Raw genomic sequence first — 53863 nt, 5'->3', positions numbered from 1 at the left:
GTCAACGCCGCGAGCCCGAGCGAGGTCGTCTGGACCGCGAACGCCACGGACGCGCTCAACCTGGTGTCGTACGGCATCGCGAACGCCAGCCGCGGTCGCGGGGGTGCCGCCGCCGAACGCTTCCGCATCGGCCCCGGCGACGAGGTCCTGGTCACCGAGGCCGAGCACCACGCCAACCTGGTGCCGTGGCAGGAGCTCGCCGCCGCCACCGGGGCGACCCTCCGCTTCGTGCCCGTCGACGACGACGGCTGCTGGGGTGCCGCCGACGCCCTCGCGCTGATCACCGACCGAACCGCCGTCGTCGCGTTCGCCCACGTCTCGAACGTCACCGGCATGATCGCGCCCGTGGCCGAGATCGCGGCCGCCGCCCACGCCCACGGTGCCCTCGTGGTGCTCGACGCCTGCCAGTCCGCGCCGCACCGCCCCGTCGACGTGCAGCAGCTCGGCGTCGACTTCGCGGCGTTCTCCGGGCACAAGATGCTCGGCCCGAACGGCATCGGCGTGCTCTGGGGACGCCAGGAGCTCCTCGACGCCCTGCCCCCGTTCCGTACCGGCGGCTCGATGATCACCACGGTGACGATGGAGCACACCGAGTTCATGCCGGCACCCGAGCGCTTCGAGGCCGGCACGCAGCCCGTGTCCCAGGCCGTGGCGCTCGCCGAGGCCGTCCGCTACCTGCAGGGCATCGGCATGGAGCGCGTCCGGGTGCACGAGGAGCACCTCGCCGAGCGCATGCTCACGGGCCTGGCCGCCGTCCCCGGCATCTCCGTCGTCGGTCCCGCCGCCGGCGTCCCGCGCTCCGGCCTGGTGTCGTTCGACGTCGACGGGGTGCACGCCCACGACGTGGCGCAGTACCTCGACGCGCAGGGCATCGCCGTCCGCTCGGGCCACCACTGCGCCCAGCCGCTGCACCGCCGGCTCGGCCTGACCGCGACCAGCCGGGCGAGCACCTACGTCTACACGACCGACCAGGACGTCGACCGCTTCGTGCAGGCGGCCAGCGAGATCCGCGCCTACTTCGGAGCCACCGCGTGAACAGCCTCGACAGCCTGTACCAGCAGGTCATCCTCGACCACGCCAAGGCCCGGCACGGCGACCGCGACCTGCCAGACGCCGACGCGTCGCACTTCGAGCGGAACCCGACCTGCGGCGACGAGATCACCGTCAGCGTCCGGCTCGAACCCGGCACCGACCGCGTCGCCGGGCTCGCCTGGCAGGGGGACGGCTGCTCGATCTCGATGGCCTCGGCGTCCGTGCTCACCGACATGGCCGTCGGCCGGACCGTGCCCGAGCTGCTCACGTTGACCGAGGCGTTCCGAACGATGATGCGCTCCCGCGGCGTGGGCGAGCCCGACGAGGACGTCCTCGAGGACCTCGTCGCCTTCCACGGCGTCTCGAAGTTCGTCATGCGCGTGAAGTGCGGGATGCTCGCCTGGGTGGCGGCGGAGGCCGCCGTCCGCGAGGCGAGCGCGGCCCGCTGACGCGACCCGGTGCCGGACGGGAGGCTCGTGGCGGCGCCGCCACGCGCCTCCCGTCCGGGGTGCAGGCTGGTGGCATGACCACCCCGAACCGCGCCCTCGTCCTCGTCGACGTCCAGCAGCAGTACTTCTCCGGCCCCCTCGAGATCCAGTACCCCGCGCACACCGATTCCCTGCCCCGGATCACCGCGGCCATCGACGCCGCGACCGACGCCGGTGTCCCCGTCGTCGTCGTGCAGCACTCCGGCGGCGCCACCGCACCGGTGTTCAACCCGACGACCCCCGAGTACGCGCTGCACCCCGACGTGCAGTCCCGCAAGCAGGACGACTGGAAGCGCGTCACGAAGCAGTTCGGCTCGGTGTTCGCCGGCACCGACCTGCTCGCCTGGCTGCGGGAGCGGGACGTCGACACCGTCACCCTGGTCGGCTACATGACGAACAACTGCATCATCGCCAGTGCCGCCGACGCGGAGACCCACGGGATCGCGGTCGAGGTGCTCTCCGACGCCACGGGCGCGATCAGCATCGCGAACGCCGCGGGGCAGGCCGACGCCGAGACCGTCCACCGCACGCTGATGGCGGTCCTGCACTCGAACTTCGCCTCCGTCGCGACGACTGACCGCTGGGTCGCCGTGCTCGGGACGGACCAGGCCCTGGCCGGTGACGACCTGGTGACGTCGGCGCAGGCGGGTGCCGAGCGCTTCCCCGTCAGCTGACGGGACGCCGGGCGCCGGGCGCCGGGCGGGAGGTGGGCGTCGCGCGTCGGGCTGGTTCCGCGCGCGAGACGCCGGTGTCTCATCTCGAGACGCCGGTGTCTCGGTGGGACGCCTCAACATGGTCGAGACGCCGCCGGAATCGACGGCGTCTCGCGTGCGAAGAGGCGTTTCGCGCTGACGCCGGTGTGTCATCTCGAGACGCCGGTGTCTCGCGAACGGCTACGGGCGGTACTCGTCCCGCTTCTGGTTGTTCAGCGCCCGCTGGGACTCCAGGTCGTGCGTGTGTGCGCCGCCCATGGCCCCGATGGTCTTCGCTGCGGACACCAGCCCGGCCGCGACGGCCCTGGCGATGACGATGAGGATCTGCATGACGCCTCCTGTTTCCCCGGAACGTACCAGGGGCGCGGTCGATCCGTCCTGTGCCGGTGGAGCGGGGTCGGGTCCTCCGCCCCACCGGCTCGCGCACCCTGCCTTGCTAGGTCAGGACGGGTGCGGACCACACGGTGCCCGAGCGAGAGGGGGGAACGCGCTCGGGCACCGCGGGTTCTAGCGGCCTCGTCGGAGCGCTGCGGAGCGCACCGAGAGCCAGATCGAGAGTCCGTAGACGACGAACGCGAGCACGACGTGCCACGGGGTGACCCAGTCCCAGCCGAGCGTGGTGATGCAGTGGCCGAGCAGCCACTGGACCACGGCCAGCACGAACAGCGCCGCCGCACCGACCACGGCGCCCCTGGCCTCCCGCAGACGGAGGGCGCCGACGACCGCGGCGGCCAACGCGAACACCATGACCGGGTAGGCGATCAGGCCGTGTGCGTCCGTCCAGACCTCCTTCGCCCCCTGCGACAGCCCGTCGGAGATGAACTCCCCGGCGGTGAGCGACTGCAGGAAGACGAACAGGACGGTCAAGCCCACGAGGATCGCGAACGCGCGACGAGGCCCGGCGGGGACGGTGGCGTCGCGGCGTCCGGCGGTCCGGCTGGAGGGAACGGTCATGGGGCAGACGGTAACCCCGCCGTGCACGGTCGGCCGGGGTGGCATCACTCGAGAGTTCACACGAACGCCGGGGCGCGATGCTGGTTGGCTGAGCGGATGCCCCGACGCGAACCGTCCCGCCCCCGCCACGAGTGCGGCGTGGTCTGACCGTGGCGGCGATCCTGGTGGTCGAGGACGACCCGGCGATGGGCGCCCTGGTCGAGCGCGGCCTGACGAACGAGGGACACACGGTGGCCCTCGTCCTCGACGGCGCCACGGCGCTGCGGCAGGCCGAGACGGGCCCCTTCGACGCCGCCGCGATCGACGTGATGCTGCCGGACATGACCGGGTTCGAGGTGTGTCGGCGGCTCCGGGAGGCCGGGCAGGACCTGCCCGTCATCCTCGTGACCGCCAGGGACGCCGTGGACGACCGCGTGTTCGGCCTCGACTCCGGCGCGGACGACTACCTGACGAAGCCGTTCGCCATCGCTGAGCTGAACGCGCGCATCCGGGCGCAGCTCCGGCGGCGTGCTGCCGGCTCGGCCACGGTCGTGCAGGCGGGTGTCGTGCGCCTCGACGTCGTCGCGGTCCGGGCGTCCGTCCGCGGCCGGGACCTGCCGCTGAGCGTCAAGGAGTTCTCCCTGCTGCGCTTCCTGATCCAGGGTTCGCCGCTGCCCAGGTCGCGCACCGAGGTCCTCGAGGAGGTCTGGGGGAGCGCCGAGCACTTCGACCCGACGATCGTCGACCAGTACGTCAGCTACGTGCGGAAGAAGCTCCAGGCCTCCGGCGCCGACCTCGTCATCCGCACCGTCCGCGGCGTCGGGTACGCGCTCGACGTCGAGGCCACCCCGTGACGCCGTTCCGGTGGCTGTCGATCCGGGCACGGATCACGCTCGGCAGCGTCGTCATCGGCGCCGTCGTCCTGAGCGGCGTGGCCTTCGTCCTGCACGAGCAGATCGAGCACGCGACGCTCGAGGCGGACCGGTCGCTCGCTGCCGGGGACGCCGCGGCCTTCGTGGCCGACCTGCACCAAGACCCGGAGGAGCCGCCCGACGTCCCCGCCGCGGACGTCCTGGTCGCCATCCGGACCGCCGGCGGTCGCTGGATCACCGACTCCCTGCCCCGGGACCTGCAGCGCGTGCTGCCGCCGGGCATCCCCGACCGCACGGTCACCCTGCGGCTGCACACGGACCGCCGCGCGGCGACGGTCATCGGCACACCGGTGACGAACGACCGCGGGACGTACGTCGTCTGGGCAGCCCACGACGGTCGGGCCGGCGAGGAGACGGTCGCCAGCGTCGACCGGTCGCTGGTCATCGGCACGCTGTTGGCGCTCGCCGCCTTCGCGGGCACCGCCTGGCTGCTGACGACCCTCGCGCTCCGCCCCGTGTCGCGGATGCGCCGCACCGCCGAGCTGCTGAGCACCGGTGCCGTCGGCGGTCACCTGCCGATCGGGTCGTCCCAGGACGAGGTGGCCGAGCTCGCGCGCACCCTGAACGCCTTCATCGACCGGCAGCGGGAGAACGCCGAGCGCGAGCAGCGGATGATCGCCGACGCGAGCCACGAGCTCCGGACACCGCTCGCTGCCCTCACCGCGCGGCTCGAACTCGCGCACCGGGCCTCCGGTGACGCCGACGCCCTCGAACGCGAACTCGACGCGGCCGAGGTCGACGCCGGACGGCTCGTCGCCCTGGCGAACACGATGCTCGAACTCAGTCGGCTCGACGAGCAGGGCGCGCCCCCGGAGTCGCCCGCCGCCGACCTGGTGACCGAGCTGATGGGGTCCGTCGACCGGATGCGCACCCTGGCCGGCCCCGACGCGGACATCGACTTCGCGGTCGAGGTCCCGTCACCCCGCAAGCGGTACCCGGTGGGACCGGCCGCGTTCGCCCGCGTGGTCGACAACCTCGTCGCCAACGCGGTCGCCGCGGGGGACACCGGTGTCGTCGTGCGGATCACCCTGCTGCAGGACGACGCCCACGACCTGGTGCTGCGCGTCGTCGACGACGGCCCCGGCATAGCGGAGGCGTTCCTTCCGCGGGCCTTCGACCGGTTCACCCGCGCCGACCCCGCCCGCCGGTCCGGCCTCGGCGGCAGCGGTCTGGGCCTGGCGCTTGTCCGGGCGACGGCGGAGCGGGGCGGCGGGTCCGTCCGGCTCGCCAACCGTCCAACCGGCGGCGCGGAGGCGGACGTCCGGTTCCCCACGCGGTGACACCGGACGGGAGGCTCGTGGCGGGCCCGCCACGGGCCTCCCGTCCCACGGAACGGTCGTGCACGAAAACGTCTAGAGGGGACGTAGGACCCGACGACACTGTCGGACTCCCACGGGAGGCTCGCGATTCAGGGTGAGCGAGCCTCTGCTGCAGCACGGTCTTCGGGTGACCGCGCGGCATCCGAGGAGGTGTTCGGAGCGGTCGACGGACCGGATTGGTGCGATCATGCACTTCGTGTCGACCGAACCCGTGCCCACCGTCCTGTTCGTCTGCGTCCACAACGCCGGGCGCTCCCAGATGGCCGCCGCGTACCTGCAGCACCTCGCCGGCAACCGGATCGCTGTGCGGAGCGCCGGGTCCGAGCCGGCCGACCAGCTGAACCCCGTCGTGGTGCAGGCCATGCTCGAGGAGGGCATCGACATCCGGGATGAACAGCCGGCACTGCTCAGCACCGACGCGGTCGCCGCTGCCGACGTCGTCGTGACGATGGGGTGTGGCGACGCCTGCCCGGTGTTCCCCGGCAAGCGCTACGAGGACTGGGAGCTCACCGACCCGGCGGGGCTCGACCTCGACGCGGTCCGTCCGATCCGGGACGACATCCGGGAGCGTGTCCGGGTGTTGATCACCGAGACCGTCTGACGCGCGGCCCGCGTCGGGCGGCTGCTCAGCCGACGGCCCCGAGGGCCCCGAGCACGCCGGTGTGCTCGAGCACGATCTGCACGCCGATCAGGATGAGGATCACGCCACCGACGATCTCGGCGGGACGCCCGAACCGCGCGCCGACGCGACGACCGACGAGCACGCCGACGAAGGACAGCACGGCGGTCGTGATGCCGATGAGCAGCACCGCCCAGCCGATCGAGACCGGCAGGAACGCGAGCGTGACCCCGACCGCGAGCGCGTCGATGCTCGTCGCGAAGGAGAGCACGAGCAGCTCACGCACCTGCAGGCGGTCGGTGTCCTCCGCGTCGTCCTGTCCGCCACGGACGGCTTCCCACAGCATCTTGCCGCCGATGAGCGCGAGCAGCCCGAACGCCACCCAGTGGTCGACGCCGGCGATGTACTGCGCGAAGGTGGTGCCGAGCAGCCAGCCGATCAGGGGCATGGCTGCCTGGAAGACGCCGAACGCGACGGCGATGACGACCGCGTGCCGGACGTTGAAGCGCTGCATGTGCAGGCCCTTGCCGAGCGCGACGGCGAACGCGTCGGCGGAGACGCCGAGCGCGATGAGGAACAGGGCCCAGAACGACATGGGGAACACCTTCGGAGACGGGCGGGACGGAGACACCGGCGTCTCGGGACGCACCGATCCTGCCATCCGGATGACGGGCCTCCGACCAGAAAAGGCCTGATCAGGAGGATTCGTCGCGACGAATTCGAGGCGGAGGCGAGCCGAGCCTCCCGTCATGCTTCGTCATGTCACGTGACGGACGCGCCGGAGCGGTCGTAGCGTCGCGCTCGTGACGGACACGACGAACCCCACCCGGCAGATCCGCTTCAACGCGTTCGACATGAACTGCGTCGCCCACCAGTCCTCCGGGTTGTGGCGCCACCCGCGCGACCGGTCCAGGGACTACCGCGACCTGACGTACTGGACCGACCTGGCGAAGACGCTGGAGCGCGGGGCGTTCGACGGGATCTTCATCGCCGACGTCCTCGGCACCTACGACGTGTACGGCGGGTCGAACGAGGCCGCGCTCCGCACCGGGTCGCAGGTGCCCGTGAACGACCCGATCCTGCTCGTGTCCGCGATGGCGTCGGTGACCGAGCACCTCGGGTTCGGCATCACCGCCGGCACGGCCTACGAGCACCCCTACCCCTTCGCGCGGCGCGTCTCGACGCTCGACCACCTGACGAAGGGCCGCGTCGGCTGGAACGTCGTCACCGGGTACCTGCCGAGCGCCGCGCGGAACATGGGCCAGACCGACCAGCTGAGCCACGACGACCGGTACGACGTGGCCGACGAGTACCTCGAGGTGCTCTACAAGCTGTGGGAGGGCTCGTGGGAGGACGACGCGGTCGTCGAGGACCGCGAGACCGGTGTGTTCACCGACCCGTCGAAGGTGCACCCGATCGAGCACCACGGCGAGCACTTCGACGTGCCGGGCATCCACCTGTCGGAGCCGTCGGTCCAGCGCACGCCGGTGATCTACCAGGCGGGGGCCTCGCCGCGGGGCATCGCGTTCGCCGCCGAGAACGCGGAGGCGGTCTTCGTCGGGGCGCCCACCCTGCCCCAGCTCACCGCGACGGTGACGAAGATCCGCGACGCCCTCGAAGCCGCCGGGCGCGACCGGTACGCGGCCAAGGTCTACACGCTGCTGACGGTGATCACGGACGCCACCGACGAGCTCGCGCAGGCGAAGTACGAGGACTACCTGTCGTACGCGTCCGAGCTCGGTGCGCTCGTGCTGAACTCGGGCTGGATGGGCGTCGACCTGTCGCAGTGGGACCTCGACGAGCCCCTCGGGCAGGTCGACTCGAACGCGATCCAGTCGGCGGCGGCGAACATCTCCGCGGCGACGGGGTCGGACGGTGCGTCGTGGACGATCCGGGACCTGGCACGGCACACCGCGATCGGCGGGCTCGGTCCGGTGGCCGTCGGCGGTGGGGCCACGATCGCGACGCAGCTGCAGGAGATCCAGGAGCAGACCGACGTCGACGGGTTCAACCTCGCCTACGCGGTGACGCCGGGCACGTGGGAGGACGTCATCGAGTTCGTCGTCCCCGAGCTCCGGGCCCGGGGCGCCTACCCGGACGCGTACGTCGAGGGGTCCCTGCGGCACAAGCTGCACGGTCGTGGCGACCGGCTGCCCGACGAGCACCGCGGCGCGGGGTTCCGGGTGCGCAGCGGGGCGGCCGTAGGCTGAGAAGGTGATCGAGTCGTCCGTGGTGGTGCGTGCAGCCATCCCGGACGAGGACCCGGCCTGCGTCGACGTCTGGACCGCGGCCGTCGCGGCGCGGGACGGTGTGCCCGAGGACTCCGCCGTGCGGGTCCGGGCCGAGGCGAAGTTCCAGGTGCCGCGGGTGGCGTGCCTGGTGGCGTCGGCTGGGGCTGCGGCTGTGTCTGTTCCGGCCGTCTCCGACGAGCCGTCTCCTCCGATCGACGGGTTCGTGCTCGTCACTGCGCCCGGCACAGGCCGACCGACGGACCCGTCGGACGCCGCCTACCTCTCGCTCCTGGCCGTCCGTCCCGACCTGCAGGCGCGCGGCGTCGGCCGGGCGCTCCTCGTCGCCGCCGTCGACGCGGCGTTCGCCGTCGGCCACCCCGCGGTCGTCCTGCACGCCCTCGCCGACAACCTGCCGGCCCTGCGGCTCTACGAGGCGGCCGGCTTCCGTCCCACCGGCGTCACCTTCCCGCATGCCCTGACCGGGAGGCTCACCGCGACCTACGTCGTCGGCATGCCTTATGCTCCGGAACCGTGAGCAGCACTCCACGACGCCGTCGCGTCTCCAACGTCGTCTCCATCGGTGTCGTGGCGGCCCTGGCCGCCTCGCTGACCGGGTGCGGGCAGGGGAGCGGGGTCAAGGAGGACTACGCGCAGATCTGCCGTGACAACTCCACGCAGAAGCGTCTCCCCGACGACGACTGCAACAACCACGGCGGGCACGCGGGTTGGTACTACTTCCCGCTGCTGGCTCGCGGCGCGACGAAGGTCCCCGCGGTCGGCTCGAAGGCCACGGGCGGTGTCGACGCACTGCCCGCCGGCAAGACGGCCAAGTCCGGGCTGTCCTCCCGCGGTGGTGCGGTGTCGAAGGGCGGCTTCGGCGGGTCCGGGTCCAAGGGCGGCTTCGGCGGCTGATGGAGCGCATCGAGTTCGCCCCGCGCCCCGACTGGGAGCGGAAGATCCAGCAGACCGGGCTCATCTACTCGCGGGCACTGCGGGACGACGGCACCGTGGCCGAGTACTGGAACGACGGCGCCGCCTACGTGTTCACGCTGCCCGAGGTCGAGGCGCTCGAACGCCAGACCGAGGAGCTGCACCGGATGTCGCTCGAGGCCGCGCGGTACATGGCGTCGGGGGCGCTCGGCACGCTCGGCCTCAGCGACGAGGCCTTCGAGCTCGCCGGGTGGTCGCTCGGCCAGGGGCAGCCCGACGTCTACGCCCGCTTCGACCTGGCCTACCACGGCGATGGGTCCCCGGCGAAGATGCTCGAGTACAACGGGGACACCCCGACCGGGCTGATCGAGGCCTCGGTCACCCAGTGGCACTGGTACCGCGACCGGCTCGCGAGCGGCGACATCGCGGCCGACGCCGACCAGTGGAACGGCCTGCACGAGGCCCTGGTGGCCCGCTGGCGCACCCTGCTGCACCGGTCCCTGCGCGAGGGTGAGGGCGGACGCCTGTTCGTCGCGCACTCAGACCTCGACACCTACGGCGAGGACTGGGACACCGTCGCGTACATGCGCGACCTCGCCGCCGAGGCCGGCTGGGAGCACACCGGCATCGAGATGAAGGACATCGGCTGGCACTCCGGGCAGCGCGCGTTCGTCGGCGTGCCCGAGCCGGAGGGCTCCTCGCGCAGCGCGTTCGCCGTGCCCGGGGACACGCCGGGCACGCAGTACCCGGTGATCCGGAACCTGTTCAAGCTCTACCCGTGGGAGGACCTGCTCTCCGGGGACGACCGTGCCGAGGGCGACCAGGAGTTCGGCGACTTCCTGGTGTCGGACCGGGCGCGCGTCGGGCACTGGTACGAGCCCGCGTGGAAGACGTTCCTGTCGAACAAGCTGCTGCTGGTCGCACTGTGGCGGCTGTACCCGGGACACGACAACCTGCTGCCGTCGTACACCGACGGGCCGAACGGCATGACGGACTACGTCGTGAAGCCGGTCTTCGGGCGCGAGGGCGACGGCATCCGCGTGCACCGTGCCGACGGCTCGGTGGTGTCGAACGGCACCGAGTACCGCCGCCCGGGTCGCGGTGGCGAGCAGGTCTGGCAGCAGTACCACGAGCTGCCCGACTTCCCCGGCAGTGCGGGGTCGAATCATCCCGTGCTCGGGTCCTGGGTGGTCGACCAGGAGTCGTTCGGGGTCGGCATCCGCGAGTCCGACGGGCCGATCACCGACTACTTCTGCCGGTTCGCCCCCAACGTCATCGTCTGACCCGGGCCGCGTCTGCCGCCGGCGGCCTCGGCTGCGCCGTCAGACGGGCGTTCGCGGCTGCGGCCGCGGCGGTCATCCGCGCGAGGAACGCGATCACGACGCGGGTCTCCTCGGCGTCGGTGCCCTGGACGGTCTCCGCGATCTCGGCCCCGGCGAAGCCGAGGAACCGGGCGCTCTCGGCTCGAGCCGTGTCCGTCGGGCGGAGGGTGACCCGGCGTCGGTCGGTGCTCTCGCGGTGACGGGCGACGTGCCCGGCGGCCTCGAGCCGGTCGATGAGGATCGAGGTCGCCCCCGACGTCATGCCGATCTGCCGCGCGAGCTGCGCGGGTGACACGGGGTCGCCGTTCTGCTCCGCCCAGACGATCTGCCCGAGGGCGTTCGCGTCCGAGACGGGCAGGTCCATCCAGGTGGACAGGTGCCGGTTCAGCTCGTCGAACGTCACCGCCCAGTCTCGGAGGCGGTGCATCACCGTGACCTGGTCGTCGTCCCAGTCGACGGACAGGGGGTCGAGTCCGGGCATCCAGGTTCCTTTGCTGTGTAGTGTCTTTACTGTAAAGCATGACGGGCGCCGCAGACAGCGCGCGTCCGTCCCGCACACGAGGAGCAGCACATGACCGCACGGCACGCAGTGATCTCCGGAGCCAGCATCGCAGGCCTGTCGGCCGCCTGGTGGCTCCGTCACACCGGATGGGACGTCACCGTCGTCGAACGGGCCCCGGCCTTCCGCGACGGTGGGCAGAACGTCGACGTCCGCGGAGTCGCCCGCGAGGTGCTCGACCGCATGGGCCTCGTCGACGCGATCCGGGCGGTGAACACGACGGAGACCGGCACGGTGCTCGTGGACCGCGACGGCCGCGTCACCACCGAGCTGCCGTCGGACGGTCCGGACGGGGCCACCGCCGAGCTCGAGGTGCTCCGCGGGGACTTCGCGCGGGTGGTCCTCGACGACCTGCCGGACGGTGTGCAGTTCGTCTACGGGGAGACGATCCAGGACGTCGAGGACGGCGACGCGAGCGTGGTGCCGGACCGCGTGACGATCACGACGAGTGCCGGCCGGGTCCTGCACGCCGACCTGCTCGTCATCGCCGAAGGCGTGCGGTCGCGGACGCGCGACCGGGTCTTCACCGCGGACGGCGACGTGGACGAACGCGACCTCGGCGTCACGATGGTGTTCGGGACGATCCCGCGCATCCCGTCCGACGACGACCGCTGGCGCTGGTACACGGCGGTCGGTGGGCGGCAGGTGCACCTGCGACCCGACCCGTACGGCACCACCCGTGCGATCCTCGCGCACGCGGGTGTCGACGACCTGGTCGGGCTCGACCGGCCGGCGATGCTGGCGAAGCTGCGGGACCGGTACGCCGACGCCGGCTGGCAGACCGACCGGGTGCTCGACGGGTTCGCCGACTCCGACGACGTGTACCTCGACGAGCTGACCCAGATCCGGATGCCGCACTGGCAGCGTGGCCGGGTCTGCGTGATCGGGGACGCTGCCTGGTGCGTCACGCCGATGGGCGGAGGCGGTGCCTCGCTCGCCCTCACGAGCGGCTACGTGCTCGCCGCGTCACTGCAGTCGGTCGACCGCGGGGACGGCCTCACCCAGGCCGACCTCGATGCGGCGTTCGTGTCCTTCGACGACTGGCTCCGGCCGTTGGTCGACCAGATCCAGGGCATCCCGAAGGGCATCGTGCACTTCGCCTACCCGCAGACGCGGCTCGGCCTGGCTGCCCGGCGGGTGGCGGACAAGGTCCTGATGTCGAAGCTGTTCGCCCCGGTCACCGCGAAGCTCACCCGGGTGGCGGACACCGACCGCCCCCTGCCGGAGCTGACGCTGACCGACGCGTGAGCGCGTCCTGACGGATCCGGTCAACGTCACCCGAGTTCGGCGAACCGGATCCGTCACGGCGCGAGCGGAACGCGGTCGTCCGGCTGGCCGTGGCCCGATCGTGACCCAGCGCGGCGATCCCAGGTGGTTCACTGCAGGCGTGTGGGGAACAGTGGACCGGGGAACGACAGCCGTCCGGCCATCGTCAGTGGTCGGGCGAACGACCGGGAGACGCGGGGCGGTGGCCGCTGCGGCGCTCGTCCTGGTGCTCTCCGGCTGCGGGATGACGCAGTCGGGCGCCGCCGGCTCCTGCGCGGCCAAGGAGCTCGAGCTCGGCGACTCGGCCCTGCACCCCGGGGGATCGGTGCAGCTCAGCGTCGACTGGATGACCGCGACCTGCGAGGACACCGGTGGCGTCAACCGGACGGCCGAGGACATCGCGGTGTCCGTCACGCCGACGGCGACCGGTCACACGTCCCTGCTGGCGACCGTGGACCGTGCCTCCGGGGACCGGTACACGGTCAGCGGTCGGTTCGACCTGCCACAGGACCTGCCGCTCGGTCCGGCGACGCTCGCCGTGACGTCGTCCATGGGTGACGGCGCCGAGGCGACCCGCGCGGTCACCATCACGGCGCCCTGAGCCAGCGACAGCGACAGCGATAGCGACAGCGACAGCGACAGCGACAGCGCCTGCTACAGCGACTGCGACAGCGACCGGGTCAGATCGCGAAGGCGATCGAGTCCGTCTCCGACACCGGCGCCCACTTCGGCCGGGGCGCGTGCGCGAGGTACGGCTGCGGGGTCGGATAGCTGACGATCTCGAGCGTCGAGCCCCACGGCGTGCGGGTGTACACGAACCGGTTGCCGGCACCCGCCTCGGGGCCGCGCAGGTCACGCGGGTCGGAGTTGCGTCGGCCGCCCGCTGCCTCCACCTTGGCGAGGGTCGCGTCGAGGTCGTCCGCGTACACAGCGAGGTGCTGCCAGCCGAGGTCGGACGGGTGTGCGGGGCTGCGCTGGTCCGGGCCCACGTACTCGAACAGCTCGAGCCCGGGACCCTCGGGGAGCGCGAGCATGCGGATCGCCCCCTGCGCCATGGAGGACGGCATGCCGAGGTACCGATGCGCTTCGGGCGTGCCGTTCGGTGCCTCGTCGCGGAGCCTGATGTCGTACAGGACGACGGCGTCGAGCGCCGCCATGAAGAACATCGTGGCTGCGTCGATGCACGGCACCGTGACGCCCACGTGGTCGATCCTGATTCCCCTGGTCATTCGTGATTTCTAGCAGCGCACGGGGCACACCCGTCCGGCTGGACGGGAGCGATGCGTCATCGCTGCGGCAACCCGCACGAGCCTGCCAGGACGCACAGCAGCGCCGTCCCCCGTGCACGTCGGACGTCCGGTTCCGGAGGCGGGATCAGGCCGTCGGCGGCACCGGCGTCCACGTCGGGAACGTCGCCGACCGGCCGTCGCCGGAGGACCGTCGCGTGACGCGTCGACCCACCCACGGCAGGACGTGCTGGCGGTAGTACCGGAGCTCCTCGGACACCCGGGTGCGTGCGGCACCTGGCGGTGTCGGGACGACGGGTGCGGGGCCGTCGGCGACCGCGTGCAACGCCAGGTCCGCGACCCGCTGGTGCCCGGTCGCGTTCATGTGCAGGCGGTCGTCGGACCAGAACTCCGCACGCCCGAGGTGGGCGTCACGGGAGACGTCGACGAAGGGCAGGTCCAGGCGCGCCGCGAGGTCGTCGAGCGCATCGGCCCAGGCGTCACCGCGGTGGTTGATCAGGCTGCCGAGCGGCATCCGCGCGCTCGGGTCGGCCGGGCTCAGCAGGGCGAACCGGATGCCACGCGCCAGGACGCGTTCGATCTCCTGCCCGAGTCGCCCGGCCAGCGCGGCGGGGTCGAAGCGCGGCCGGAGCAGGTCGTTGCCGCCGGCGCAGAAGGTGACGAGCGTCGGCGCCGGGTCGAGGGCCAGCGCCGCGTCGAGCTGCCCGTCGAGGACCCCGGCGAGCAGGCGCCCGCGTACCGCGAGGTTGGCGTACTGCACCTCGGCCCCGGTCTGCGCGGCGAGGCCGCTCGCGAGGCGTCCCGTCCACCCGGGCAGGGGGACGGGGCCGGTGTCGCCGATGCCCTCGGAGAAGCTGTCGCCGATCGCGACGTAGCGGATGGTCTGGTCCATGGCCCCATCTTCCTGCACACGCCTGTGCACGTTCCGGTGGCGCCGATGCGGACCGGACCGCCTGGAGGCCCGCCACCGGTCCGTCGGACCGGCACCGGGCCTCCAGGCGGTCACCTGCTCAGAGCACCGACTTCGGGACCCGGTGCAGCGTCACTGCACCGACCGCGGCGAACGGGTGGAGCGGGTCCGGCGCTCCGGAGCCGGTCGGCCCGCCGAGCTTGGAGTCGCCGACGGCGCTGAGGACCGCGTAGGCGTCGTCGGCGTCCCAGCCGTGCTCGTCGACGAGGAACGCGAAGGCGTCCTCGTAGCCGCGGCGGACGCTCTCCTGCACGGGGTCGCCGAGGCCGACGAAGAGCCAGTCGTCGGACGTCTCGATGCGTGGTGCCCGCAGGGTCGGGCCGCCCTTGACGAGGTCGACGGACACGACGGCGGTGCCCTGGGCCTCGATCGCGACGAAGGACGACTCGCCCTCGGCCATGAGCGCGTGGATGTCCCCGATGGACAGCAGCGCCCCGGGCACACGGACGGGCAGGTACACGGTGGAGCCGGGGCGGGCCTCGGTCACGTCCATGTTCCCGCCCTCGGGGTACGCCGGCATGATCGTCGAGTTCTCGCCCTCGGCGGGCGCCGTGCCGATGCAGCCGATCATCGGGCGGACGGGGAACCGGTGCCGGTCGGACACCTGCACCATGCCGTCCTCGATCGGGCAGCGGCGGGCGAAGACGCGGTCGCCCATCACGTGCTGCAGCGCGCCCGAGCCCGGCAGCGACACCGACCAGCCGTGCGTCGTCAGCTCGATCGCGTGGATGGTCACGGCGAGGGTGTCGCCCGGCTCGGCGCCCTCGACGAAGACCGGCCCGGTGACGGGGTTGATCGGAGCCTGCAGCTGCGCCATGTCGTGGTGGTCGTCGAGCTCGGCGTACACGGCGTCCGTCGTCTCGAAGCCGATCGTCTCCCCGGTGCCGGGCCGCACCGTCAGGACGGGCTGCCGGTCGGCGGCGAACCCGGGGCGCCCGAGCGAGTTCGGCAGGAAGTGGTCGGGGGTCATCGGATCTCTCCTTCGGCGCCGACCTCGGTGGAGCGGCCGGTGAAGCGGTAGTACAGGAACACGAGGGCACCGACGGCGAGCCAGATGATGCCACCGACCTTCGCCTCGACGGCGGCGTTCAGCAGGACGTACCCGATGATCAGGAAGCCGATGAGCGGCACGACGAGGTGCAGCAGCCAGTTGCGGGACTTCCCCTTCACGACGTGGTGCACGAACACCGACACGTGCAGCAGCATGAAGCCGAACAGGGCGCCGAAGTTCACCAGGGACGAGATCGTGTTGATCTGCCCGACGAAGAACAGCACGAGGATCGCGGAGAGCACCGACACGACGATGATCGCGTTCTGCGGGACCTTGCGGCCGTTGAGCGTGTGCAGGAACGCGGGCAGCTGCCGGTCGCGGCTCATCGAGAAGAGCAGGCGGCTGGTGGCGGCCTGCGCGGCCATGGCGTTCGCGATGCCGACGGCGAGCACGTTGACGGCGAAGAACGCCGTCGCCCAGCCGCTCGAGGACGCCTGCTCGACGATCGTGAAGAAGGCGTTGCCCGCCTCGCTGTCCGAGAAGGCCTCCCGGCCGCCGGCGAGGGCACTCGCGAGCCAGGTCTGCAGCACGAACAGGAACGCGACGATCACGAGGGCCAGGATCATCGCCGTGCCCGCTCCGCCGCGGCGCCCGGTCGACTCCTCGGACAGGGTCGAGATGCCGTCGAAGCCGAGGAAGCTCAGCACCGCGATCGACAGCGCGGACGCGATCAGGGGTGCCGACACCTTCGCCGGGTCCCAGATCTGCTCGGTGCCGAACGACGCGTCCGGCACCGTCCCGCCGGTGAGCGCGGTCACGGCGATGATGACGAAGATCACGACGAAGACGAGCTCGATGAGCAGGAAGATGCGGTTCGCGAGCTTGAGCGAGGACACCCCGGCCAGGTTGATCACGGTGTTGATCGCCACGAAGACGAGCGCCCAGAGCCACCGCGGGGTGCCGGGGAAGATGCCGACCATGCTCTCCGCCGCGAACACGTAGAGCAGCGTCGGGACGAGCAGGTAGTCGAGCAGGATCGCCCACCCGGCGAAGAACCCGGCGGTCGGGTGGATGCCGCGGCCGACGTAGGAGAACACGCTGCCGGCGAGCGGGATCGACTTCGCCATCTGCGCGTACGCGAGGGCGGTGAAGATCATCGCCACGAGTCCGACGACGTAGACGAGCGGCACCATGCCCGACGAGGCGTTGTAGACGGTGCCGAAGATCGCCCACGGTGCGATCGGCACCATGAAGACGAGCCCGTAGATGAGCAGGTCGGTGGTGGAGACGGAGCGTTTCAGCTCCTGCTTGTAGCCGTAGGCCTCGAGCTGCTGCTGCGCGGAGAGCTCGGTGTGCTGCTGCGACATGACGGTTCCGTTTCGGGTTGAGGGACGGTGCGGGGACGGTGCGGTGGACGGGGCGGACGGGAGGCGCGGGGCGGGCTGCGGGGGAGCCTCCCGTCCGGCCGTGGTCGGGCCAGGCGGCGTCGGGGCTGGCTTCGTTGGGGCTGGCGTCGTTGGGTCAGGCGTCGTCGTGCGCGGCCATGAAGGCCGCGACGACGCGGCGGAACTCCTCCGGCTGTTCCAGGTGGCTGCAGTGGCTGGCCCCGGCGAAGACGTGCTGGCGGACGTCGGCGATCCGCTCGACGAAGGGCGCCCACGTGGCAGGGGTCGCCTCGTCGTGCTCACCGGCGACGACGAGCGTCGGGACGGTGACGCGGTCGAGCCGGTCGACGACGGTCCAGTCGCGCAGGGTGCCGATGACGTGGAACTCGTTCGGGCCGTTCATGGTGTGGTAGACGGTCGGCTCGGCCTCCATCTGGGCTTCCGAGTCGACGAAGTCCTGCGGCATCGGCACGGAGCGGCAGACGTGGCGCTCGTAGAACACCTGCGTCGCGGCGACGTACTCCGGGGCGTCGGTGGTGCCGGCCTGCTCGTGTCGGGTCAGGGTCTCCTGCACGTCGGCGGGCAGCTGGGCGCGGAGCTCGGCGGCGCCCTCGACCCAGAGCTGCATCGAGGCGGGGGAGTTGCAGATCATGAGCGACCGGAGTCCCTCGGGCTGGCGCACCGCGATCTCGGCGCCGAGCATCCCGCCCCACGACTGCCCGAGCACGTGGTGCTCCCCGAGGCCCAGGTGCTCGACGAGCGCGGTGTACTCGTCGACGAACAGCTGGGGCTGCCAGGACTCGACAGGGGCGTCCGGGCGGTGGGAACTCCGCCCGCAGCCGAACTGGTCGTGGTGCACGACGGTGCGCCCGGTCTCGTCCGCCAGGGCGGCGAGGTTCCGGAGGTAGTCGTGCGCCATGCCGGGCCCGCCGTGCAGCACGACGAGGGGCAGGGCGCCGGGGACGGGCTCGTCCGGAGTGGTGGTCCGGAACCAGGTCTCGCCGTCCTGGAACGGCATCGTGGACTCGTTGACGTGGGACATGACGGTCAGCATGGACGGCGAAAAGGTCCCAGGCAAGACCTTTTCTCCTCGTTTAACGTGGTCGTAACAGGGCAACGCGGTGGGAAGGGGTCTCGTGACGGTTCGCGCGCCGGAGACCCGTGTCGACGAGGTCGAGGACCGGCTCGTCACCGCCGTCGCCGTGGGGGAGTACCTGCCCGGCACGGGGCTGCCGCCGGAACGGGAACTGGCCACGCTGCTCGGCGTCGCCCGGGTCACCGTGCGCGGTGCCATCGCCCGGCTGGTCGACCGCGGACTGCTCGAGACCCGACGCGGTCGTGGCGGTGGGACCTTCGTCCGGACGCAGTGGCCGGACTCCTCGTCCGAGGCGGTCGGCCGCGTCCTGCTCGCCCGCTGGGCCGGCATTCAGGACAGCGCCGACGCCATCGCCCTGCTGCACGGGGCCCTCGCGACCGCCGCTGCCGAGCGGGTCACGCCGACCGAGGCCACAGCGATCCGGCGGTGCCTCGAGACCTTCCGCGTCGCGGCGTCCGGCGCCGGGAAGCAGCAGGCGGACGCCGTGCTGCACCGCGCGATCATCGAGGCGGCCCGCAACGAGGCGCTGCGCGCGGCGCTCGCCGGCCTCGAGGCCCAGATCTCGATCGCCGCTCCTGCCCACCTGTGGGGCACCGCGGACGGGATGAGCGCGATGGAGGAGCGGGCCATGCACGAGCACGAGGCCCTCGTCGACGCCGTGTGCGACGGACGTGCCGCAGACGCCGGGGTGATCGCGCGGAAGCACGTCGGGATCGACGTCGAACTCCTGCAGCAGGCGATGCTCCGCGCGGGACAGGTGCCGACCCAGGACTGACCGGCGGCGCCGGGGGAGCAGCGTGTTCCGGATGACCTGTGCATGCCATGGGATCCGCGGTGGTACAAGCACCCTCTACTGGGGGCACGGAGGCCCTGTCAACCCCGTTCCGCCGGCCGATCGTGCCACGTAACATCCACGGCGAGCGGCTGAGAGGCGGTCGCTCGGACACCCCTCGGGACAGGGATGTCCTGGTCACATCAGGGAGTGACAACGCATGCAGAAACGCACCACCAAGCGCGCTGTGCTCGTCGCAGCACTCATCTCCGCGACGCTCGTCGCGATGCCGGTCCAGGCACAGGCGGCGACGTCGACGGCACCGGTCAACGCACCCGTCGGCAACATCGGGAAGTTCCGCCAGGTCTTCACGCAGGACTTCGCCACCGCCGCGGCGGCGAACGGCACGATGGCGAAGACGTACGCGAACTCGTGGCAGCCGTACCCGGACGCCACGGGCAACATGTACTGGTCCGGGTCGCAGGTCAGCACGGCGGGCGGCGTGATGGATGTCAAGCTCGACGGCAAGCGGGGCGCAGCAGGGACCTTCGGCACGCCGAGCGGCGCCTGGGGCAACGTCGGCGGCAAGTTCACCGTCCGGGCGCGGGCCACGGGTGGCACCGGGAACGGTGCCGCGTTCATACTCTGGCCGACGTCGAACGTGTGGTCGGAGGGCGAGATCGACTACCCCGAGGCGAACTTCGAGTCCTCGCCGATGCTCCACCAGCACTCGACCAAGAAGGGTTCGGAAGGCAGCTCGACGAGCCTGTCCACCAAGGTGTCGTGGCGCGACTGGCACACCTACTCGATCGAGTGGATCCCCGGTGACCGGGTGACGTACCTGCTCGACAACAAGGTCATCAGCGTCGTGAAGCGGGACGTGCCGAAGACGCCGCACCGCTACATGTTCCAGGTGGGCAACTGGGGCGCGGCCGGGCACCTCTACATCGACTACGTGACGATGTACAAGTACGTGGCCTGACTCGGATCGCGCGGGTCGGATCGCGCGGGTCCGATCGCGCGGGTCCGATCGTGCGGGTCCGATCGTGCTCAGCGGGTCGGAACGCGCGTGGGAGGTCAGAACTTCTGACCCCCCACGCGCGTTCTCGCTTCCTACGCGCGATCGGACCCGCGCGTCGCGGCGAGCTCGGCGGCCAGCGAGCGGTTCCGCTCCTCGATCAGCCGCACCAGGTGGCGCCGGAGCACCAGGACCTCGGCGATCCTCCCGAGCGGCCCGAGCGGCGCGCGGAACTCGATGGTGTCGACCATCCGCGTCCCGCGAGCCGACGGCTCGAACCGGTGCTCGTGCCGGAACCGGGCGAACGGACCACGCACCTGTTCGTCGACGAACCGGTGGGGAGCCTCCAGGGTCGTGATCTGGCTGGTCATCCGCCAGACGACACCGAGGTGCCGGGCCCGCCACGTGACGGACTCGCCGAGCCCGATCGTGCCGGTGGTCGTGCCCGCGACCGCACGCTCGCCGGTGGCGGCCATCGACCGCTCGTGGGCGCCGATGTCGAGCGACAACGCGAAGGCCCGCTCCGGCGGCGCAGCGAGCTCGGTCTCGATGCGGAAGGTCACAGCCATGGTCCGATCCTGGCCGAGCAGGCGGCAGGATGGTGCAGTGTCCGCCATCACGACCGCCAGGAGGCTCGCCCCCGGTCTCGCACTCGCCACCGGGATCGCCGTGGTCGCCACCGTCATCGGTCGCTTCCTGCCCGTCGTCGGCGCACCGGTGAGCGGGGTGGTGCTCGGCGCGGTGATCGGGCTCGTCCGGCGGCCGTCCGACGTGCTGAAGCCCGGCATCACGACCGCGAGCAAGTTCGTGCTCCAGCTCGCCGTTGTGCTGCTCGGTGCGCAGCTGTCGCTCCTCGAGGTCGCGCGCGTCGGCGTCGAGTCGCTGCCCGTGATGCTCGGCACGCTCGTCATCTGCCTGGTGGCCGCGTGGCTGGTCGGACGGGCGCTCGGTGTGGTCGGCAACCTGCGGACGCTCATCGGGGTCGGCACGGGGATCTGCGGGGCGTCGGCGATCGCCGCGGTCACGCCGGTCATCGGGGCGCTCTCGGTCGAGGTCGCCTACGCCGTCTCCACGATCTTCCTGTTCAACGTCGCTGCGGTGATCGTCTTCCCGGTCGTCGGGCACGCCCTCGGGATGAGCCAGCACGCGTTCGGGCTGTTCGCCGGCACCGCGGTGAACGACACGTCGTCGGTGGTGGCCGCCGCCAGCACGTACGGCACGCAGGCGGCGAACTTCGCCGTCGTCGTGAAGCTCGTCCGGACGCTCATGATCATCCCGATCGTGCTCGGGCTCGCGTGGCTGGTCGGTCGTCGGGAGCAGGCCGCCGCCGCGGTGGCCGCGTCGGACGCCGGTGCCGAGCCGACGTCCGCCGTCCGATGGACGCCCCGCCGGGTGTTCCGCCTGGTCCCGTGGTTCCTCATCGGCTTCGTCATCACCGCGGCGGTCAACTCCACCGGCGTCATCCCGGGGCCGGTGCACCCGGCGATCGCCACGGTCGCCGCGTTCCTCATCACGGTGGCGCTCAGCGCGATCGGGCTGTCCACCGACATCGCCGGCTTCCGTCGCGCCGGGTTCCGGCCGCTCGTGCTCGGGCTGGTGCTGTGGGTCGTCGTGACGCTGTCGAGCCTCGGGCTGATGGCGGTCACTGGGTCGTTCTGACGGGTTGTACCGTCGGGGCATGACCTCTCCCTTCCCGGTGATCGACGGCCACAACGACCTGCCCTGGGAGCGCCGCGAGTCGCACGGCTCCGGGCTCGACGGCATCGACACCGAGCAGGACTCCCTGCACACCGACCTGCCGAAGCTGCGGGCCGGCGGTGTCGTCGGGCAGTTCTGGTCGGTGTTCGTACCCGCGGACGACCCCGACCCCGTGCGGACGACCCTGCAGCAGGTCGACCTCGTGCACCGGATGGTCGATCGGTACCCGGACGACCTCGCCCTCGCCAGGACCGACGGCGAGGTCAGGGCCGCGATCGACTCTGGGCGGATCGCCTCGCTGCTCGGCGCCGAGGGCGGGCACTCGATCGGCGACGACCTGGCGGTGCTCCGCACCCTCGCGCGGCTCGGCGTCCGGTACATGACTCTGACGCACAACGACGACACACCATGGGCCGACTCGGCCACGGGAGCCCGGGCGCACGGCGGGCTGACGGACCGCGGTCGCGAGGTCGTCGTGGAGATGGAGCGCATCGGCATGCTCGTCGACCTGTCCCACACCGCCCCGGCCACGATGCGCGACACCCTCGACGTCGCCACCCGCCCGGTCGTGTTCAGCCACTCGTCCACGGTCGCGATCGACGACCACCCGCGGAACGTCCCCGACGACGTGCTCGGTCGCCTGGCTGACAACGGCGGCGTCGTGATGCTGACGTTCGTGCCGAAGTTCGTCTCGCGCGCCTGGGCCGACTGGGAGGAAGCGGGCTCCGAAGGGGAGGGGCCGCTCGTCACGGTGTCGGACGTCGCCGACCACGTCGAGCACGCGCGCGAGGTCGCCGGCGCAGCGCACATCGGCCTCGGCGGGGACTACGACGGCACCCCGGTGCTGCCGCCGGACCTGCGCGACGTGTCGCGGTACCCGGTGCTCGCCGCCGAGCTCGAGCGCCGAGGGTGGGGCGCGGCGGACCTCGAGGCGCTGGCGAGCGGCAACGTGCTCCGCGTGCTCGAGGCCACCGACGACCGCTTCGCCCGCACGGCGCTCGTGCGCTGAACCGATCTCCGCCGAGCACTCGAGGAACATGGCCACGTCGGGTCCGGTGGCTAGGATCACAGGCGCACACCGCGCCTCCAGGATGGGTCGCGGACGCGACCGACGTGAGGACGGAACCGATGACCGGCACCATCTACGACAACATCTCGCAGGCCTTCGGGAACACCCCGCTCGTGCGGCTGAACCGGCTGCCGGCCGAGGGCGGCGCCGAGATCCTCGCGAAGCTCGAGTTCTACAACCCGGGTGCCAGCGTGAAGGACCGCCTCGGCGTCGCGATCATCGACGCGGCCGAGGAGTCCGGTGACCTGGAGCCGGGCGGCACGATCGTCGAGGGCTCGTCGGGCAACACCGGCATCGCGCTCGCACTGGTCGGCGCTGCACGCGGGTACAACGTGATCGTGACGATGCCCGAGACCATGAGCGTCGAGCGCCGGGCCGTGATGCGCGCGTACGGCGCCGAGATCGTCCTGACCCCGGGCTCCGAGGGCATGCAGGGCGCCGTCGCCAGGGCTGCTGCCATCGTCGACGAGACACCCGGCGCGATCCTGGCGCACCAGTTCGAGACCGCCGCGAACGCCGCCATCCACCGTCGGACCACGGCGGAGGAGATCCTCCGCGACACCGAGGAGCACGTGGACGTGTTCATCGCGGGCGTCGGGACCGGCGGCACCATCACCGGTGTCGGTCAGGTGCTCAAGGAACGTGTGCCCGGCGTGCAGATCGTCGCCGTGGAGCCCGCGGACTCGCCGCTCCTGACGCAGGGCAAGGCCGGCCCGCACAAGATCGCGGGCATCGGGGCGAACTTCGTCCCCGAGGTGCTCGACCGCTCCGTGATCGACGAGGTGTTCGACGTCGAGCTCGACGACGCCCTGCGCGTGGCCCGCGCCCTGGCCACCGACGAGGGCATCCTCGCCGGCATCTCCTCGGGCGCGATCATCCACGCAGCCCTGGTGATCGCGGCGCGGCCAGAGAACGCCGGCAAGCGCATCGTCGCGATCGTCTGCGACACCGGTGAGCGCTACCTGTCGACCGTGCTGTTCGAGGGGCTCACTGCGTGACCCGAGCTCGACGAGGCGTACTGCGTGCTGTCCGGGAGGACCTCGCCGCAGCACGCCGAGGTGACCCGGCAGCGCGCGGTGACCTCGAGAACGCCGTGGTCTACTCCGGGCTGCACGCGATCTGGGCGTACCGATTGTCGCACCGGCTGTGGCTGGCGCAGGGGCTGCCCGGCTCCCGCTTCGCCGCGCGCATCATCGCGCAGACGGCCCGCGTGCTCACCGGCATCGAGATCCACCCCGGGGCACGCATCGGCGAGCGGTTCTTCATCGACCACGGCATGGGCGTCGTCATCGGCGAGACCGCCGTCGTCGGACACGACGTGCTGATGTTCCACGGCGTCACGCTCGGCGGCCGCGGCGGTGCCCACGGCCCGGGCGCGAAGCGGCACCCGACCGTGGGGGACCGGGTGGTGCTCGGCGCCGGGTCGTCCCTGATCGGTGCGATCACGGTCGGGGACGACTCGGTCGTCGGGGCGGGCACGGTCGTCACGAAGGACGTCCCCGCTGGGTCGGTCGTCACCGGGGTCGCCGGCACTGCCCGGCCGCGCTCGGGCGGCGAGGGCGTGCCGGCACTCTGACCAGGACGATGCCGGGGCTCGACCCCGGCACCGGTGTCAGCTCTTCTCGCAGGCGATGCCGTCGTTGTCGCGGTCGGACTTCTTGTTCGCGTTGTAGAGCGCGTCGTCCTTCTTCACGGTGCCCTTGAGCGCCCGGTAGGTGACCTTGCCGCCGGACTTGACCGCGTTCCTGGTCACCGACTTCTTCGCGATGCCACCGGAGTAGACCTTGTTGATCGCGGTGCAGTCCTTGTAGACGGTCGGTGCTGCCTGGGCCGTCGCTGCTCCGCCGAGCGACACGGTGGTCGCCAGGACGGCTGCGGCGGCGGACAGGCCGATGGTGCGGATGACACGGTTGGTGCGCACGGATTCCCCCGGGAGGTCGATGCCACGTCGGGTACGCGGCATGCTGATCATAGGGATTCCTCAGGAAATGGGGAAGGGATGTCGTGTGTCTGCGGCATGCTGGCGGGATGGACGGGGAAGCCCTGCACGAGGTCGCGCTGCGGACGGCACTGGCGCTGCCCGCGACCGAGGAGACCCAGCCCTTCGGCGAGGGCGCGATCGTCGTCAAGGTCGTCGGGAAGATGTTCGTCATGACGACCGAGCTGCGGGGCGTCCCGATCGTGAACCTCAAGTGCGCACCACCGCACGGCGCCGCGCTGGTCCGCGACCTCGCCGAGGTCACGCCGGGGTGGCACATGGACAAGCGCCACTGGATCACGCTGTCCCCGGGGCCGGGCATCGACGAGGTCCTGGTGGAGGACCTCGTCGCGAACGCCTGGGACCTCGTCGTGGCGGGGCTCCCGCGTGCTCGACGGCCGCTCGACCCGACGCGCGGCGACGGCACGCAGCCGACCGAACGGGCAGCCGGACCGTCGACTCCGTGACGTAGGCGTCGCGGAAGGTCTGGTGCCGGGGGTGCCGGTTCGCGCCCCGGTGCGGGCATCGCGCCCAGTCGTGACGGGGCGCGAAGTCCGCGGGCGGGCGCGACGCGGTCCTGACCGCGACGGGTGGGCGCGACTCCGCGCCGGCCTGGAGGGTCGGTGCCGGTCCGCCGGGCCCGTGCCGGGCCTCCAGGCGGTTCGGTCCGGATCTGCACCGCGGAAGTCGGTTCGCGCCGCCTCTGCGCGTGGTTCGATCCGGCACCGGTGGTGCGGTGCCGGTTCTCGCCCCGGTGCGCGCTTCGCGCCCTGTCGTGACGGGGCGCGATGTCCGCGGGTGGGCGCGACTCCGCGCCGGCCTGGGGGCCGGTGCCGGTCCGCAGTGCGCGTGCCGGGCTTCCCGGTGGTGTGGCGCCGGTTCGCGCCCCGGTGCGCGCTTCGCGCCCTGCCGTGACGGGGCGCGATGTCCGCGGGCGGGCGCGACTCTCCGCCGGCCTGGAGGACCGGTGCCGGTCCGCCGGGCCCGTGCCGGGCCTCCAGGCGGGTCGGTCCGGATCTGCACAACAGAAGTCGGCTCGCGCCGCTTCGGTACGTGGTTCGAGCCGGTACCGGTGGTGCGGCGCCGGTTCGCGCCCCGGTGCGCGCTGCGCGCCCCGTCGTGCCGGGGCGCGGTGTCCGCGGGCGGGCGCGATGTCCGCGTGCGCGGACGCGCCGCCAGCCCGTCCGACCCGCGGTCCTAGACGGCGGCGCGGACGCGCCCCGGCGCCAGCGCCTTGCGGGCCTCGCGCTCGACCTTCGGTGCGACCGGCCGGTCGACGTCGAGCACGGCCTGCGCCTGCTCTGGCGTGAGCCCCGCGAACATGTCGCCGATGGTGACGCCGTGCGCCGGCCGCTCGACGACCGTGACCGAGTCGCCCGCAGCGACCGGTCCCGACTTCAGCACGCGGAGGTACGCGCCGGGGCGGCCCTCCTCGGCGAACCGCTTCACCCACTTCGCGACGCCCATCCGGCGGGCGAACGTGCCACAGGGGATGCGCGGGATCGTGACCTCGAGCAGCAGGGTCTCGCCGACGCGCCAGCGTTCCCCGATGACCGCTCCGGTGACGTCGACCCCGGACGTGCGGAGGTTCTCGCCGAACAGCCCCGCGGGCACGGGGCGGTCGAGCATCGCGGCGAAGTGCTCGGCGTCCTCGTCGGCGTAGGCGTACACGGCCTGGTCCTCGCCGCCGTGGTGCTTCCGGTCGGCCTGCACGTCGGCGTGGAGCCCGAGCGGGCGGACACGGACGGGCCCGTCGACCGGACGTTTGTCGATGGCCGTGACCCCGATGACGCCGGAGTCGGGCAGCAGACGGTCCACGCGGCAGACGGCGATCACGGTCGACATGGCTCCAGCCTGCCGCATCTCGGGTCCCGGGCGGAAGCTGGCAGTTGCCTGGACCCCGTGACGATCCATCCGAGCACGCCGTCCCATACGTGAACGACGAACACCACGACCAGCGACAGAAGGAGCACGACCATGACCGACATCACCCGCGCCACGAGCAGCGCCCCCACGACCACCGCCACCGGCAAGACCGTCATCGACGACGCCGTCGTCTCCAAGGTCGCCGGCATCGCCGTGCGCGAGGTCCCGGGCGTCCACGGCCTCGGCGGCGGCGCAGCGCGTGCCATCGGTGCCATCCGCGACGCCATCGGCCAGCGCGACCACGGCCAGGGCGTCAAGGTCGAGGTCGGCGAGCACCAGGTCGCCGCCGACGTCGTCATCGTCGCCGAGTACCCCGTCGCGCTGCAGGACCTCGCCGAGGCCGTCCGCTCGTCGGTCACCCGTGCGATCGAGCAGCTCGTCGGGCTCGACGTCACCGAGGTCAACGTCACGGTGCAGGACGTCTTCATCCCGGGCGAGGACGACGCCGACACGGACGAGCAGCCGGCTCGCGTCGCCTGACACCACGCTCGGCGTTCCCCCACCAGCAACCAGTAGAAGGTAAGCGTGCAGCACCAACACCCCGGGACGGCCCTCGTCGACCTGGACGACGGCGTCCTCGCCGGTCGTTCGGCCGACGGGGACGTCCGGGCGTTCGAGGTCCTGATCCGGCGGCACGCGCCGCTGCTCCGGGCCTACGCCCGCCGCACGCTCGGCTCCACCGACGAGCTCGACGACGTCGTGCAGGAGACCTTCATCACGGCCTGGGACAAGCTCGACGCCCTCGAGGACCGCGCACACGTCAGGGCGTGGATGATGCGGATCCTCTCGCGGAAGTGCCTCGACCGCCTCCGTGCGCGTCGTGACCACGACGACGTCACGGAGCTCGAGGTCGCCGCCCCCACCGACGGCGCCCCCGAGCGGGTCGCCGAGGCCCGGGACCGGGAGCACGCGGCCGAGGTCGCGCTGGCCTCCCTGCCCGAGGCGCAGCGACGGTGCTGGGTGATGAAGGAACTCCTGGGCTACCGGTACGAGGAGATCGCCGAGGAGCTCGACGTCCCGCTCTCGACCGTCCGGGGGCTGCTGTCCCGAGCCCGGAAGAACATGATCAGCCTGATGGAGGGATGGCGATGACCGCCGGACCCGACCCCCGCGAGACGGACCCGAACGTCCTCGCAGCCCTCGAGCCCGAGGACCTCGACGGGCACTCGATCGACGAGCTCGCCGACTACCTCGACGCCGGCATGCAGCCGGCGGACCCGACCATCGACGACTCACCCGCGTGCCAGAACGCCCTCGCCGCGATCATCCGGCTGCGGAACGCCTCGCTCAGCGCACTCGAGGCGGCGGCGCAGCACGAGGCCCCTGCCGACGAGTCCTGGATCGGCGGCGTCCTGGCGAACATCTCGCTGGAGGCCCGCGCCGGCCGCGACGTCCCCCTGCGGGCGGTGTCCGAGACCGAGCGCCCCGTGATGACCGAGGGCGCGATCCGCTCCCTGGTCCGTCGCGCCGGTGACGCCGTCCCCGGCATCGTCGTCGCCCGCTGTGCCATCGACGGCGACGTCACGGTGTTCGCGGCTCCCGTGCGCGTCACGGTCGAGGTCGCGATCATCGCCGGTCCGTCCATCCACGCGACCGCGGAGCTGGTCCGCACCGGGGTGACCGCCGCGCTGGCCGAGCAGACCGACCTCGTCGTCGAGGCCGTCGACGTCGTGGTCCGCGACCTGCTGGTGGAGCCGGCCGCCGTGACCGCGGCAGCCACCGGGCGCACCCCGACGACCGACACCACCGACACCACCGCAGGGGAGGCCGACGCATGAGCGACACCGACGACACCCGTGAGACCGACACGCAGGTTCCCACCACCCCGACCGAGCCGCCCACGTGGTCGGCCACGGCGCTCACTGCGATCGAGGCCGTCGTCCTCGAGGTCCCCGGCGTCGCCGACGTCTTCCGCGCCCGCCCGACGGTGCAGAGCGCCGTCTCCGCGATCCGGGTGGGCGTGACCCCCACGGTCAGTCGCCTGGTCCTCGACGGCGCGGTGCTCCACATCGTGATCGGCACCGACGGCTTCGCGCCGGCACCGGGGGTGGCCCGCGCCGTACACGACGCCGCCCTCGAGGAGGCGGCACGACACCGTCTCGTGCTCTCCCGCGTCGACGTCCGCATCGCTCGCGTCGGCTGACGCGACCCCAGGACGGACGGGAGGCCCGTGGCGACGCCGCCACGGGCCTCCCGTCCGTCACCTGGCTGGGTCAGGAGTACCGGTAGAAGCCCTCCCCGGACTCCACGCCGTACTTCCCCTGGTCCAGGTAGTTCGTCTGCAGGTACGCGGCCCAGAGCCGAGCGCCCTCGTCGTCGCTGGCCGACGAGATCGCGTGCACCGTCCGGAGCCCGACCACGTCGATGATCTGGAACGGACCCATCGGGGCCCCGGTCCCGATGCGCCAGGTCGCGTCGACCGTCTCCGGCTCGGCGACCCCGCGGAGCACGAGCTGCGCGGCAGCGCCGAGGAGCGGGACGAGGAGCGAGTTGAGGACGTACCCGGGCTGCTCCTTGCGGACGGGGATCGGGACCATGCCGATCTCGGTCGAGAACGCGAGGACCCGGTCGAACACCTCGGGGTCGGTGCGCGGGCTGCCCATCACCTCGGCGGTGTTCTGCCGCCAGATGTGGTTCGCGAAGTGCAGCGCGAGGAACCGCTCCGGTCGACCGGTGGCGTCCGCGAGCTGGCTCGGCAGCAGGGTCGAGGAGTTCGTCGCGAAGACGGTCGACTCCGGGGCGGTCCGCGCGAGTTCGGCGTAGACGCGTTCCTTGAGGGCGAGGACCTCGGGGACGGCCTCGATGACGAGGTCCGCCTCGGCCGCGCACGTGGCGAGGTCGCTGGTGAGGGTGATGCGGGCGAGCCCGGCGTCGGCCGCGTCGCGGTGGTCGTCGCCGACGTCGGTGAGGTACTGCGTGCGGATGGTCTGCAGCCGAGCGCGTGCGGCCTCGACCGCCTGGTCGTCGACGTCGTACGCGACCACCGGGATGCCGTGCACGGCGACCTGGAACGCGATCTGCGCGCCGAGGACACCGGCGCCGACGACGGTGACGTGGATGAACGTGGTGCCGTGAGGGCTCGTGGTCATGGGTTCCTGCTTCCTGGGAGGGGGACGGTGGCGACTCCCAGCACCACCACGATCGCGGCCACCAGCAGTGCGGTCGCGACGAGCGACACTGCCGGCACGGCGATGCTCGCGACGATCGCGAGGGTGAGGACGACGACGGTGACGTTCGCGCGGAGCGTGAGCGACGGCCGGAGGGCCAGCGCCCAGACGGCAACGACGAAGACCGCCACGGGGACCGCGACGGTGGCGGCGACCGAGGCGTGCGACAGGTCCGCGTGGCCGGCGTCGGCACTGACCGCGACCTCGATCCCGGCGGGCAGGGCGGCTGCGGCGGCGAACACGACGTAGTGCCCGTAGCCGAACAGGAGCGCGCTCGGCAGGCCGCGGATGTGCTCGTGCTGCTCGCGGGAGAAGTAGATCCACCACAGCCCGGCGACGATGACGAGCCCGCCGGCCGCCAGGACCAGCAGCGGCGCCAGGTGCTCGGCGTCGTGCAGGCCGTCGATGACCGCGCTCGCGGAGGCGACGAGCCCCTCGCCGAGGACGATCAGCGTGAACAGCGAGTAGCGCTCGGCGATGTGGTGTCGGTGCCAGGGGGTGGTCGCCGTGGCGGACTCCGCCCACACCGGGACGGCCATCTCGAGCAGCACGAGCACCGGGGCGACGAACGGCATGGAGCCAGCCGGCAGGAACAGCATGGCGACCCACAGCGCCTGCACGACGACGATGCCCACGGCGTACCGCACCGCGTTGGACCGGTACGCCGGGCTGGACACGGCGGCACGGATCCACTGGGCGACGAGGGCCAGGCGCATCACCACGTACCCGATGACGACGACGGTGAAGTCGCCGTCCTGCATCGCGGGACCGACCCCGGCGGCGAGCACGAGCACGCCGGCCATCTGCACGAAGGTCGTGACGCGGTACAGCCAGTCGTCGGTGTCGAACGAGGTGGCGAACCAGGTGAAGTTGATCCACGCCCACCAGATCGAGAAGAAGACCAGCGCGTAGGACAGGACGGCCGCCGTGACGTGCCCCTCGGCCTCGATCTCGTGCAGGTTCGTCGCGGCGAAGCCCACCGCGACGACGAACACCAGGTCGAACAGCAGCTCGAGCGGGCTCGCGGCGCGGTGGTCCTCGGCGGGGTCGCGGGGTGCCATGCGGCGGAGTCCGGTCAGCGGGGGCACGGGTTCTGCTTACACGGCAACGGGCCCCGAGGGGGACTCGGGACCCGTCGACCGTGCGTGTCGCCTGGTCAGGGGCGGTGGGCGCTCAGTAGAAGTCGTTGGCCTGCGAGTGGCCCCACGCGGCGCACGGGGTGCCGTACGCGGCCGAGATGTACTGCAGCCCCCAGGTGACCTGGGTGGTGGCGTTGGTCTGCCAGTCGGCGGCGACCGTCCCCATCTTCGACCCGGGCAGGGCCTGCGGGATGCCGGTGGCACCGCCGTTCGGGTTGACCGCCCGGTAGTTCCACCCCGACTCCTTCGTCCACAGGTCGTCGAGGCACTGGAACTGGTCGGCGCCCCAGCCGAACCGTGACGCGGCGAGGGAGCTCGCGGTCGCCTTGGCACCGGCGGGGGTGTTCGCGGCCGCCTGGGCAGCTGCGGCCTTCGCGGCGGCTGCTGCTGCTGCGTCGGCCGTGGCCTTCGCGGCTGCGGCGTCCGCCCGGGCCTTCGCTGCTGCGGCCCGTGCGTCGGCGTCGCGCTTGTCCTGGTCGGCGCTCGCCTGGGCGACGTCCTGCGCGGTGTCGACGGTCGACTCGATCCGGTCGCTCAGCGCGCCACCCGAGAGCGTCGGGTAGTCGGACAACGCCGAGATGTGCCGCTCGAGCACCGTCGTGTCGGTCTTGTCGTTCGCGTCCTGCACGACCGTGCGCGCGGTGACGATGGTCGCCGCGGCCTGGGCCCGGTCGAGGGCGGTGCCGTGGAGCGCCGGCGTCGCGGAGGCGCTGATGGTCGGGACACCGAGCGCCTCACCGATGGCCGGCTGGGTGCCGACGGCGAGGGCGCCCCCTGCGATCGCGAGGACCGCGGCGCCGCTCACGGCGAGGACACCGCGCTTGCGCAGGGCTCGGCGGAACCGGCGGTTCGGGCTGTCCAGCGCCTGACGGCGGGTGGTGGGCGTGGTGGTCGTGCTCGGGGTGTGGGGGTGCTGTCCTGTCATCGTTTCCGGTGGTCAGGCGACTCCGTGCGTGCGCGCTGCGTCGTCGCGCGGGCACCGGGAGCCGGGGGAGACCGGACGGTGGTGTGGGGCCCGTCCGTCCGCCGGTGCGTGGCCGTGTGGGGTGGCCGCCGCGGTGGCGAAGCGGCAACGATGACGCGTCACCCTGAACGGACGATCCGTCGTGGGCCCTGTGGAGCCCTCTTGGACGCTCGGTAACGGTTCGGTAACGGCCGGTTCAGCGGTCGGAGCTGGCATTCTCCTGAGCGGTCCGACCCTGCGCCACGCGCTCGAGGGCGTCGAGCGCCTGGGCGATCGCGGCGACGTCCTCGGCGGGCAGTTCCTCGATGAGCTCGGCGACCAGTCCGGTGCGTCGGGAGCGGGCTTCCTCGACCGCGGCGATGCCGTCGTCGGTGGCGCTCACCATGAACGCGCGGCCGTCGGTGGGGTCGGCTTCGCGGGCGATGAACCCGCGTTGCTCGAGCTCCGTCAGGATGCGGGTCATCGTGGGCTTCGTGACCACCTCGATCCGCGACAGGTCGCCCGGACGCAGGGGTCCGTGGGCCTGGATCGTGGCGAGTGCCGAGATGATCCCGTACCCGAGCGAGGCGGAGTCGGTGCGGGCGCGGCGGTTGATCCGGCCGACCGCTCCGGCGAGGCGTGCGGCGACCTCGGTGCGGTCCGTCTGCCGAGTGCTCATGTGCTGCTCCAGGAGTGCTCGTCGGGTGGGTTCCCGCGATGCTACCGGGTGGCCGCGGCGCGCTGCTGGGAGCCGTCGACGGGGTGTCGGGCGGGCGTCGGGGACGTGCGAACCGCCCGTCACGATGGTTGGGACGGGCGGTTGCTGTGTGGACGTTCAGGTGTTCGCAGGAACGGAGGTCGTCAGCGCTTCTCGCCGGGCAGCTGGTGGATGGCCTCGGTCGCGAGTTCGGCGGCGACGTTGTCCCCGTCCGCGGTGGCGGTGCGGAGCACGCGGAAGTCCTCGGTCATCCGGTCCCAGTCGACGAGCTGGTCGAGGTTGGGGAGCCGCAGACGGAACGCCAGCCCGTCCATCGTGTCGACGCAGACGCGCTGCAGGTTCGGGTTGCCGCACTCGGACACGTAGAGCGCGAAGACCCCGAGGGCGTCGGTGTTCACGGCGGCGACGTCGTGCGACTCGAGCTCGCCGATGGTGCGGTCGAGCGCGGCCAGGATCTTCTTCCGGGACGCCGTCGTGAGTCGGGGCACCGCGAGCCGCACGACGCCGCCGAAGAGCACGCCGAGGGTCTGCATGGCCTCGATCACCTCGGACGGGTCCGGTGTCGTGACCCGCGTGTAGCGGTTCGGCGCCATCTCGATCAGACCGGCGCGGGCGAGCTGGCTCAGGGCCTCGCGGATGGGGGTGCGGGAGACGCCGAGCCAGGAGATGAGCTCGTCGTCGTTGAGTCGCTCACCCGGCTCGAGCGTGCCGTCCATGATCGCCTCGTGGATCTTCTGACGGACGGTGTCGCGGAGCAGCTGGTGCTCGGTCGGGGCGCTGGTGGGGACCGGCATGTCGTTTCCTTCGGGTCGGGTTCGTCCGGCTCGACCAGGGATCTGTGCGGACGCATCGGTCACGATACCTGATATGCGAACGGCGTTGCGATCGGATCGTGCGTGTCAGCGCCCAGGGGCCAGGAGCGCTGTCGTCCGGTCGTCCTCGGCGCCGTCCCACCAGCGGTCGAGCACCGTGCGGAAGGGTGCGGGGTCCGGTGCGACGGCGGCGAACAGCGTCATCGAGGACCGGAGCTTCAGCGCGTCGATGCCGCCCATGAGCGCCTGCACGCTCGACGCCGGCGCGGTCGCGGCAGCGTCGGTGACCTCCCGCAGCCGGGGACCGAGCACGGGGTGCGCGAGGTAGGCCCTGGCCTCGTCGCCGCCGGTGACCGCGTACCGCTCGGCGGTGGCGCTGCGCCCGAGCCCGGCGAGCTGCGGGAACACGAACCACATCCAGTGCGAGGACTTGCGGCCGCGGCGGAGCTCCGCCAGCGCGAGTTCGTGCACGCCCTCCTGCGCCCGCACGAAGCGGTCGAGGTCGAACGGGTCGCGCCCGGCTGCGTCGCTCACCGGACCACGTCTCCCCAGGCGTACCGGACCGTCGTGCCGTCGAGCACGAGCAACGAGTCCGGAGCGCGGTCGAACAGCCCCGGCAGCCCGACGGCAGCGGGCAGGTCGCCCTCGAGCCGTTCGAGCCGAGCCTGGCGCAGGACGAGCTGCGGGTGCTCGCGCTGCCAGAACACCGTCTGCGCGAGGAGCTTCGCGTGGATGCCTGCCCGCGTCGTGAGCTCGGCAGCGAGGGGGGAGTCGTCGACCTCCCCGGCCACGACACGGACGGTCGCAGCGGGACGGGGCCGTGTCGAGCCTCCGTCCCGGAGCGACCGGAGCGACCGGAGCGACCGGAGCGACCGGAGCGGCCGGAGCGACCGGAGCGGCCCGAGCAGCCGGGACCCGCCGCGCCTCCGGTCCGTGTGCCGCACCGAGCGGTACTCCAGCGTGTCCCCGCGGCGGCGACCACCCGTGCGGGAGAACGTGTACGGCACGCCGAGCAGGGCGTGGGCGGCGACGATCGCCGGCACGTTGTCCGTGTCCACTGTGCGGTAGACCACCCCGTGTCGGCCGCGGTCGTCGACGGTGAGGACCTCGATCGTCACCTCGGTCATCGACCCGAGCCGACGTGACGGCGGGAACGGCGGCACGGCGGTCTCCCGGAAGACGTAGCTGGACAGCCCGGCCCAGGCGCTGCCGTCCACGACGTCGGGACGGACGCCGCGGGGGAGCAGCGGTGCGAGTGCCTCCGGGTCGTGCCGCCAGTGCGCGAAGACGACGTCGTCCCAGGCGTGCACGGTCACCGGGCGGTGGAGCAGCGGGACCGAGGCCCGGTCCCGCGGGGAGACGATCACCGGCGTGGTGCGTGCCGGCCGACGCGCAGGGCCCAGGCGACGAGCGGAGCCTGCAGCGGCAACCGGGCCACCGCGACGAGCCGCGAGGCCCTCGTCGAGCGCGCGCTGTCGAGCAGGTCGCGCGCCATCGTCACGTTGGCGGGGAAGACCGCGACGAAGAGCGCCGCTGCGGCGAGCCCGGCGGCTCGTCGGGTGGCGGGCACCGCGAGCCCGACGGCGATGCCGAGCTCGGCGACGCCGGACGCCAGGGTCGTCGTGCGCGGCGGCAGCCCCGGCGGCACGATGCGGTCGAAGTGGCGTGGGCGGATGAAGTGCATGACACCGGCGCCGCCGAGGAGGACGGCGAGCACGGCCGCCGTCCTGGAGGCGCGTCTGGCGCGGTCGGAGCGTCGTCCCATGGCGCCCATCGTGGCCCACGGACACCGGGATGCTCCCAGAGCAACCACAGGCTGTCGTCGGCCACGGGCCACTGGCCGCGGCTGCCGTCGGCTCAGGTCAGGGCGGTGGCGACCAGGTCGAGCAGGACCGTGGCGACCTCGGCCTTCGTGCCGGCGGCCTCCCGCACCACCGCACCGCCGGGCACCAGGACCTCGACCCGGTTCTCCTCGCGCTCGAAGCCCGCCGACCAGCCGACGTGGTTCACCACGAGCAGGTCCGCCGGCTTCCTGGCGATCTTGGCGCGGCCGAGCTCGATGCGGGCGTCCCGGTCGGGTTCGGTCTCGGCGGCGAACCCCACGATCACCTGGCCGGCACGGCGGTTCGCCACGAGGTCGGCGAGCACGTCCGGGTTCCGCACCAGCTCGAGCGTCATCCGCTCGCCCTGGGCGTCCTTCTTGAGCTTCTCCTGCAGGACCTCGGCCGGCCGGTAGTCGGCGACCGCCGCGGTCATCACGACGACGTCGGCCTCGGCGGCTGCGGCGTGCACGGCCTCGGCGAGTTCGAGCGCGGAGCCGACGGGCACGATCCGAGCGTCGAGGCCGGCGGTCAGGCCCGCGTCGACGTTGGCGGACACCAGGGTCACCGAGGCGCCACGCGACGCGGCGTCGGCGGCGATCGCCACGCCCTGTCGGCCGCTCGAGCGGTTGCCGACGAAGCGCACGGGGTCGAAGGGCTCGCGGGTGCCGCCGGCGCTGACGACGACGTGGACGCCGGCCAGGTCGCCCTGCTCGCCACGGGCGCCGGTGCCGGTCGCGTCGGCCTGGAGGCTCGGCCCGCGCCCGGCGGTCCGCCGTGCGTCCGTCGTCTGGTCCAGCACCGCCAGGGCGGCCGCCGCGATGTCCTCCGGTTCCGACATCCGACCGATGCCGGCGTCGTCACCGGTGAGCGCGCCCACGACCGGCCCGACGACGTGCACGCCGCGGGCGCGCAGCGTGGCGAGGTTCGCCCGGGTGGCGGGGTGCTCCCACATCTGCGGGTGCATCGCGGGGGCGACGACGACGGGCGCCTCGGTCGCGAGCAGGGTCGTGCCGAGCAGGTCGCCGGCGAGGCCCGCGGCCATCTTCGCGAGGGAGTCGGCGGTGGCGGGCGCGACGACCACGAGGTCCGCACGGCGCCCGAGCGACACGTGCCGCACCTCGGCGACGTCCTCGAACACGCTCGTCGTGACGGGGTTCCGGCTCAGGGCCTCGAGCGTCGGCAGCCCGACGAACCGCAGGGCGCCCTCGGTCGGGACCACGTGGACGTCGTGGCCGGCCCGGACGAACTCCCGGACGACCTGCACGGCCTTGTACGCCGCGATCCCTCCGGTGATGCCGACGACGATGGTCCTGCGCTGCTCCGGTGTCCCGTTCACGACGCTCACGCTACCCGGGCGGCCCGGACGGGCGGTCGCGTCGGGCGGCTGGGCGGCAGGGTCGGACGGCCGGGTCGCGCCGCCGGGTCGGGCGGCCGGGCCCCTGGTGGCAGGATCGGTCGCATGTGCACCGTCGTCGTCCGCGTCGATCCCCGATCGGCGTGGCCCGTCACCATGCTCGCCATGCGCGACGAGTCCCCGTCCCGCCCGTGGGACCCGCCCGCCGCCTGGTGGCCCGACCGCGACCCGTCGGTCCGCGGGGTCCGTGACCGTGAGGCCGGCGGCGCCTGGCTCGCCGCGTCGGACGACCACGGTCTCGCCGTCGTGCTGAACCGGTGGGAGGACGTCCCCGCCACCGACGGCACCTGGACGACCCGCGGGGAGCTGCCGCTGGACGCCGTCGCCGACGGGGAACTGCCCGGCCACGACGGCTCGGTGCCGACCACGCGGGCGTTCAACCTGGTGCGGGCGACGGCCGCCGGCGCCGAGGTGCTGTCGTGGGACGGTGTGCGCGTCCGCACGACGGAGCTCGGGCCGGGCGTGCACATGGTCACGCACGGCGAGCCCGACGACCCCGCGGCGCCGCGCATCGGCCGGTGGCTCGAGGCCTTCCGTGCCGCACCCGCACCGGACGGCCCGCCCGAGCTGGCCCCGTTCGACGAGCTCGGCGCCGCCGATGCCCGGTCGGCCGACGGCTCGGACCCCGCGTCGGGGACGGACGACGGCTGGGGGCCGTGGTTCGGGGTCCTCGCCGCCTCGGCCGCGCTGTCGCCGGACGACCCCGACGCGATCCTCCGCGACACCGTCGAGCCCGAGGGGCACTTCGCGACGCTCTCGATCGTGGCAGCGGCCGTCGGGCCCGGGCGCACGGTGCTGCAGCACGCGCGGCTCGCCGACCCGGGCGACATCAGCGGCTCCGTCGAGCTCCACCGCGCCTGAACCCGCATGGGGACACCCGCCCGGTGCGAGGTTGCCCACCCCGTGCGGCACGACGACCGCGCACCGGGTGTGCAACCTCCCACGGGCCAGGGGACCGCGCACGGTGCGCCGTGCCGGGCAGCGCCTGACGGACGGCAGCGGCTCAGGCCGGCAGGTGCGTCCCGGTCAGGTCCTCGGCCACGGCCCACAGGCTGCGCGCCAGGTCCGTGCTCCGGGCCGAGCGGGGGATCGACGCGACGGTGGTCGGTCCGGTGATGCCGAAGGCACCGGCAGGCCCGTAGTACGCCCCGCCCGTGGCCGACCGGCCGACCGCAGCGAACAGCAGCGGCTCACTGCCCTGCTCGACGCCCTGCGTCCACGGCCACGCCCGCTGGTCCGAGGACACCGGCGCCGACCGCCCGAGCGACCGCCCGGCCGACTGCAGGTTCGTGCGCGTGTAGCCCGGGTGCGCCGCGGTGCTCAGGAGCGGCCAGTCGAGCTCGACCGACAGCGTGTGCAGGTGCAGCGCGAACAGCAGGTCGGCGAGCTTCGACTGGGCGTACGCGCGGAACGGGCTGTACCCGCGCAGCCACTGCAGGTCGTCGAACCGGATGCGCCCCGGCACCGCTGCGAGGCTCGACATCGTCGCGACCCGCGGTGCCTCGGCCCGGAGGAGCGCCGGCATCAGCAGGTTCGTCAGCGCGAAGGGGCCGAGGGAGTTCGTGCCGAACTGCAGCTCGAACCCGTCGACGGTCTCGAAGCGTTCGCGCGGTGCCATCACGCCGGCGTTGTTCACGAGCACGTCGAGCGGTCGGTCGTCGTCGAGCACGCCCGCGGCGAAGCGGCGCACGCTCGCCAGGTCCGCGAGGTCGAGCTCGCGGACCTCGACCGAGGCGCCGGGGTGCGCTGCACGGATCTCGTCGGCGGCGGCCTCGCCCTTCGACGTCGTGCGGACAGCGATGACGACGTCGGCGCCGGCGGCGGCCAGACGGGTGGCGGTCTCCTTGCCGGTGCCGCTGTTGGCTCCGGTGACGACGATGCGACGTCCGGTCTGGTCAGGGATCTTCGGCATGGCCGCGACGGTACACGCGGGCCCTGCCGACCCCTCGCGTCCGTCGTCCCCCTGTGCTAGATTCATGCGTACGCATCAACCAGGAGGCATCGCATGAGCAACGCATTCGGCACCGGTCGTCCCTCGGACGTCCCGCCGCCCGCACCGGACCGCGTCGGTCCCGTGCAGCTCGGCCTCGACACGTTCGGCGACGTCACCGACCGCCTCGACGGCACCACCCGCACCCACGCCCAGAGCCTCCGCGACCTGGTCGACGAAGCCGTCCTCGCCGACCAGGTCGGCATCGACTTCATCGGCGTCGGGGAGCACCACCGCGCCGACTACTCCGTGAGCGCCCCCGAGGTCGTCCTCGCCGCCATCGCCGCCCGCACCGAGCGCATCCGGCTGGGCTCCGCCGTCACCGTGCTGTCCTCCGACGACCCGGTCCGCGTGTACGAGCGCTTCGCCACCGTCGACGCGCTCTCGAACGGCCGCGCCGAGGTCATCCTCGGCCGCGGGTCCTTCACCGAGTCCTTCCCGCTGTTCGGCTTCGACCTGTCCGACTACGAGGTCCTCTTCGAGGAGAAGCTGCAGCTCTGGGCCGCCCTCCGCGGCGGCGACACCGTCACGTGGAGCGGCACCAAGCGTGCCCCGCTGACCGAGCAGGACGTCTTCCCGAAGCTCGAGCACGGCCCCATCCCGACGTGGATCGGCGTCGGCGGCTCGCCCCAGTCGGTCATCCGCGCCGCGTCCTACGGCATGCCCCTGTTCCTCGCGATCATCGGTGGGCAGCCCGCGCAGTTCGCCCCGTTCTCGCGCCTGTACCGCCAGGCCCTCGACCAGCTCGAGATCCCGCAGCAGCCGATCGCGATGCACTCGCCCGGCTTCATCGCCGCGACGGACGAAGAGGCCGCCGAGCGCTACTGGCCGTACCACAAGGACGTCACCGACCGTCTGGGCCGCGAGCGCGGCTGGCCGCCCCTCGACGTCGCCCAGTACCAGGCCGGGCTCTCGGCCGGCGGGTCGCTCTACGTCGGGTCCCCGGAGACCGTCGCGCGCAAGATCGCGCGCAACATGCGGATCCTCGGCGTCTCCCGGTTCGACATGCGCTACGCCACCGGGCGCCTGCCGCACGAGGACATGATGCGCTCCATCGAGCTCTACGGCACCGCCGTCGCCCCGCGGGTCCGCGAGCTCCTGGCCGAGGCCGTCCCCGTCCCCTGACGGCACTGACGGCACTGCCGGGAGGCCCGGGGCACGTCCCACGGGAGCGCTCACGGGAGCGCCGGGTAGCGTCCACCGCATGCCACAGCACTCCAGCACGATCGAACGTCGCTTCCGAGGGCGGATCATGGGCGTCGGCACGACCTCGGGCGTCCGACTCGTCATCGGCATGTGGGAGCAGTCCCCGTTCGGAGCGTTCACCGACGTCTTCGTGGAGTTGCCGGACGGGTCGAGCGTGCTGCTCGCCCCGGACGAGATCGTCGCGGCCTACGTCTCCGGCACCTACCAGTTCGACGCGGTCGACGTCCTGCCCGTCACCGCCCGACGCACGGCGTCCGGCCTGGAGCTCGACGCCGGACAGCTCCGCGCGACGATCGACGTCGGCACCATCTCGCCGCTCGGTCGGCTGCTCCGCGTCGTGCCGAAGCCGATCGCCCGCGACCCCCGGTGGCTCCGGGCGATCAACCCGGTAGCACGGCTCATCGCGCCCGGTGCCGGCACCGCGGGCTCGGCGGGCAACGGCCGCCGCGAGTACTACGGCGTGACCGGGGCGCACGACGTCACCGGCGTGCGCGGGACCTGGGCGGGGGAGCCGCTCGGCGAGCTGGCGCCGCTCGACCCGCCCGTGCGGTTCGGCTTCGCGTCGATGCCCCGCATCCCGCAGGTCGTCGACGTCGAGACGACCATCCACGAGCCCGCCTGACGGACCCGGCCCGCGCGGTCCGCAGCCTGCGTGACGGAGTCGAGCCGGGCCTCCCGGCCGGGGTGAGGCCACCGGTCCGCGTGCTGGACGTGTCCAGGGTGGAGGGGCAGACTGACCCGAACGGTACGCCCCCGGGTTGCCCGGCCAGGTCGGTGCAACGGGGCACTCGATGCGAAGGAGCACCATGACCGACACGCAGGCAGACCAGCTCGCCGCCATCTCGGACATCGTCCACGGAGCCCGAACAGCCCTCCTGACCACGGTCAGCGAGGACGGGTCCCTGCATGCCCGACCACTCGCGGTGCAGGACAAGACCTTCCACCGGACCCTGCGCTTCCTGGTGCAGGACGGCAGCGAGAAGGTCGCCGACATCGCCAGGAACCCGCACGTCAACGTCGCGATCGAGTCGCAGGGCGGGTACCTCTCCATCGCGGGGACGGCCACCGTCACGCAGGACGACTCGGTCATCGACGAGCTGTGGTCGCCGTTCGCCGAGGCCTGGTTCCCGGACGGACGCGACGACCCCTCGATCCGGCTCCTCACCGTCGAGGGTGACTCGGTCGAGTACTGGACGCAGGACACCGGCACGGTCGGCACCCTCGTGCAGACGATGAAGGCCGCGCTCGGCAAGGAGTCCACACCCGACGTCGGAAGCCACGGGACGGTCGAGCTCTAGCGGGCGGGGGACCTCGCACCGTGCGCGATCACGCGGCCGGTGCGAGGTTCCCCACGCCGTGCAGCCCGACGGGCTCGCACAGGGTGGTCACCCTCGCACCGAGCGCCTGCCCGGCGCGGCCGCGCCGCCGCTCCGCCGTGGCCGCACGCGCGTGCGGCCACGTGCGTCCTCACGGAGGGCCGAGCAGCCACAGCACCGCGACGAGCACCGGCTGCCCGAGCACCGCGCAGGTCACCAGGGTCCGACGCATCCACGGCGTCGCGACGAGCTCGGGCGACCCGAGCAACGGCGCGAGCGGCATGAGCAGCCGCGGGGTCGAGGCCATCGGCAGCGACACCGCGAAGACGTAGAGCGCGTACGCCCCCGAGAACACCAGCGTCGTGGTGCCCAGCGTGCGGGTCGACCGCCGCAGCAGCCACAGCGGGTACCCGACGAGCAGCCCGACCACGATGAGGACCCCGCCGACGCCGAGCCACTTCGCCGTCGTCAGGAACCACGGCGTCAGCGGCATGAACTCGACACGACCGATGAAGTTCACCCACCAGGACATCTCCGTGGCCAGGTAGGCGTCCGGCTGCCCGGTCACGTGGGCGGCGACGACCGGCCACGCGAGCCCGGCCAGCACCATCGTCACGCCGGCCCCGACGACCCGCAGCAGTTCGCCGAGCGGGAACCCGTCGAGCACGCGGTCGGACCCGCGGCGCAGCTGGACCAGTCGCATGACGGTGATCACGCCGAGCGTCAGCGGCAGCGCCAGGGCCCCCGGCCGGGTGAAGGCGGCGGCGACCCCGAGCAGGGTCAGCAGCCCGTACCGCCGGTGCTCCAGCGCCAGGAGCGCGCCGAAGGTCAGCGCGAGGAACGTGCTCTCCGCGTACCCGACCTGCAGCAGGAAGGACAGCGGTCCGCACGTGAAGAAGAAGACCGCCCACATGGCGGCAGCGTGCCCGGCACGCTCGCGGACGAGCCGGTGCAGGAGCAACGCGGCGACGAACCCGGCGATCACGGCCACGGCCGGCGCGCCGACGTCGAACGGCAGCCCGGTCGACACGGTCAGCAGCCGGATGGTGAAGGGGAACGCGGGCAGGAACGCCCAGGCGTTCTGCGCGACGTGCCCGGCGGCGTCGAGCGGCAGCGTCGTCGGGTACCCGTGCAAGGAGATCTGCTCGTAGTACTGGCCGTCCCAGGACGTCAGGAACCGCAGGAACCCGTGCTCGTTCCCCCAGATCGCGTTCTCCGGCTGCGACCGCGCCATCAGCGGGTACGCCAGCGCGAGCCAGAGCGTCGACGCGAGACGGCCGCCGGTCCAGACCAGCAGCACGGCCGCCCACGCCGGCAGGCTCGCCACGGCGTCGATCGCGCGGCGTCGACCGGTCGCGATCGACTGCGGCAGGGTCCCGTCGAGGCGGGTCACGTGTGTGTCCCACGTCGTGCGGGCAGAGCAGACGGCACCTCAGCAGGGTAGCGAGCGAACGCTGGACGGTCCCCGTCGACCCGGCCGACACGCGGCGGGGACCGGACGGGAGGCTCGCCCCGCGTTGTGCAGGCCGGAAAGCGCTGGCCCCGTGGCCGGTCCCGGCAGCCGTGGCGGCCCTAGCCTGGAGGCCCCGTCCGTTCGCCCCCGTCCGTTCGACCCAGGAGGAGCCACCGTGCCGAAGACCGCCATCGTGACCGACAACGCCCCGAAGCCCGCCGGACCCTACAGCCAGGGCATCGTCGCAGGCGGCTTCGTCTACACCGCCGGCTTCGGCCCGCAGGACCCGGCCACCGGCGCGATGGCCGACGACGTCGCCGGGCAGACCGCGCAGGTGCTCGCGAACGTGGCAGCGGTCCTCGCCGAGCACGGAGCCACCCTGGACGACGTCGTGAAGTCGACCGTGCACCTCGAGCACTCCGACCGCGACTTCCCGGCCTTCAACGAGGAGTACGCCAAGCACTTCACGGCGCCGTACCCCGTCCGCACCACCGTGCAGTCGCACCTCGCCGGCATCCTCGTCGAGATCGACGTCGTGGCGGTGCTGCCCAGCGCGTCCTGACGCAGCACGCACGTCGACCCCCGGTCAGCCGGCTCTGCGGAGCCCCTGGCCGGGGGTCGCCTGCGTCAGCGCGCCGTCCCGGAGCACGGGGACGCCGGCGACGAGCACGTCGTCGATGCCTTCGGCCAGGCGCATCGGGAGCGCGTAGGTCGACCGCGCTGCCACCCGTGTCGGGTCCACGACGACGAGGTCGGCGACCGCTCCCACAGCAACCGTGCCGCGGTCACCCAGGCGGTAGCGCTCGGCCGCGGTGGTCGCGAGGTGGCGCGCGGCCTCGGCCCAACTGAGACGACCCGGCACCGTGTACTCCTCGAGGTACCGCGCGAAGGTGCCGTACGCCCGGGGGTGCGGGTGCGTGCCGACGAAGATGCCGTCGGACCCGGCGGTGTGTCCCGGTCGGCGGAACAGCGGCGTGAGCTCGTCGGCGGTCCTCGGCGTGGGGACCCGCATCACGACGGTCACCTGCGACGACGACGCGACCAGCACGTCGAGGGCGAGGTCGACGGGGTCGGAGCCGGTCACGTCGGCTGCCTCGGCGAGGGTGCGCCCCTGCAGTGCGTGGAACGCCGGCGCGGGCACGTGTGACAGCGTGACCTGGTCGGCCCACCCGGCACCGAGGTCGGCCCGTCCGAGCACCCGGTCGAGCACGGCCGCGCGGACACCGGCACGCCCGGCGGGCTCCGCCAGGGCCACCGCGAGGTCGTCCGTGCCGGGCCGCGCCAGTGCGGCGGGCAGCAGCAGCATCGACAGGATCGTGCACCCGCGCGAGTACGGGTAGGCGTCGAAGGACATCGGCGCTCCGGACCGCTCCAGGTCGTCGAGGACCGCGACCGCCAGGTCGACCGGGGCGTGCAGGTGCGACACGTGCGCACGGACCCCGGTGGTGCGGACGAGCGACGCGATCTCCTCGAGGCCGACCCGGGCGTTCGCCTCGTACCCGCCCCGCATGTGCGAGACGTACAGCGCGTCCGCGTCGGCGAGCTCGATGCACAGCGCCGTCAGTTCAGCGGTGTCGGCGTACAGCCCGGGCACGTAGTCGAGCCCCGTTGAGAGTCCGACCGCGCCCTCGTCGAGGCCGTTGCGCACGAGGGTGCGCATCGCGCGGAGCTCGTCCGCGGCAGCGGTGCCCGGACCGTCGCCGCGGACCACCTGCCGCACGGTGCCCGCGGGCACGAGGGTCGCCACGTTCAGCGGGGTCGTGCCGTCGTACGTCGCGAGCAGGTCGCCGATGCCGCCGCCGTCGTGGTGCGGGTGCTCGCCGTCGATCGTGGCGAAGGAGGTCCGGGCGTGGGACCCGTCGCCCGGGGCCGGACCGACGCCGTCCTGCCCGGTGACGATCGTCGTGACGCCCTGTCGGAGGAGCGCGAGCTGCACCTCGGGTTCGAACACGAGGGCACCGGCGTGCGAGTGCGCGTCGACGAATCCCGGCACCACCAGGCGCTCGCCGCAGTCGACGACGGTGGCACCGGGCGGCACGGGGACCGCGGGTGCGATGCGGGCGATGCGGTCGTCCTCCACCAGCACGTCGGCCGGTCGCACCCCGTCGTCGTCGACCACGGAGCCGCCGCGGAGCAGGACGGTCGTCATCGGGGCAGCCCGGCGAGGAGCTGTCCGGCCCGGACACGGAGCGCACCGAGGTCGCCCGTGTGCAGGGCGTCCCCGACGAGCGGCGACCCGAGCCCGACGGCGACGGCCCCGGCGGCCAGGTAGTCTGCCGCGTCGTCCAGCCCGATGCCACCGGTGGGGATGACGTCCACGAAGTCGAGCGGTGCCAGGACCTGCCGCAGGAACGCCGGACCGCCGAGCTGTGCGGCCGGGAAGACCTTGACCGCCCGGGCACCGAGCTGCCAGGCACGCACGATCTCCGTCGGCGTCGCGGCGCCCGGGTACCAGCCGAGGCCCCGCTCGTGGGCTCGCTCCCCGATCACCGGGTCGGTGTGCGGGCTCACGGCGAACGCAGCACCCGCAGCGGCTGCCTCGTCGAGCTGCCGGGTGTCCATCACGGTCCCGACGCCGATCGACGCTCCGCTGCCGTACCGGTCGACGGCCCACGCGATGCCCTCACGCCAGCGCGGGGTGTTCGTCGTGATCTCGATCGCCAGGACGCCGGCCTCCACCAGGGTGCGGACGACGTCCTCGACGTGCTCGCCGGTCCCACCGCGCAGGATCGCGATCGCGGGTCCCGCCTGGTGCCGGTGGCGCCGGGGAGCGTCGGCGGTCGTGGTGCTCGGTGCGGAGTCGGTCATCGTGCGCTTCCTCGTGGTGTTCATGGGTGGCGGGGGCCCGGTCAGCGGTCGACGCGGTCGTGGACGGTGTGGTCGACGTCAGCGTGGGCGGCGGCGTCGACGGGTCCGAGCACGCCGCCGTCCGGTCGTCGCCAGTCGCCGTGCACCGTGCACGCGAGCGCTCCGGCGTCGGCGGCCGCGTCGAGGGCCTCGGCGGGGGAGCGCCCCGCGAGGTCGGCGGCGAGCCACGCGGCGACGAAGGCGTCCCCGGCGCCGACCGGGTCGACCACGGCGACCGGGCTGGCTGCGCGGCGGTGGAGGACGCCGTCGACGGACGCCACGGCGCCGCGCGAGCCGAGCTTCACGACGGCGGTACCGTTCGCGAGCGCGGCGAGCTCGTGCGCCAGGGCCTCGTCGTCACCGGGTCGTTCGTCGCGGCCGAGGACGAGCCGGGCCTCGTCGTCCCCGGCGAAGACGACGGCGGCCCGGGCAGCGACGGCGCGGTACCACCCGCGCCCGGTGACGTCGTCGACGAGCTTCGGCCGGTGGTTGACGTCGAACGACACCGGGACCCCGGCGTCGGCGGCGCGCACGACCGCCGCGTGCACGGTCTCGCGGGCGGTGTCGGACAGCGCGAGCGTGATGCCGGTGACGTGGAGCAGCGCGGCCCGTTCGACGAGACCGGACGGCAGGTCGCCCGGCGTGGACGCCGACGCTGCCGAGCCCCGGCGGTGGTAGGTCACCCGCGTGCGGCCGTCCGGCAGTCGCTCCTTCATCATGATGCCGGTCGACCGCTCCGGGTCCCGCACGCCGACGACCTCGACGCCCTGGGCTGCCACGTCCGCGAGCACGCGGTCCCCGGCGGGGTCCGTCCCGACCCGACCGACCCAGGTCACGGGGACCCCGGCGTGCGCCAGCCCGATCGCCACGTTGCTCTCCGCGCCGCCGGTGTCGACGCGCATCGCGTCGAGCCCGACCAGGGCGCCGTGCCCGCCGAGCAGCAGCATCGTCTCGCCGAACGTCAGCACCCCGCGCGCAGTGGTCACCGCGGGCTCCTCGCCAGGGCGAGCTGGGCGGAGGACGACCCGAGCGCGACCGAGATCTCCAGGGCGGTGCGCACGACGCCGTCGCCGAGCGCCCGGACGGCCGAGGCACGGAACCCGGAGGCCAGGCCCGAGATGCTCATGGCGCCGACCACCTGGTTCGCGTGGTCGAGCACCGGCGCCGCGACGCACCGGATGTCCGGCTCGTTCTCGCGGTCGTCGATGCCGTAGCCGCGTTCCCGTGTCCGCCCGATCTCCTGACGCCAGCGGTCGTCCTCGGTGATCGAGTGCTCGGTCGTCGCGGTGGCGGGCGTCGCCAGGACCCGGGCGAGCAGGTCCGGCTCGCCGAATGCCACCATCGCCTTGCCCGACGCCGTGTTGCGCATCGGCAGGCGGTTCCCGATCCGGGACGCCATCCGGACGGTGCCGCGGGTCTCGACCTTGTCCACGTAGACGATGTCCGTGCCGTCCGGGACGACGAGGTGGCAGGTCAGCCCGGTCTGCTCGGCGGTGCGCCGGAGGAAGGGGGCCGCGGCGGCGCGCAGGTCGATGCCCTCCAGGTAGCTCTGGCCGAGGAGCAGCGACCCGAGCCCGAGCGTGAAGCCCGCGTCCGCGGTGCGGCGGAGCAGGTCGTTCTCGAGCATCGGGGCCGTCAGCCGCAGCACGGTGGACTTCGACGTGCCGAGTTCGCCGCTCAGCGTGGTGAGGCTCACGGACGGCTCGCCGTTCCGGGTCCGGTCGGCGACGAAGTCGAGGATGCGCAGCCCACGGCGCAGGGAGAGAGCGGCGTTGCGGACCGGGGTCTCGGCGTCGGGCGTCGTCACGGTGGTGGTGGTCACGGTGGTCATCAGAACCACGTCGCGATCGTCTCGAGCACGGTGTCGTCGTCGTCGATGACCTGCACCGCCCGCCACTTGTCGAACACCGTGCACGGGTGCGAGATCCCGAACACGACGACGTCACCCGGTGTCAGCACCGTCTCCGGGGCCAACGCGAGGTAACAGTGCTGGTCGTCGAGGCGGGTGACGGTGACCGCCCCGGGAACCGGCGGCGTCCCGGGGAGCCGCTCCGGGCCTCCTGTCCGGATCTGCCGCACGACGGGCAGTCCCTCGTCGAAGGAGATGTCGCGCTTGCCGACCGCGATGAGTGCCAGGCCGGGTTCCGGGCACGAGGTGACACGGCCCCAGACCTCGATGGCGGCGCGGAGCGAGCCCTCGGCGGGGTGGCGGCCGAAGGGGGTGCGGGCGGCGTAGAAGCCGTCGTCGTGGGTCAGGTACGCGCCGGAGCGGAGCAGGACGTCGAGGTCGGCCGGGCGCGTGGCGAGTGCGTCGCCGACGGCGTCGAACCAGGCGCTGCCGCCCATGCTCAGCAGCGCGCGCTCGCCGGGGACGAGGTGACGGACGGCAGCCGCGACGGTGAGGACGCCTGCGACGTAGGCGCGCGCGGCGTCGACACCGGGCAGGCCGCCCTCGTAGCCGGCGACGCCGCGGAGGACGACACCGGGGCCGGTGGCGACCGCGTCTGCTGCTGCTCCTGCTCCTGCTCCTGCTCCTGCTCCTGCTGCTGCTTCCGCGACCGCGGTGGCGGCCTCGGGGGACCGGGCGCCGGTGCGGCCACCGGGGAAGCCGACCTCGACGAGCACGTGCACGGCACCGTCGACGGCCCGGGCGGCTTCGGCAGCGGCGCGGACACCGGCGGCCGAGTCGACGTAGCAGAGGACGTCCGATCCGGGGTCGACGGCTCGGCGCGAGGCGAGCCAGCGCAGGCCGGCGGGGTCGAGGACCTCGTTCGCGACGAGGAGGTGGCGCAGCCCGTGCTCCCACGCGACCATCGCCTGCTGGACCGAGGCGACCGTGACGCCCCACGCGCCGGCGTCGACCTGGCGGTGGGCGAGGGCCGGGGCCATGTGCGTCTTCATGTGCGGCGCGAACAGCATGCCGTGGCGCTCGACCCAGGCCTGCATGACGGCCGTGTTCGACGCCAGGGCGGACTCGCGGAGCGTCATCACGGGCAGGTGGGCGTCGTCGAGGACGTGCCGGGGCGCGGCGCTGTTGCCCGGTTCCGGGGTGCCCTTCGTGGTCACGGTGGCGGGGGTGGTCGGCATCGATCCTCCTGTCGCGTCCGGTCGGTCGACGAGGTCCACGTTCGTGCAGGTGCTGAGCGCAGGACAACGTCGTCGCGTCCAGCGTTCCACCATGCAGAACATCGCGCCAGGGTCGGGACCCGGCGTCGTCGTGGCGTCAGCCTGGCGTCGCCGTGGCGGACCCGGGCATAGCATCTGGGGGACATGACGACGACGACATCGGCCAGACGGCGCACGGGCAGCACGGCGGTGGCGGTGCTCGTCGCCGGGACGTTCTTCATGGAGCTCCTCGACGGCACGATCCTCGCCACGGCGGCCCCGGCGATGGGGCGGGACCTCGGCGTCGACTCCGCGGCGATCGGCATCGCGATCACCGCCTACCTCGTGACCCTCGCCGTGCTCATCCCGGTGAGCGGGTGGCTGACCGACCGCGTCGGCTCCCGCACCGTGTTCGCGGCCGCGATCGCGGTGTTCACCGTCGCCTCGGGGCTGTGCGCGCTGTCCACGGGACTCGTCGACCTGACGCTCTGGCGGATCCTGCAGGGCGTCGGCGGTGCGCTGATGGTCCCGGTCGGTCGGCTCGTCGTGCTCCGGAGCGCCGGCAAGGACCAGCTCGTCACGGCCATCGCGATCCTGACCTGGCCCGCCCTGGCGGCCCCGATCATCGCGCCGTTCATCGGTGGCGTGCTCGTGGACACCCTGTCCTGGCACTGGATCTTCTTGATCAACCTGCCGCTCGGGGCGATCGCGTTCGTCGCCGCGCTCGTGCTCGTGCCGCAGGAGCGGGCCCCCCAGCGCGTCCCGTTCGACTGGCTCGGGTCCCTGCTCGCGTGCTTCGGCCTCGGTGCCCTCGTGGTGATGGCGTCCCTGCTCGCGCTCGACACCGTGCCGGTGGTGGCCGTCGTCGTGTCCGGCGTTGTCGGGGCCGTCTGCACCTGGCTCGCCATCCGGCACTTCCGCCGTGCGCCGCACCCGATCATGGGGCTCGACGCGTTCCGGCTCGAGACCTTCCGGGTGTCGCACGCCGGTGGCAGCCTGTTCCGCCTGGCCGTCTCCGCGGTGCCGTTCGTGCTGCCGCTGCTGTTCCAGGACGCCTGGGGGTGGACGGCGCTCGAGGCCGGCAGCGCTGTGCTGTTCGTCTTCGTCGGCAACCTCGGCATCAAGCCCGCGACGACCCCGCTGCTCCGCTGGTTCGGGTACCGACCGGTGATCATCGTGTCCGCCGGCATCGCCGCGCTGACGGTCGTGGCGATGGCCTTCCTGACGCCGGACACCCCGTTCTGGCTGCTCGCCGTGCTCCTCGTCGTGAGCGGTGCCGCCCGCTCCGTCGGCTTCACGGCGTACAACACCATCGCCTTCGCCGACGTCGAGCAGGCCGACATGACCCCGGCGAACACGCTGTCCTCGACGCTGCAGCAGACTGCGGCCGGGTTCGGGGTCGCCGTCGCGGCCGTCGTCATCCGTGCCGGAGCCGGGCTCGAGGGCTCCGGGGCCTACGCCGTCGCCTTCTGGGTCATCGCCGTGCTGCTCGTCGTGGCCCTGGTGGAGGGCGTCCTGATGAGCCGTTCAGCCGGCGAGGCCATCCGTCCTGCGCGTCGGGTCCGCGTGCAGGCCTGACCGACCACGGGCTGGTCGCGCGGGCGGGGCCGCGAGCGGGGGTGCGGGCGGGGGCGGGCGCGCGGGCGCGTCTGTGACCGTTCGCGCGCTCGTCACGCGCGCGAAACCACCACCCGATACAGTCACAGCAACTGCTTGACGACGCCGAGTACCGTTGCGGCGGCAGACTGAGCGGGACGCAGGGACCCGGCTCCGGAAGGAAGGCAGCATGACCGTGCCAGACCACGAGGGGACCATCCCGATGGACACCGACGTCCAGCCCACCGCGATCCGCGTCGTGAGCTACAACCTGCGGGAGCACACCGCGAACAGCGAGCTCGCCGCCCTCGCCGAGTCGTCCCAGGCGGACGTGCTCTGCGTGCAGGAGTGCGACAGCAACGACCTGGCGCCGTCCATCGGCGGCCTGACGCTCGCCGCGTCGACCAAGGCGAACCGCCTGGGCCTGGCGATCTACAAGCGCGACGACCGCTTCGAGCTCCGGGACTTCCGCGTGCACTCGCTGCAGAAGTCCCTGCACGACCGGGTCCTCGCGCCCGCGCACGAGCGGCTCATCGCGATGCACCTCCGCGACGCCGAGGCCGACACCGACGTCATCGTCGCCTCGTTCCACGCGTCGCCGCTCACCGCCACCAACTCCCTGCGCCGCAAGCAGATCGAGGCAGCGCACCAGTTCGTCCGTGACCTGTCGAGCGAGGCCCCGGCGATCATGGTCGGCGACTTCAACTACCCCTGGTTCCAGACGAACCTGCGCCGGAAGATCGAGTCCCACGGTTTCGCGCTGTCGCTCTCGGACCAGCCGACGTACTTGCGCTACCGCAAGTTCACCGGGCACTTCGACTTCGCCACGAGCGTCGGGCTGCACATCGCCGGCGTGGAGACCCTGCCCGCGGGCATCTCGGACCACCGGCCGATCCTGGTGCGGGCGCACTACGAGACCGCAGCCGCAGCCGGCGCCGGTTCGTCCGCCGCGGACGCCGTCGCGGCCGACCCCGCCGCCTGACCCGCCCGGTCCAGTCCTGGTCCACGGGCAGGGCTGAGATCGCACTCCGTGTCGCCTCGGGCACCGCGCACCCGACACGAAGTGCGATCTCACCGCCAGTGGGCGTGGCTCGTCGCTCTGCAGCCGGGAGGCTCGGTGCAGCCCCGCCGCGCCGGCACGAGTGGTCGGGACACCCCGCCGGGTGGACGTCGAGTGGGCGCAGCCCGTCGCTCCGTGACGGTCCGAGCGACGTCTGGTGACCGCTCGGCGGACGTGAGCGGTGCGTCCTGACCGGTCGGCGGGCCGCAGGCGGCGATGCGGTCGTGTTCCGAGCCTCCCGTCCGGATCGTCGCCCGGTGAGGTCGCAGTCCGTGTCGTCTCCGGTGACAGGGAGCCGACACGAAGTGCGATCTCACCGCCAGTGGGCGTGGCTCGTCGCTCCGCAGCCGGGAGGCTCGGTGCGGCCCCGTCGCGCCGGCGCGACTGGTCGGGACACCCCGTCGGGTGAGCGCCGAGTGGGCGTAGCCCGTCGCTCCGCGACGGCCCGAGCGACGGTCGGTGACCGCTCGGCGGACGTGAGCGGGGTGTCGTGACCGGTCGGGAGGCGCGGCGCGGCCGCGCCTCGCCGCCGCGGCCCGGCCCGCCGGCGCGGCCCGGCCCGCCGGCCCGCCCAGCCTGGGTGAGATCGCAGTTCGTGTCGCCTCCGGGACGGGGGAGGCGACACGAACTGCGATCTCAGCGCGTTCGGCCCGGCGGCGCTAGCGCCGCAGCGTCGCGCGCGCCAAGCGGTTGCCGACGAACTGGCCGAGCTGCACGATGATGACGATCGCGGCCACCGAGACGTAGACGATCCACCAGTCGTAGCGCTGCGACCCGTAGGTGATCGCGTACTCGCCCAGGCCTCCGCCGCCGATGAGCGCACCCTGCGCCGTCATGTCCACGATGCCGATGAAGATGAACGTGTACCCGAGGATGAGCGGCCCGAGGCCCTCCGGGATGAGCACGGTCAACAGGATCGACACCGGGTGCGCGCCGGAGGCCCGTGCGGCCTCGACCACGCCGGGGTCCACCGACAGCAGGTTCTGCTCCACGATGCGGGCGACGGCGAACGACGCCGCGAGGGAGATCGCGAACGTGACCGCGGGCACCCCGATCGTGGTCTGCACGACGACGCGGGACAGCGGAGCGATCGCGGCGAGGAAGATCACGAACGGGATCGGGCGCACCAGGTTCACGAGCAGGTTGATCACCGTGTACGCGGTGCGGCTGCCGAGCAGGTTGCCCGGTCGTGTGGCGTACAGGGCGAGGCCGAGCGCCAACCCGATGAGCCCCGCGATGACCAGCGAGACGATCGACATCACGATGGTGTCGCGCACCGAGGACAGGAAGACGTCGAACGTGTCGATCACGCTCTGGAAGGAGTTGTTCATCGTGCGTCCTCCTCATCGGTCGTGACACCCGCGGCGCGGAGTGCGGAGACCGCGGCGTCGACGGCGCCGGACCCAGGCCCAGGCTCAGCGCCGGCCCCGGCGTCGGCCAGCTCGTACGTCAACGACCCGATCCGACGCTCCCGGATCTCGCCCACGCCGCCGTAGACCAGCTCTGCCGTGACACCCGCGGTGCGGAACGCCTGGTCGATGCGGTTCTGCAGCCCGGCCTCGTCGGTGATCTGCACCGTGACCAGGCGCCCCGGGTGCCGTTCCCGCAGTCGGACCAACGTCTCCGCGGAGGGCCGGTCGTGCAGTGCCGTGCGGACGAAGCGCTGCGCGGCCTGGGTCTGCGGCGTGGAGAAGACGTCGTACACGTCGCCGACCTCGACCACGCGGCCCTGCTCCATGACGGCGACCCGGTCGGCGATCTGTCGGACGGCGTCCATCTCGTGCGTGATGACGATGATCGTGACGCCGAGCTCCCGGTTCACCCGCCGGAGGAGCGCGAGCACCTCCGAGGTGGTCTCCGGGTCGAGCGCGCTCGTGGCCTCGTCGGCCAGCAGCAGCTCGGGGTTCGACGCCAGTGCCCGGGCGATGCCGACACGCTGCTTCTGCCCACCGGAGAGCTGCTCGGGGTAGGCATGTGCGCGGTCGAGCAGCCCCACGAAGTCGAGCAGCTCGGCCACGCGCCGGTCCCGCTCGTCCTTGCCGACACCGGCGACCTTGAGCGGGTACGCCACGTTGCCGGCGATGGTGCGGGAGCGGAACAGGTTGAACTGCTGGAAGATCATCCCGATCCGGCGCCGCGCCAGACGGCGGTCCCGCTCGGGGATGGCCGTGAGCTCCTGGCCGGCGACCGTGACCGTCCCCGCCGTGGGCAGTTCGAGTGCGTTGACCAGGCGGACCAGGGTGGACTTGCCGGCACCGGAATACCCGATGACGCCGAGGACCTCACCCTGTTCGACGTCGAGGGTGACGTCCTCGACGGCGGCGACGGTCTCACCGGTGTCGGCGCGGCGGTAGCTCTTGGAGACGCCGCGGAGTTCGACGAGGGCAGCCACTACTTCGTTGCCGCCTTCGCGTCCTTCTCGACCGTCGTCAGCTCCTGCTGCAGGGCAGCGGGGCTCTCGTCGCTCGGCACCGCGTCGGGGTAGTCCTTCGCGAACACCTTCTGCACCGCGTCGTCCTGGAACAGCTTCGCGAGGTCGAGGTAGGTGGCGTTGTCCTTGTCGGCGTTCCGCGCGGCGAACACGTTCACGTACGGGGCGGCCGAATCGCTCTTCGGGTCGTCCTGGAAGATCGCGTCCTTGGTGTCGAGCCCGGCGGACGTGGCGAAGTTCACGTTGACGATCGAGCCCTCGACCGAGCCCTGCTGCAGCGCGTTCGCGGTCTGCGAGGCGTCGAGCGGCTGCACCTCGACCTTGTGCGAGGTGATGTCGGCGACGGTGG

The 53863-nt window shown here is 72.7% G+C and carries 61 protein-coding genes (2 of these 61 only partly in view); 30 read left to right on the top strand and 31 right to left on the bottom strand.

The features are described from left to right. The 3 genes from ITJ54_RS08700 to ITJ54_RS08690 form a co-directional block, all read left to right on the top strand. On the top strand, positions 1 to 1035 hold the 3' portion of the coding sequence (locus tag ITJ54_RS08700) for a SufS family cysteine desulfurase (protein WP_194627306.1). Its footprint begins 309 nt before the window's first position; only the last 1035 of its 1344 coding nucleotides appear in the window; the start codon falls outside the window, past its left edge; its stop codon occupies positions 1033 to 1035. Beyond that, positions 1032 to 1481: a Fe-S cluster assembly sulfur transfer protein SufU gene (sufU, locus tag ITJ54_RS08695; protein ID WP_194627304.1), complete on the top strand. Its 450-nt coding sequence runs from the start codon at positions 1032 to 1034 to the stop codon at positions 1479 to 1481. Before ITJ54_RS08700 ends, sufU begins: the two co-directional genes overlap by 4 nt. Positions 1482 to 1555: 74 nt before the next feature. Continuing rightward, positions 1556 to 2194, top strand: coding sequence for an isochorismatase family protein (locus ITJ54_RS08690; protein ID WP_194627302.1), 639 nt, complete (start codon positions 1556 to 1558; stop codon positions 2192 to 2194). A gap of 219 nt (positions 2195 to 2413) precedes the next feature. Here ITJ54_RS08690 and ITJ54_RS08685 read toward each other — a convergent pair whose 3' ends face one another. Then, positions 2414 to 2563 (bottom strand): hypothetical protein, encoded by a 150-nt coding sequence (locus tag ITJ54_RS08685; protein ID WP_194627300.1) that lies wholly within the window; start codon positions 2561 to 2563, stop codon positions 2414 to 2416. A gap of 177 nt (positions 2564 to 2740) precedes the next feature. After that, positions 2741 to 3187 (bottom strand): hypothetical protein, encoded by a 447-nt coding sequence (locus ITJ54_RS08680; protein WP_194627298.1) that lies wholly within the window; start codon positions 3185 to 3187, stop codon positions 2741 to 2743. A gap of 149 nt (positions 3188 to 3336) precedes the next feature. On the opposite strand from ITJ54_RS08680, the gene ITJ54_RS08675 reads away from it, so the two are divergent. The 3 genes from ITJ54_RS08675 to ITJ54_RS08665 all read left to right on the top strand — a co-directional run bounded on the left by ITJ54_RS08675 (position 3337) and on the right by ITJ54_RS08665 (position 6018). Next, entirely contained in the window at positions 3337 to 4020 is a 684-nt protein-coding gene (locus tag ITJ54_RS08675; protein ID WP_194627296.1) for a response regulator transcription factor, read from the top strand. Next, a complete protein-coding gene (locus ITJ54_RS18290) occupies positions 4017 to 5378 on the top strand; it encodes a sensor histidine kinase (RefSeq protein ID WP_194627294.1) in 1362 nt (453 codons plus the stop codon). Before ITJ54_RS08675 ends, ITJ54_RS18290 begins: the two co-directional genes overlap by 4 nt. Positions 5379 to 5613: 235 nt before the next feature. After that, positions 5614 to 6018: an arsenate reductase ArsC gene (locus ITJ54_RS08665; RefSeq protein WP_416354900.1), complete on the top strand. Its 405-nt coding sequence runs from the start codon at positions 5614 to 5616 to the stop codon at positions 6016 to 6018. Between the two features lie 25 nt (positions 6019 to 6043). Here the strand turns inward: ITJ54_RS08665 and ITJ54_RS08660 are convergent, their stop codons facing one another. Beyond that, positions 6044 to 6631, bottom strand: coding sequence for a manganese efflux pump MntP family protein (locus ITJ54_RS08660; RefSeq protein WP_194627290.1), 588 nt, complete (start codon positions 6629 to 6631; stop codon positions 6044 to 6046). Between the two features lie 208 nt (positions 6632 to 6839). On the opposite strand from ITJ54_RS08660, the gene ITJ54_RS08655 reads away from it, so the two are divergent. The 4 genes from ITJ54_RS08655 to ITJ54_RS08640 are packed head-to-tail and all read left to right on the top strand — an operon-like array spanning position 6840 to position 10480. Then, on the top strand, positions 6840 to 8246 hold the full coding sequence (locus tag ITJ54_RS08655; protein WP_323741646.1) for an LLM class flavin-dependent oxidoreductase: 1407 nt from the start codon (positions 6840 to 6842) through the stop codon (positions 8244 to 8246). 4 nt (positions 8247 to 8250) lie between these two features. Next, on the top strand, positions 8251 to 8802 hold the full coding sequence (locus ITJ54_RS08650) for a GNAT family N-acetyltransferase (RefSeq protein ID WP_194627288.1): 552 nt from the start codon (positions 8251 to 8253) through the stop codon (positions 8800 to 8802). Continuing rightward, positions 8799 to 9179 (top strand): tRNA-dihydrouridine synthase, encoded by a 381-nt coding sequence (locus tag ITJ54_RS08645; protein WP_194627285.1) that lies wholly within the window; start codon positions 8799 to 8801, stop codon positions 9177 to 9179. Before ITJ54_RS08650 ends, ITJ54_RS08645 begins: the two co-directional genes overlap by 4 nt. Beyond that, a complete protein-coding gene (locus ITJ54_RS08640; RefSeq protein WP_194627284.1) occupies positions 9179 to 10480 on the top strand; it encodes a glutathionylspermidine synthase family protein in 1302 nt (433 codons plus the stop codon). Before ITJ54_RS08645 ends, ITJ54_RS08640 begins: the two co-directional genes overlap by 1 nt. Here ITJ54_RS08640 and ITJ54_RS08635 read toward each other — a convergent pair. After that, positions 10470 to 11000: a MarR family winged helix-turn-helix transcriptional regulator gene (locus ITJ54_RS08635; protein WP_194627283.1), complete on the bottom strand. Its 531-nt coding sequence runs from the start codon at positions 10998 to 11000 to the stop codon at positions 10470 to 10472. The genes ITJ54_RS08640 and ITJ54_RS08635 overlap by 11 nt on opposite strands. A gap of 90 nt (positions 11001 to 11090) precedes the next feature. On the opposite strand from ITJ54_RS08635, the gene ITJ54_RS08630 reads away from it, so the two are divergent. Both ITJ54_RS08630 and ITJ54_RS08625 read left to right on the top strand, forming a co-directional pair. Then, positions 11091 to 12326 carry an FAD-dependent monooxygenase gene (locus tag ITJ54_RS08630; RefSeq protein WP_194627282.1) on the top strand — a complete coding sequence of 412 codons (1236 nt, stop codon included), beginning with the start codon at positions 11091 to 11093 and terminating at the stop codon, positions 12324 to 12326. A gap of 220 nt (positions 12327 to 12546) precedes the next feature. Then, positions 12547 to 12945, top strand: coding sequence for a hypothetical protein (locus ITJ54_RS08625; protein ID WP_194627281.1), 399 nt, complete (start codon positions 12547 to 12549; stop codon positions 12943 to 12945). A gap of 79 nt (positions 12946 to 13024) precedes the next feature. Here the strand turns inward: ITJ54_RS08625 and ITJ54_RS08620 are convergent, their stop codons facing one another. The 5 genes from ITJ54_RS08620 to ITJ54_RS08600 all read right to left on the bottom strand — a co-directional run bounded on the left by ITJ54_RS08620 (position 13025) and on the right by ITJ54_RS08600 (position 17979). After that, positions 13025 to 13573: a VOC family protein gene (locus ITJ54_RS08620; protein WP_194627280.1), complete on the bottom strand. Its 549-nt coding sequence runs from the start codon at positions 13571 to 13573 to the stop codon at positions 13025 to 13027. A gap of 145 nt (positions 13574 to 13718) precedes the next feature. Next, positions 13719 to 14483, bottom strand: a complete 765-nt coding sequence (locus tag ITJ54_RS08615) for an SGNH/GDSL hydrolase family protein (protein WP_228508757.1) — start codon at positions 14481 to 14483, stop codon at positions 13719 to 13721. 118 nt (positions 14484 to 14601) lie between these two features. After that, entirely contained in the window at positions 14602 to 15531 is a 930-nt protein-coding gene (locus ITJ54_RS08610; protein WP_194627278.1) for an acetamidase/formamidase family protein, read from the bottom strand. Continuing rightward, on the bottom strand, positions 15528 to 16919 hold the full coding sequence (locus tag ITJ54_RS08605) for an APC family permease (RefSeq protein ID WP_194627275.1): 1392 nt from the start codon (positions 16917 to 16919) through the stop codon (positions 15528 to 15530). The genes ITJ54_RS08610 and ITJ54_RS08605 overlap by 4 nt, the downstream gene beginning before the upstream one ends. Positions 16920 to 17073: 154 nt before the next feature. After that, on the bottom strand, positions 17074 to 17979 hold the full coding sequence (locus ITJ54_RS08600) for a proline iminopeptidase-family hydrolase (protein ID WP_228508755.1): 906 nt from the start codon (positions 17977 to 17979) through the stop codon (positions 17074 to 17076). Between the two features lie 94 nt (positions 17980 to 18073). Between ITJ54_RS08600 and ITJ54_RS18285 the strand changes: the two genes are divergently transcribed. Together ITJ54_RS18285 and ITJ54_RS08590 are read left to right on the top strand one after the other, a co-directional pair. Continuing rightward, positions 18074 to 18808: a FadR/GntR family transcriptional regulator gene (locus ITJ54_RS18285; RefSeq protein ID WP_194627271.1), complete on the top strand. Its 735-nt coding sequence runs from the start codon at positions 18074 to 18076 to the stop codon at positions 18806 to 18808. Between the two features lie 217 nt (positions 18809 to 19025). Then, on the top strand, positions 19026 to 19787 hold the full coding sequence (locus ITJ54_RS08590) for a glycoside hydrolase family 16 protein (protein ID WP_194627269.1): 762 nt from the start codon (positions 19026 to 19028) through the stop codon (positions 19785 to 19787). Positions 19788 to 19918: 131 nt separating this feature from the next. On the opposite strand, the gene ITJ54_RS08585 is transcribed toward ITJ54_RS08590, so the two are convergent. Then, positions 19919 to 20392 carry an SRPBCC family protein gene (locus ITJ54_RS08585; RefSeq protein WP_194627267.1) on the bottom strand — a complete coding sequence of 158 codons (474 nt, stop codon included), beginning with the start codon at positions 20390 to 20392 and terminating at the stop codon, positions 19919 to 19921. Between the two features lie 37 nt (positions 20393 to 20429). Here ITJ54_RS08585 and ITJ54_RS08580 point away from each other — a divergent pair, with 37 nt between their 5' ends. The 4 genes from ITJ54_RS08580 to epsC all read left to right on the top strand — a co-directional run bounded on the left by ITJ54_RS08580 (position 20430) and on the right by epsC (position 24166). Continuing rightward, positions 20430 to 21482, top strand: a complete 1053-nt coding sequence (locus ITJ54_RS08580) for a YeiH family protein (RefSeq protein WP_323741645.1) — start codon at positions 20430 to 20432, stop codon at positions 21480 to 21482. 19 nt (positions 21483 to 21501) lie between these two features. Then, complete coding sequence (locus tag ITJ54_RS08575; protein WP_194627263.1) at positions 21502 to 22530, top strand: dipeptidase; 1029 nt, start codon at positions 21502 to 21504, stop codon at positions 22528 to 22530. Positions 22531 to 22649: 119 nt separating this feature from the next. Beyond that, positions 22650 to 23588: a cysteine synthase A gene (gene cysK / locus ITJ54_RS08570; protein WP_194627261.1), complete on the top strand. Its 939-nt coding sequence runs from the start codon at positions 22650 to 22652 to the stop codon at positions 23586 to 23588. After that, positions 23585 to 24166 (top strand): serine O-acetyltransferase EpsC, encoded by a 582-nt coding sequence (epsC, locus tag ITJ54_RS08565; RefSeq protein WP_194627259.1) that lies wholly within the window; start codon positions 23585 to 23587, stop codon positions 24164 to 24166. The genes cysK and epsC overlap by 4 nt, the downstream gene beginning before the upstream one ends. A gap of 36 nt (positions 24167 to 24202) precedes the next feature. Here the strand turns inward: epsC and ITJ54_RS08560 are convergent, their stop codons facing one another. Beyond that, the gene (locus ITJ54_RS08560) at positions 24203 to 24562 is read right to left on the bottom strand and encodes an excalibur calcium-binding domain-containing protein (protein ID WP_228508753.1); all 360 of its coding nucleotides are present in this window, start codon (positions 24560 to 24562) and stop codon (positions 24203 to 24205) included. Positions 24563 to 24618: 56 nt separating this feature from the next. On the opposite strand from ITJ54_RS08560, the gene ITJ54_RS08555 reads away from it, so the two are divergent. After that, complete coding sequence (locus ITJ54_RS08555) at positions 24619 to 25035, top strand: MmcQ/YjbR family DNA-binding protein (RefSeq protein ID WP_194627257.1); 417 nt, start codon at positions 24619 to 24621, stop codon at positions 25033 to 25035. Between the two features lie 730 nt (positions 25036 to 25765). Here ITJ54_RS08555 and ITJ54_RS08550 read toward each other — a convergent pair. Beyond that, complete coding sequence (locus ITJ54_RS08550; RefSeq protein ID WP_194627256.1) at positions 25766 to 26413, bottom strand: MOSC domain-containing protein; 648 nt, start codon at positions 26411 to 26413, stop codon at positions 25766 to 25768. Positions 26414 to 26545: 132 nt separating this feature from the next. Here ITJ54_RS08550 and ITJ54_RS08545 point away from each other — a divergent pair, with 132 nt between their 5' ends. The 4 genes from ITJ54_RS08545 to ITJ54_RS08530 are packed head-to-tail and all read left to right on the top strand — an operon-like array spanning position 26546 to position 28637. After that, positions 26546 to 26974 (top strand): Asp23/Gls24 family envelope stress response protein, encoded by a 429-nt coding sequence (locus tag ITJ54_RS08545; protein ID WP_194627255.1) that lies wholly within the window; start codon positions 26546 to 26548, stop codon positions 26972 to 26974. A gap of 45 nt (positions 26975 to 27019) precedes the next feature. Beyond that, entirely contained in the window at positions 27020 to 27586 is a 567-nt protein-coding gene (locus ITJ54_RS08540; RefSeq protein ID WP_194627254.1) for an RNA polymerase sigma factor, read from the top strand. After that, positions 27583 to 28272 (top strand): hypothetical protein, encoded by a 690-nt coding sequence (locus ITJ54_RS08535; RefSeq protein ID WP_194627253.1) that lies wholly within the window; start codon positions 27583 to 27585, stop codon positions 28270 to 28272. Before ITJ54_RS08540 ends, ITJ54_RS08535 begins: the two co-directional genes overlap by 4 nt. Beyond that, on the top strand, positions 28269 to 28637 hold the full coding sequence (locus ITJ54_RS08530; RefSeq protein WP_194627252.1) for a hypothetical protein: 369 nt from the start codon (positions 28269 to 28271) through the stop codon (positions 28635 to 28637). Before ITJ54_RS08535 ends, ITJ54_RS08530 begins: the two co-directional genes overlap by 4 nt. Before the next feature lie 70 nt (positions 28638 to 28707). Here ITJ54_RS08530 and ITJ54_RS08525 read toward each other — a convergent pair whose 3' ends face one another. The 9 genes from ITJ54_RS08525 to ITJ54_RS08485 all read right to left on the bottom strand — a co-directional run bounded on the left by ITJ54_RS08525 (position 28708) and on the right by ITJ54_RS08485 (position 36432). Then, positions 28708 to 29583, bottom strand: a complete 876-nt coding sequence (locus ITJ54_RS08525; protein ID WP_194627251.1) for a 3-hydroxyacyl-CoA dehydrogenase — start codon at positions 29581 to 29583, stop codon at positions 28708 to 28710. Next, positions 29580 to 30749, bottom strand: a complete 1170-nt coding sequence (locus ITJ54_RS08520) for a low temperature requirement protein A (protein WP_323741644.1) — start codon at positions 30747 to 30749, stop codon at positions 29580 to 29582. Before ITJ54_RS08520 ends, ITJ54_RS08525 begins: the two co-directional genes overlap by 4 nt. An 85-nt stretch (positions 30750 to 30834) precedes the next feature. Further along, a complete protein-coding gene (locus tag ITJ54_RS17885) occupies positions 30835 to 31725 on the bottom strand; it encodes a hypothetical protein (protein WP_228508751.1) in 891 nt (296 codons plus the stop codon). 235 nt (positions 31726 to 31960) lie between these two features. Beyond that, positions 31961 to 32422, bottom strand: coding sequence for a MarR family winged helix-turn-helix transcriptional regulator (locus tag ITJ54_RS08510; RefSeq protein ID WP_194627250.1), 462 nt, complete (start codon positions 32420 to 32422; stop codon positions 31961 to 31963). Between the two features lie 182 nt (positions 32423 to 32604). Beyond that, entirely contained in the window at positions 32605 to 33255 is a 651-nt protein-coding gene (locus ITJ54_RS08505) for a GntR family transcriptional regulator (RefSeq protein ID WP_194627249.1), read from the bottom strand. Between the two features lie 105 nt (positions 33256 to 33360). Then, positions 33361 to 33807 (bottom strand): DUF1810 domain-containing protein, encoded by a 447-nt coding sequence (locus tag ITJ54_RS08500; RefSeq protein ID WP_194627247.1) that lies wholly within the window; start codon positions 33805 to 33807, stop codon positions 33361 to 33363. Next, a complete protein-coding gene (locus tag ITJ54_RS08495) occupies positions 33804 to 34640 on the bottom strand; it encodes a DUF2071 domain-containing protein (protein ID WP_194627245.1) in 837 nt (278 codons plus the stop codon). Before ITJ54_RS08495 ends, ITJ54_RS08500 begins: the two co-directional genes overlap by 4 nt. Then, positions 34637 to 35038 (bottom strand): hypothetical protein, encoded by a 402-nt coding sequence (locus ITJ54_RS08490; protein ID WP_194627243.1) that lies wholly within the window; start codon positions 35036 to 35038, stop codon positions 34637 to 34639. Before ITJ54_RS08490 ends, ITJ54_RS08495 begins: the two co-directional genes overlap by 4 nt. 92 nt (positions 35039 to 35130) lie before the next feature. Further along, positions 35131 to 36432, bottom strand: coding sequence for a bifunctional phosphopantothenoylcysteine decarboxylase/phosphopantothenate synthase (locus ITJ54_RS08485; RefSeq protein ID WP_194627241.1), 1302 nt, complete (start codon positions 36430 to 36432; stop codon positions 35131 to 35133). Between the two features lie 123 nt (positions 36433 to 36555). On the opposite strand from ITJ54_RS08485, the gene ITJ54_RS08480 reads away from it, so the two are divergent. Next, complete coding sequence (locus ITJ54_RS08480; RefSeq protein WP_194627239.1) at positions 36556 to 37371, top strand: NRDE family protein; 816 nt, start codon at positions 36556 to 36558, stop codon at positions 37369 to 37371. A 142-nt stretch (positions 37372 to 37513) separates the two neighbouring features. Here the strand turns inward: ITJ54_RS08480 and ITJ54_RS08475 are convergent, their stop codons facing one another. Next, positions 37514 to 38422 carry an SDR family oxidoreductase gene (locus tag ITJ54_RS08475; protein ID WP_194627237.1) on the bottom strand — a complete coding sequence of 303 codons (909 nt, stop codon included), beginning with the start codon at positions 38420 to 38422 and terminating at the stop codon, positions 37514 to 37516. Between the two features lie 93 nt (positions 38423 to 38515). Between ITJ54_RS08475 and ITJ54_RS08470 the strand changes: the two genes are divergently transcribed. The 3 genes from ITJ54_RS08470 to ITJ54_RS08460 all read left to right on the top strand — a co-directional run bounded on the left by ITJ54_RS08470 (position 38516) and on the right by ITJ54_RS08460 (position 41004). After that, positions 38516 to 39625 (top strand): LLM class flavin-dependent oxidoreductase, encoded by a 1110-nt coding sequence (locus tag ITJ54_RS08470; protein WP_194627235.1) that lies wholly within the window; start codon positions 38516 to 38518, stop codon positions 39623 to 39625. 79 nt (positions 39626 to 39704) lie between these two features. Continuing rightward, positions 39705 to 40328 (top strand): hypothetical protein, encoded by a 624-nt coding sequence (locus ITJ54_RS08465; RefSeq protein WP_194627233.1) that lies wholly within the window; start codon positions 39705 to 39707, stop codon positions 40326 to 40328. Positions 40329 to 40512: 184 nt separating this feature from the next. Then, positions 40513 to 41004, top strand: a complete 492-nt coding sequence (locus tag ITJ54_RS08460) for a pyridoxamine 5'-phosphate oxidase family protein (RefSeq protein ID WP_194627231.1) — start codon at positions 40513 to 40515, stop codon at positions 41002 to 41004. Positions 41005 to 41173: 169 nt separating this feature from the next. On the opposite strand, the gene ITJ54_RS08455 is transcribed toward ITJ54_RS08460, so the two are convergent. Beyond that, positions 41174 to 42415 carry a hypothetical protein gene (locus ITJ54_RS08455; RefSeq protein ID WP_194627229.1) on the bottom strand — a complete coding sequence of 414 codons (1242 nt, stop codon included), beginning with the start codon at positions 42413 to 42415 and terminating at the stop codon, positions 41174 to 41176. A 235-nt stretch (positions 42416 to 42650) separates the two neighbouring features. Here ITJ54_RS08455 and ITJ54_RS08450 point away from each other — a divergent pair, with 235 nt between their 5' ends. Next, complete coding sequence (locus tag ITJ54_RS08450) at positions 42651 to 43037, top strand: RidA family protein (RefSeq protein ID WP_194627227.1); 387 nt, start codon at positions 42651 to 42653, stop codon at positions 43035 to 43037. A 24-nt stretch (positions 43038 to 43061) separates the two neighbouring features. Here ITJ54_RS08450 and ITJ54_RS08445 read toward each other — a convergent pair whose 3' ends face one another. Genes ITJ54_RS08445 through ITJ54_RS08425 form a run of 5 tightly spaced genes read right to left on the bottom strand, consistent with a single transcriptional unit; the run spans position 43062 to position 48409 of the window. After that, positions 43062 to 44624 (bottom strand): N-acyl-D-amino-acid deacylase family protein, encoded by a 1563-nt coding sequence (locus ITJ54_RS08445; RefSeq protein ID WP_194627225.1) that lies wholly within the window; start codon positions 44622 to 44624, stop codon positions 43062 to 43064. Next, positions 44621 to 45283 (bottom strand): bifunctional 4-hydroxy-2-oxoglutarate aldolase/2-dehydro-3-deoxy-phosphogluconate aldolase, encoded by a 663-nt coding sequence (locus ITJ54_RS08440; protein ID WP_194627223.1) that lies wholly within the window; start codon positions 45281 to 45283, stop codon positions 44621 to 44623. Before ITJ54_RS08440 ends, ITJ54_RS08445 begins: the two co-directional genes overlap by 4 nt. Before the next feature lie 41 nt (positions 45284 to 45324). Beyond that, the gene (locus ITJ54_RS08435; protein WP_194627221.1) at positions 45325 to 46308 is read right to left on the bottom strand and encodes a sugar kinase; all 984 of its coding nucleotides are present in this window, start codon (positions 46306 to 46308) and stop codon (positions 45325 to 45327) included. Next, positions 46305 to 47144: an IclR family transcriptional regulator gene (locus tag ITJ54_RS08430; protein WP_194627220.1), complete on the bottom strand. Its 840-nt coding sequence runs from the start codon at positions 47142 to 47144 to the stop codon at positions 46305 to 46307. Before ITJ54_RS08430 ends, ITJ54_RS08435 begins: the two co-directional genes overlap by 4 nt. A gap of 8 nt (positions 47145 to 47152) precedes the next feature. Continuing rightward, on the bottom strand, positions 47153 to 48409 hold the full coding sequence (locus ITJ54_RS08425) for an alanine racemase (protein WP_194627217.1): 1257 nt from the start codon (positions 48407 to 48409) through the stop codon (positions 47153 to 47155). Between the two features lie 183 nt (positions 48410 to 48592). Between ITJ54_RS08425 and ITJ54_RS08420 the strand changes: the two genes are divergently transcribed. Both ITJ54_RS08420 and ITJ54_RS08415 read left to right on the top strand, forming a co-directional pair. Then, the gene (locus tag ITJ54_RS08420) at positions 48593 to 50005 is read left to right on the top strand and encodes an MFS transporter (protein ID WP_194627214.1); all 1413 of its coding nucleotides are present in this window, start codon (positions 48593 to 48595) and stop codon (positions 50003 to 50005) included. A gap of 208 nt (positions 50006 to 50213) precedes the next feature. Beyond that, positions 50214 to 51005, top strand: coding sequence for an endonuclease/exonuclease/phosphatase family protein (locus ITJ54_RS08415; protein WP_228508745.1), 792 nt, complete (start codon positions 50214 to 50216; stop codon positions 51003 to 51005). A 737-nt stretch (positions 51006 to 51742) separates the two neighbouring features. Here the strand turns inward: ITJ54_RS08415 and ITJ54_RS08410 are convergent. The 3 genes in view from ITJ54_RS08410 to ITJ54_RS08400 are tightly spaced (each overlapping or abutting the next) and all read right to left on the bottom strand, a layout consistent with a single transcriptional unit that may run on beyond the window. Then, positions 51743 to 52414 (bottom strand): methionine ABC transporter permease, encoded by a 672-nt coding sequence (locus ITJ54_RS08410; RefSeq protein ID WP_071269872.1) that lies wholly within the window; start codon positions 52412 to 52414, stop codon positions 51743 to 51745. Beyond that, positions 52411 to 53475: a methionine ABC transporter ATP-binding protein gene (locus ITJ54_RS08405; RefSeq protein ID WP_194627213.1), complete on the bottom strand. Its 1065-nt coding sequence runs from the start codon at positions 53473 to 53475 to the stop codon at positions 52411 to 52413. The genes ITJ54_RS08410 and ITJ54_RS08405 overlap by 4 nt, the downstream gene beginning before the upstream one ends. Next, positions 53475 to 53863, bottom strand: partial view of a MetQ/NlpA family ABC transporter substrate-binding protein gene (locus tag ITJ54_RS08400; RefSeq protein WP_194627211.1) — the end only. Its footprint extends 562 nt past the window's final position; the window shows 389 of its 951 coding nt (coding positions 563-951); the start codon falls outside the window, past its right edge; its stop codon occupies positions 53475 to 53477. Before ITJ54_RS08400 ends, ITJ54_RS08405 begins: the two co-directional genes overlap by 1 nt.

Source organism: Curtobacterium sp. VKM Ac-2865, from assembly GCF_015350905.1.
Taxonomy (GTDB): domain Bacteria; phylum Actinomycetota; class Actinomycetes; order Actinomycetales; family Microbacteriaceae; genus Curtobacterium.
Note: the sequence above shows the minus strand (reverse complement) of the source record. Positions and strands in the feature narration are given on the sequence as shown.

What these genes read in the sequence shown, in the direction of transcription:
- ITJ54_RS08690 (WP_194627302.1), top strand. Translation starts at nt 1,556, where the DNA reads ATGACCACCCCGAACCGCGCCCTCGTCCTCGTCGACGTCCAGCAGCAG.
- ITJ54_RS08685 (WP_194627300.1), bottom strand. Translation starts at nt 2,563, where the DNA reads ATGCAGATCCTCATCGTCATCGCCAGGGCCGTCGCGGCCGGGCTGGTG.
- ITJ54_RS08680 (WP_194627298.1), bottom strand. Translation starts at nt 3,187, where the DNA reads ATGACCGTTCCCTCCAGCCGGACCGCCGGACGCCGCGACGCCACCGTC.
- ITJ54_RS08660 (WP_194627290.1), bottom strand. Translation starts at nt 6,631, where the DNA reads ATGTCGTTCTGGGCCCTGTTCCTCATCGCGCTCGGCGTCTCCGCCGAC.
- ITJ54_RS08640 (WP_194627284.1), top strand. Translation starts at nt 9,179, where the DNA reads ATGGAGCGCATCGAGTTCGCCCCGCGCCCCGACTGGGAGCGGAAGATC.
- ITJ54_RS08635 (WP_194627283.1), bottom strand. Translation starts at nt 11,000, where the DNA reads ATGCCCGGACTCGACCCCCTGTCCGTCGACTGGGACGACGACCAGGTC.
- ITJ54_RS08630 (WP_194627282.1), top strand. Translation starts at nt 11,091, where the DNA reads ATGACCGCACGGCACGCAGTGATCTCCGGAGCCAGCATCGCAGGCCTG.
- ITJ54_RS08620 (WP_194627280.1), bottom strand. Translation starts at nt 13,573, where the DNA reads ATGACCAGGGGAATCAGGATCGACCACGTGGGCGTCACGGTGCCGTGC.
- ITJ54_RS08615 (WP_228508757.1), bottom strand. Translation starts at nt 14,483, where the DNA reads ATGGACCAGACCATCCGCTACGTCGCGATCGGCGACAGCTTCTCCGAG.
- ITJ54_RS08610 (WP_194627278.1), bottom strand. Translation starts at nt 15,531, where the DNA reads ATGACCCCCGACCACTTCCTGCCGAACTCGCTCGGGCGCCCCGGGTTC.
- ITJ54_RS08605 (WP_194627275.1), bottom strand. Translation starts at nt 16,919, where the DNA reads ATGTCGCAGCAGCACACCGAGCTCTCCGCGCAGCAGCAGCTCGAGGCC.
- ITJ54_RS08600 (WP_228508755.1), bottom strand. Translation starts at nt 17,979, where the DNA reads ATGTCCCACGTCAACGAGTCCACGATGCCGTTCCAGGACGGCGAGACC.
- ITJ54_RS08590 (WP_194627269.1), top strand. Translation starts at nt 19,026, where the DNA reads ATGCAGAAACGCACCACCAAGCGCGCTGTGCTCGTCGCAGCACTCATC.
- ITJ54_RS08585 (WP_194627267.1), bottom strand. Translation starts at nt 20,392, where the DNA reads ATGGCTGTGACCTTCCGCATCGAGACCGAGCTCGCTGCGCCGCCGGAG.
- ITJ54_RS08575 (WP_194627263.1), top strand. Translation starts at nt 21,502, where the DNA reads ATGACCTCTCCCTTCCCGGTGATCGACGGCCACAACGACCTGCCCTGG.
- cysK (WP_194627261.1), top strand. Translation starts at nt 22,650, where the DNA reads ATGACCGGCACCATCTACGACAACATCTCGCAGGCCTTCGGGAACACC.
- ITJ54_RS08560 (WP_228508753.1), bottom strand. Translation starts at nt 24,562, where the DNA reads ATGATCAGCATGCCGCGTACCCGACGTGGCATCGACCTCCCGGGGGAA.
- ITJ54_RS08555 (WP_194627257.1), top strand. Translation starts at nt 24,619, where the DNA reads ATGGACGGGGAAGCCCTGCACGAGGTCGCGCTGCGGACGGCACTGGCG.
- ITJ54_RS08550 (WP_194627256.1), bottom strand. Translation starts at nt 26,413, where the DNA reads ATGTCGACCGTGATCGCCGTCTGCCGCGTGGACCGTCTGCTGCCCGAC.
- ITJ54_RS08545 (WP_194627255.1), top strand. Translation starts at nt 26,546, where the DNA reads ATGACCGACATCACCCGCGCCACGAGCAGCGCCCCCACGACCACCGCC.
- ITJ54_RS08535 (WP_194627253.1), top strand. Translation starts at nt 27,583, where the DNA reads ATGACCGCCGGACCCGACCCCCGCGAGACGGACCCGAACGTCCTCGCA.
- ITJ54_RS08530 (WP_194627252.1), top strand. Translation starts at nt 28,269, where the DNA reads ATGAGCGACACCGACGACACCCGTGAGACCGACACGCAGGTTCCCACC.
- ITJ54_RS08525 (WP_194627251.1), bottom strand. Translation starts at nt 29,583, where the DNA reads ATGACCACGAGCCCTCACGGCACCACGTTCATCCACGTCACCGTCGTC.
- ITJ54_RS17885 (WP_228508751.1), bottom strand. Translation starts at nt 31,725, where the DNA reads ATGACAGGACAGCACCCCCACACCCCGAGCACGACCACCACGCCCACC.
- ITJ54_RS08510 (WP_194627250.1), bottom strand. Translation starts at nt 32,422, where the DNA reads ATGAGCACTCGGCAGACGGACCGCACCGAGGTCGCCGCACGCCTCGCC.
- ITJ54_RS08505 (WP_194627249.1), bottom strand. Translation starts at nt 33,255, where the DNA reads ATGCCGGTCCCCACCAGCGCCCCGACCGAGCACCAGCTGCTCCGCGAC.
- ITJ54_RS08490 (WP_194627243.1), bottom strand. Translation starts at nt 35,038, where the DNA reads ATGGGACGACGCTCCGACCGCGCCAGACGCGCCTCCAGGACGGCGGCC.
- ITJ54_RS08480 (WP_194627239.1), top strand. Translation starts at nt 36,556, where the DNA reads ATGTGCACCGTCGTCGTCCGCGTCGATCCCCGATCGGCGTGGCCCGTC.
- ITJ54_RS08475 (WP_194627237.1), bottom strand. Translation starts at nt 38,422, where the DNA reads ATGCCGAAGATCCCTGACCAGACCGGACGTCGCATCGTCGTCACCGGA.
- ITJ54_RS08470 (WP_194627235.1), top strand. Translation starts at nt 38,516, where the DNA reads ATGAGCAACGCATTCGGCACCGGTCGTCCCTCGGACGTCCCGCCGCCC.
- ITJ54_RS08465 (WP_194627233.1), top strand. Translation starts at nt 39,705, where the DNA reads ATGCCACAGCACTCCAGCACGATCGAACGTCGCTTCCGAGGGCGGATC.
- ITJ54_RS08460 (WP_194627231.1), top strand. Translation starts at nt 40,513, where the DNA reads ATGACCGACACGCAGGCAGACCAGCTCGCCGCCATCTCGGACATCGTC.
- ITJ54_RS08445 (WP_194627225.1), bottom strand. Translation starts at nt 44,624, where the DNA reads ATGACGACCGTCCTGCTCCGCGGCGGCTCCGTGGTCGACGACGACGGG.
- ITJ54_RS08440 (WP_194627223.1), bottom strand. Translation starts at nt 45,283, where the DNA reads ATGACCGACTCCGCACCGAGCACCACGACCGCCGACGCTCCCCGGCGC.
- ITJ54_RS08425 (WP_194627217.1), bottom strand. Translation starts at nt 48,409, where the DNA reads ATGCCGACCACCCCCGCCACCGTGACCACGAAGGGCACCCCGGAACCG.
- ITJ54_RS08420 (WP_194627214.1), top strand. Translation starts at nt 48,593, where the DNA reads ATGACGACGACGACATCGGCCAGACGGCGCACGGGCAGCACGGCGGTG.
- ITJ54_RS08415 (WP_228508745.1), top strand. Translation starts at nt 50,214, where the DNA reads ATGACCGTGCCAGACCACGAGGGGACCATCCCGATGGACACCGACGTC.
- ITJ54_RS08410 (WP_071269872.1), bottom strand. Translation starts at nt 52,414, where the DNA reads ATGAACAACTCCTTCCAGAGCGTGATCGACACGTTCGACGTCTTCCTG.